The organism is Acidisoma sp. C75, from assembly GCF_054665095.1.
Genome location: NZ_BAAFHD010000001.1, coordinates 114,493 through 169,993, shown reverse-complemented (window position 1 = coordinate 169,993; position 55,501 = coordinate 114,493). Strand labels below are relative to the sequence as shown.

Genomic DNA, 55,501 nt, shown 5'->3' with positions numbered 1-55,501 from the left:
AAGGCGTGTCTGCAGCATGATACGATCGGGCGCGCTTGCCTCGGCACCGGCCAGGCGACGCAGCAGGAGGCGCGCCGCCGCCGCTCCCTGCTCCTCGGCCGGCCGGTCGATCACAGTCAGCGGCGGGTTGAGCAACATCCCGAGATCGAGGTCGTCGAAGCCAATCACCGAGATATCCTTCGGCACGCGCACTTTGCGGGCGGCCAAGGCCTTCAGCGTCCCGACCGTCATGACATTGTTCGCGCAAAAGACGGCGGTCGGCGGTTCCGGCAGGTCGAGCAACCGCATCATGGCCTGATAGCCACCGGACTCGCGAAAGTCGGCAACTTCGAGATGAGCGGCCTGCGGCTTGATCCCTGCTTCGGCAAGGGCTGCAAGGAAGCCATCATAGCGGATGCGCCCCGGCGTATTCACCAAAGGGCCGCTGATCATCGCGATTGCCTTATGCCCGAAGCCGAGAAGATGCCGGGCGGCGGCGGCCGCTCCCCCGCGATTGTCAACCAACACGCTATCAAAACTTTTTGCCGATAGCTCGCGGTCGACAAGCACGATCGGCATGCCGTCCCGCCGCACCTGCAGCGGTGTCTCTTCCTGCTCCGCCGCCGGCGCAAGGATGATGCCATCCACGCGCGGCATCACATCATGCAGCACAGCGTCCTCAACCTCTGTTGATTCGTCTGTATTGGCGAGAAGAAGGCGGTAGGAGGTATCGCGAAAAACCGATTCCACCCCCTTCGCCACCGCAGCAAAATAGGGGTTGGTGATATCAGGCACGATCATGGCGACCGCATAGTGAATACCCGAGCGCAGACTGCGTGCGGCCACGGCCGGGCGGTATTCCAGGGCTTCGATCGCTTCGAGAACGCGCTTGGCGCTCCGCACACGCTCACCCCGCAAATAGCGGGATACGGTCGCGATTGATACGCCGGCTTTCTTGGCGACGTCGGAGATTGTTATGGTCACTGATAACGTTTCCACTCTTACTGAAATCGATATCAGTTTCACGGCAAAGCCGTCAATCGCTTTTTCCCATCACGGCAGTTGTGCAGAGCACAACAAAGAAAAGAGCGGGCAGCCTTTCGCCGCCCGCCCCGCCAGCTATCGATAGGTGAGCGCCGGGATCGCTCGGCTATTCGCCGTAGGGAATCCAGATGTTCTTGACCTGCGTCGCACGGGCGAGGAACTGCCTCCCCTGCCCATCAGCCCCAGCCCAGTCTCGCGCCGCACCATCCTCGGCCCAGCTCTGCTTGAGGTTGCCGGCGGAGGCTTCCTCGACAAAGCGGCACGTGCCCTCGGTGCCGAAATACCAGATGGCGTCCACATCATCGTGCTCGGCGAGCGTCTTCGTCAACAGGTCGCGCTCGCCCGAGACGATGTTGACGACACCACCCGGCATATCCGATGTGTCGAGCACTTGATAGAGATCGGTCGCCGCCAGCGGCCAGCTTTGCGAGGGCAAGGCAACCACGCGATTGCCCATCGCGATCGCCGGAAGAACCAGTGAGATGAAGCCGAGCAGCGGATAGGCCGTCGGGCAGGCGATGCCGATAACGCCCAGCGGTTCATGCACGGCAAGCGTGACATGGGCCGACTTCGTCTGATGAACGGCGCCGTCGAACTTATCGGCCTGCGCCGCGTACCAGAAGATGCGGCGAAGCGCGATCTCGATCTCTTCCTCGGCAGCGCGGCTGCTGTGGCCGAAGCGCGTCAGCCGGGCGGCAAGCTCGCCCGCCCGCGCCGACATGTTCTCCGCCAGGTAATAGAGGATCTGGGCGCGGTTATGGCCGGTTTGCGCCGCCCAGCCGGCCGCCTTCCGCGCGGCTTCCACGGCATTGCGGATATCCTTGCGGTTGCCGGCGCCGGCAAGGCCTGCAAGCTTGCCGCCTTTCCCCGCAACGCCATAGCTGTAGCCGCTGTCGGGGCGCACCTGCTTGCCACCGATATAGAGCTTCGCCGTGCGGTCAATTGCGCTGGCTGCCATGGGCTCGCTCGGTGTCAGCACAAGCCCGGGCAGCGCCTCTTCGGGCTTGTTCGCCTTGGGCGAAGCAGATCGAAGATAGGCCGCCATGCCCTCGCGCCCGCCTTCCCGCCCGAAGCCGCTTTCGCGATAGCCGCCGAAGCCGGCGCCGGCATCGAAGATATTGGCGGCATTGATCCAGACCACCCCGGCCTTGACCCGCGCGGCGATATCGATCGCGAGGTTGATATTCTCCGACCACACGGAAGCCGCAAGGCCAAAGCGTGTGTTGTTGGCCAGCGCCACCGCATCATCCGGCGTGCGGAAGGCAGAGAGCGTGGCAACTGGGCCGAAGATCTCCTCGCTCGCCAGGATCGAGGCAGGCTCCACATTCAGCGCGAGGGTCGGCGGATAAAAGCAGCCCGCAGGTGCCGTGCCCTGCACCAGCTCCGCCCCCTCCGCCACACCCTGGCTGACCAGCCGGTCGATCCGCTCCCGCTGCGCCGGATGAACGATCGCGCCGATATCGGTTGATTTGTCCAAAGGATCGCCGGTGATGAGCTTCGCCAGGCGCGCGCGCAACAGCTCTGTGAAGCGCCCGGCCACGGGTTCCGCAACCAGAATGCGCGAACCCGCGCAGCAAACCTCGCCCTGATTGAACCAGATCGAATCGACCACGCCTTCGACCGCCGCATCGAGATCGGCATCGGCAAAGACGATGAACGGAGATTTCCCGCCGAGTTCGAGGGTCAGCGCCTTGCCGCTGCCGGCCGTCACCTTGCGGATGATACGGCCGACTTCGGTGGACCCGGTGAAGGCGATCTTGTCGATCCCGGCATGCGCAACCACCGCCGCCCCGGTCCTGCCATCACCGGTCACGATGTTCAAAACCCCCGGCGGCAGCCCGATCTCCTGGGCGATCTCGCCCAGCGCCAGCGCGGTCAGCGGCGTATATTCCGCGGGCTTCAGCACCACGGTATTGCCGGCGGCCAAGGCCGGCGCCACTTTCCAGGCAAGCATCAGGAGCGGGAAGTTCCAGGGGATGATCTGTCCACACACCCCGTGCGGCATGGCGCCGGGGAATTCATCGGCCAGAATTTCCGCCCAGCCTGCATGGTGATAGAAGTGGCGGATCACGAGCGGGATATCGACATCGCGCGTCTCGCGGATCGGCTTGCCGTTGTCGATTGTCTCGAGCACCGCGAGAAACCGCGCATGCTGCTGGATATGGCGGGCCAGGGCATAGAGATATTTGGCCCGCTCATGGCCGGAAAGCGCCGCCCAGCCCGGCTGCGCCGCACGCGCGGCGGCAACCGCCGCGTCGATATCGGCCTCGCTTCCCTGCGAGACCTGGGCAATGACCTGTCCGGTCGCCGGATTGCTCACCGCGAAAGTCTCCGCCGGCGCGGTGAAGGATCCGCCGATGAAATGGCCGAAGCCCGCCTCATGCCGCCGGAGCCAGTCGAGGACGATGCCCGGATCCTCGGGCGAAGGCCCGTATTCGAGGGTCTTGAGAATATCGACGACGATGTTCATGAGCTTGCCCTCTTACGCGAGCGATTGGCGGGAGGCGGATGCGTAGCGGCCGGTGACGTAATGCTCGAGCTGGCGTTCGATATCGCCGAGCATCGAGGAGGCGCCGAGCCGGAAGAGATGCGGAGAGAGCCAGGCATTGCCCATTTCCTCCTTCATCAGCATCTGCCAGTTCAGCGCGTCCTTCGCCGCCCGCATGCCGCCCGCCGGCTTGAACCCGACGCGCTGATCGGTCAACGCCTGATAATCCCGCAAAGCCCGCACCATCACCAGGCTGACAGGAAGCGTTGCGTTGACATCCTCCTTGCCGGTCGAGGTCTTGATGAAATCCGCCCCCGCCTGCATCGCGATCATCGAGGCGGCATAGACATGGCGAAGCGTCTTGAGGTCCCCCGTCGCGAGGATCGCCTTGAGATGCGCATGGCCGCAGGCCGCCCGCATGGCCGCCACCTCGTCGTAAAGCGCCTGCCAATCGCCGCGCAGAACATGCTCGCGGGTAATCACGATGTCGATCTCATCCGCGCCTTCGCCGACGGCGTAGCGGATCTCCTCCAGCCGCAGCGGCAGCGGCATCAGCCCCGCCGGGAAGCCGGTGGCAACAGAGGCGACCGGCACGCCGCTGCCGCGCAGCGCCCGCACGGCATGCGGAACCATGGTGGGATAGACGCAGACGGCGCCGACCGTGAGGCCAAGCCCCTCGATACCGAGCCCTTCCACGATGCGCTCCCCGAGCGGGCGGCGTGCCTTGGCGCACAGCCTGCGCACGCGCTCGGCCGTGTCATCCCCCGCCAAGGTCGTCAGGTCAATGCAGCGGACAGCGTTGAGAAGCCAGGCGGCCTGATAAGCTTTCTTGACCGAGCGCCGCGTGATGAGCGATGCGGCCCGTCTCTGCGCCGCGCTCGTATTGACGGCATGGCCCACGAACATCTCGGGCGTGAGCGGAATGCCCTTATTGCGCACGTCGTTCGGTCGTTCCCGCCCGCTTGAGCCGGATGCGGCCTGCGGCGAGATCAGCGTATCAACGGTCATGGGAATGCTCCATTGCATAGCGCGCTGTCGCTTCATCGGTGATGATCGTGTTGATCAGCCCCGCCCGCAAGGCGCCGAGGACGACGCCATGCTTGGGCAAGCCTGCCGCAATCCCGATCACACGCTCGCGTTGCCTGAGATCGGCGAAAGCAAGCCCGATCGTGCGCGCATCGAGTTCCTGGTCGACGATCTCGCCGCGGCTGTTGATGAAGCGGCCGAGCACATCGCCCACCGCGCCTGCGCGCGTCAGCCGCGTCATCTCATCCGGCAGTATGTTGCCTGATTTCAGCAAGACGGATTCCTCGCCGGCGACACCCATGGAAAACACCAGCAGCGGCGCCGCCCGCGCGCTTCGCATAACGTCGGAAACGATGCGGTCCTTCTCCAGCACTTCACGCGTCAGCTTCGCGCCAACAATCGCCGGCACCGGCAGCGGGATCATCTTGCCATTACCCTTGCGGGCGAAGGCCTCCGCAACATCATTGTGGTGCGCCGCCCCTGGGATCGGCGCGACCGTGCCGTTGATTTGCACAACAACAACCCCATCCGCCCAGCGCGGCGGCAACCAGTGCGCAACCGCGCCCATCGTCCGCCCCCAGGAAACGCCGAGGACCGTCGGGCGCGGCTTGATCGAGGCGAGGTAATAGCCCGCCGCCTGCGCCACGGCTTCGATCGGCTCCGGCGGATCGGGCGCCCCCGGTACCACCACCGCATCGCGCAGGCCGAAGGTGCGGGTCAGCGCGGTTTCGAGCTCCGGATGGCGCTGCGTGCGCGGCACGATCTCGATGCGCACGATGCCGAGATCCCGTGCCTCCTGCAAAAGCCGGCTTACCTGCCAGCGATTGAGCCCCGTCTCGTTGGCGATTTCGATGAGCGTGCAATCCTGCTGATAGGCCATGCGCGCTACCTTGACCATCAGATGGTCCCGGTTGGCCTGGGCGGGCAGACGGCTCGCCCGGCTCTCCGCTTCCTCGGTCATGGCCTCCTCCCTGTTGCAACCTGCGCCGCGCGATCCGCGAGCCGATGCAGGATCGGCGTCAGCGCCGCAACCGTATCCTGGTACTCGGCGAGCAGGCGCTGGTATTGCGCATGCATCCGGGCATCCGGCATCGCCCGGCGCGTCGGCGCGCGCAGTGCGGCCGCCGCTTGCGGCAGATCGAGGTAAAGGCCGAGGCCGACGCTGGCAGAAACGGCGCAGCCATAGAGCGAGAGGTTGTCATCCTCGGCAAGCTCCACCTCCTTGCCGAGCGCATCGATGGTCGCTTGCAACCAGAGCGGGTTGCGCTGAATGCCGCCCGCCAGCACCACCCGCTCGATCGCAACGCCCTGACATTCGAGATCAGAAACGACATTGGCGGCGCCGAGCGCAACCGCGGTCACGGCCGCGCGATAGATGCTCGCCCGGTCATGCGAGAGCGACAGGCCGAGAAAAGCCCCGCGCAGCCGCGCATCGCGATAGGGCGTGCGGTTGCCCATCCAGAAATCGAGCGCGAGAAGGCCCGTCTCCTCCGGCTCGATCGCGCCGGCCGCTTGCAGAAGTGGCCCAAGCTGCCCATCGCCGAGGCCGAAGATATCCTGAGACAGCCATTTGAGGATCGAGCCCGCCGAGACCTGCCCGCCTTCGATCATGCGCAGCCCCGGCGTCAGCGCATTCGGGTAAGGCCCCCAAACGCCCGAGATCGGGCGGCCGTCATCCGGCACCTGGGTGAGATGGACATTCGATGTGCCGCCGATCAGCAGCATGGATCCCGGCATGATGGCATCGGCGCCGAAGGTGCCCATATGCGCGTCGATCCCGGACTGAACGACGACAGGTGCGCCACGGATGCCGAGTTCGCGCGCCACTTCGGGCAGCAGCGGCGCGATCACCTCTCCGATCCGCGCAATGCGCGGCGGCAGCCGCCCGGCGAGTTCGGGAATCCCAAGCCTCTCGTAGAGATCGGGGCAGAAGCGAAAGGCGCGGCTGTCGAAATTCCATTTGCAGGTGGCGTTCATCAGCGAGCCGCACCATGCGCCCGTCAGCCGGAAGTTGATGTAGTCGAGCGCCTCGCAGACAATCTCCGTCCGGCTCCACAGCTCCGGCTCATGCGCCGCCAGCCACATCGCCTTCGGCACCAGCCATTCGACAGCATCTGAGCCGCCGCTGAACGCCATCACAGGATGATCGATCGCCGTGCGCCCGGCCTCCTCCGCTGCGCGCGCATCCATCCAGAGGATGGCGGGTGCCAGCGGCTGGCCCTCGCGGTCGGCCACCACAACGGTCGAGGAAAAGGTCGCGACCGAGACGGCGGCAATCTCCGGCTCGCCGGCGGCGGCCAGAACCTCCGGCACAGCGCGGCGGAGTGCCGCCCACCAGTCGCGCGGGTTCTGCTCGGCGCGATTGGGTGGAAGATGCCGCGTCGGGTAGCCAACCTCGCTCTTGGCGATAATCCGCCGTCGCGCATGGTCAAACACCGCCGCCCGCGCGCCGTTCGTGCCGATATCGAGGCTGAGCGTCTTCGTCATTCTTGCTTCCCTCCCCGGCCACCGGCTCAAAGGTGGAAGAGAACCTTGGAGAAATGCAAATCCCGCGCGGCGAAGCGCTTGAAGATGCCCGGCAGCTCGGCGAGGTCGAGATCGTGGGAAATCATGAACTCCCACTTCAAGGCGCCGGTCGCGAAGGCATCCAGCGTCGTCGTCCACTGCGCGCCAGGGAAAGGCGCGCCAAAACTATTCCAAGATCCGTGCAGCGAAATCTCCTGCCGCAGGAGATGCTGGAAGGTCTTGTTCGCGAGCGTCACATCGGGCACCGGAATGCCGATGAAGGAGACATGGCCGCCAGGCCCGGCCAGCACCACAGCGGTGTTGATCGTCGCATCGAAGCCGACCGCCTCGACCACGACATGGGCAGAGGCTTTCGCCGCCTCGGCATCCTGGGAAAGGATGCAGCGCGAGGCGCCGGCTTCGCGGGCAAGCGCCAGCTTCTCCTCTGAAACATCGACCGCAATCACCTGCGACGCGCCCATCAGCCGCATCCATTGAATGACATAGAGGCCGATGGGCCCGCAGCCGACAACCGCGCCCGTCTGCCCCACCGTCAGCCCGCCGGCCTTCCACAAGGCATGCAGCGCGATCGACGCCGGATCGGTCATCGCGACCGCGCGGGGATCGACATGCTGCGGCACTTTCAGCAGGTTGCCGACAGGCACGGCGACGAATTCGGCATAAGCCCCATCCCGCCGGCTGCCGAAGTAATCGTAGTTCCGGCAACGCGAGAAATTCCCGCTCTTGCACTGGTCGCAGACGCCGCAAGGGATCAGCGGTGCGACGGCCACAAGCTCGCCGATGCTCCAGCCCTCCACCTGCGCGCCGCGCTCGACGACGTGGCCTGAGAATTCGTGCCCGGTGATGAGCGGCATCTTCCACGCGCCTTTGACAAGCATGCGCGGCAGGTCGGAGCCGCAGACGCCGACGGAGGCGACGCGCAGCAGCACCTCGCCCGGCCCCGGCCGCGGCACGGGGCGCTCCTCGAGCCTGATGTCACCAGGAGCGTGAAGAACGATCGCGCGCATGCCCAGGCCCTCATCGGCGGCATCACGGATGTGCCCGCTGATCACCGATGTGATACCGCCCCAGCCGCTGCCGCGTCAAGCGTCGTCACAAATGTGACGAACAATCACCTCGGTTGCGGCTCGCGGCGCTCTATTCCTCCAAGGGATTGCCCGAGACGAAACCGCCATCCACTTCGAGGCACATGCCGGTGATGTAAGATGCAGCCGGCGAGGCGAGAAACAGGCAGGCGCCGACGAGATCCTCCGTCGTCCCCCAGCGGCCGAGCGCCGTGCGGCGGGAGACGGCCTGCTCTCCGAAGGGAACCGACCATATCGGCTTCGTCATATCCGTCTTGTGGTATCCGGGCGCGACCGAATTCACCCGGATGCCCTCCCGCCCCCATTGATGAGCGAGCGCGCGGGTAAGGCCGAGGACGCCCGTTTTCGAGGCGGTATAGGCAGGCACGCCGGGATCGGCCATGAAGGACAGCATCGAGGCGATGTTGATGATACACCCGTGGCTTTCGGCCAGCTGGCCGTGCAGGCCGATTGCAAGGCGGAACTGGCTGTTGAGGTTGATGTCCATGGTATCGAGGAAGATCTCCTCCTCCCATTCCAGCCCGCCGCGGGCGATCCCCGCGGCATTGACCAGCACATGGCATGCCGCCTGATCGGCGCAGAAGGCCTTCACCGCCGGCCGATCCCGCACGTCGAGCTGCACGAACCGCACATCCCCCGCCTCAGCGCCGAGCCCGGCGATCTTTTCGGCGGAAGAGCCAAGCGCCGTCACTTTGGCGCCGAGCTTCGCGAAGCCGCGCGCGATATCGAGGCCGATGCCGCTCGTGGCGCCGGCAACAATCACATGCTGATCCGCGAAAAGCCCCTCGCGGAAGGTCTGCGTTTTATCCGTCATGGAGATGACCTCTCGTCAGGAGAAGCGGCGAGCCTGTCCAACTCGCCGTAAAAGCTTTGCGCGGAGAGATAGAGCCGGTCGAAGATCGGCTGCATGCGGGCATAGGTCTCGGCCCAGCGCGGGTCGGGCCGCACCTCGCGGCTATAGCGCACGAGGCGCGAGGCGGCATCGCCGAGGCTGCTCGCGGCACCGGTCGCCACCGCCGCCAGCACCGCACAGCCGACAAGGCCGCATTCGGCCTCTTCCGGGATGAGGATCGGCCGGTCGTAGACCGATGCCTTGATCTGGAGCCAGAGATCCGCTTTGGCCCCGCCGCCGGATGCGATGAGCACCTCCGCCCGCCTGGCCGTCACACGGTCCATCACGGCGAGATGGCGGTTGACCGCGAAAGCAACCCCTTCGAACACCGCCCTGTGCATGTGCGAAAGGCCGTGGCCCGCGGTCAGGCCGAAGAACTGCGCGCGGGAATTGCGATGCGCGCCGAGACGCTCGCCCGCGAGATAGGGCAGGAAGAAAAGCCGCTCCGCGCCGGCAGGCGATGTCGCCGCCATCTGCAGGATCTCGCCATACTCCATCTCCCCGCCATGGAAGGCGCGGCGGGCCCAGCGGGCCGAATCTCCCCCCGCTTCGAGGAGGACGAAGGCGCCCCAATTGCCCCCCGGCATGCCGACATTGCAGATCTCCCGGTCGAGCACCGGCGCATCGGCGATCACGGTGATGATCGAGGATGTGCCGGCAACCTCAGACGCCATGCCGCGGCGGCAGACGCCCGAGCCGAGCAGTGCCACCGGATAATCCGCGCCGCCGACGAGCACGGGCGTGCCCTGGGCTAGCCCCGTCGCCGCCGCCGCCGCCGCTGTCACAGCCCCGAGGAGATCGGTCGGCAGGCGCACGGGCGGCATCATCGCGGGGTCGAGGCCGAGGCGCGCGAAAACCTCCCCCGACCACTCGCCCGTTTGCGGGTTCATCAGGAAGGAGCAGGCCGCATCCGTCCAATCCATCGCCCGCTCGCCCGTCAGCCGCAGATTGACGAAGTCCTTCGGCATCATCACCGTGCGCGTCTTCGCCCAGGCCTCGCTGTCATGATCGCGCAGCCATTGCAGCTTGAAGGCGGGCCAGGCCGGCGTCGGTGGATTGGCTGTCAAGGGCAGCCAGGCCGCGAGATCTTCCCGCGCCTCGAAGTCCCGCACGTAATCGAGCGTGCGCTTGTCGTTCCAAAGGGGCACGGCCGCGCGCGCGGGCAGGCCCTCCTCGTCGATCAGCACCGTGCCGTGCATCTGCCCGCAAGCCACCACAGCCTCGATCGCGAGCCCCCGCATGCGGGCCTCGGCGGTGACCGCACGGAGCGTCTCGCAGGCGGCGGCCCACCAATCCTCCGCCCGCTGCTCTGCCCAGCCATAGGCCGGCACGATCTGGTCATAGCTCTTCGCCGCGATGAAGACGATGTGCCCGCGGTGATCGACAAGCGCCGCGCGCGTCGAGCCGGTTCCGATATCAAGCGCCGCGATGACCTGCATGGCGGTCAGCGGCGGAAGACCTTGGAGACGTTCTGGATGACCACGGCAATCACGATGATGATGCCGAGATAGACCTCCTGGTGATAGCCCGGAACGCCGGCCAGGTTCATGATATTGCCGATGATCCCGAGGATCATGACACCGAGAAAGGTGTTGATGCTGCCGCCCGAGCCGCCCATCAGGCTCGCGCCGCCGATGACGACGGCGGCGATCGCGTTAAGCTCGTCGCCGACCGCCACATCCGGAGAGCCGACCCCCGACCGCGCGGTGATGAGAACGCCCGCCAAGGCGGCGAGCGCGCCCGAGATGATATAGACCATCAGAACATGCAGCGGCACCGAGATGCCCGAAAGCCGCACCGCCTCTTCATTCGATCCGATCGCCTTCACCAACCTGCCGAAGCGGGTGAAGTTCAGAACGACGAGCGCAATCAGGAAGGCCGCGAACATCACGATGGCAGGCGCCGGAATGCCCAGCACGAAGGAGGTGCCGAAATCCGTCAGCACCTGGCCCTTCTGCCCCACCACGATCGTCTGGCCGTTCGCGGCGATCAAGGCATAGCCGCGCGCGGCCGTCATCATCGCAAGCGTTATCACGAAGGCCGGCAGGCGGAAGAAGGCGATGAAGATGCCCGAGATCGCGCCGCAGCCGGCCCCGATCCCGATCACCATCGGCACCGCGAGATACCAGGGATAGTCATTGAGAAAGAGCGCCGAGACGACCGAGCCGAGCGCCGCGACAGAACCCACCGAGAGGTCGATCCCCGCGGTCAGGATCACGAGCAGCATGCCGACCGATATCAGGCCCGTGCCCGACATCTGCAGCAGCATGTTCATCACATTGCCTTCCGTCAGGAAGGCTTTCGATTGCGAAGCGGCAAAGGCCACCAGGAGGATGAAAATGACGACGGTGCCGTAGGTGCGGAACAGCTTGCCGAAATGCACCGCGCGCTTCGGGCCGCCTTCGCTGATGGTCGCGCTGGTCTCGCTCATGATGCGTCCCCCTGGGCCGCATATCCGGCGTTCGGCGCCGTTGCATGGGTCATCGACAGTCTCAGCAATGTTTCCTCCTGGTACTCCGCCGGCGTCAAGCTTCCGCGCAGCTCCCCCTCGCCCATCACCAGAATCCGGTCGCAGAGACCGAAAAGCTCCGCATGCTCCGAGGATATGACGATCACCGCCTTGCCCGCGGCCGCCAGGCGGTGGATGAGCGAATAGATCTCGCTCTTGGCGCCGACATCGACGCCGCGCGTCGGTTCATCGAGGATGATGAGATCAACATCGGCGTGGAACCACTTGGCGAGCACGACCTTCTGCTGGTTGCCGCCCGAGAGGCTCGAGACCGGATCGTTCATCGAGCCGAGTTTGATCCGGAGTTTCTTGATGAGTTGGCCGACGACGCGGCGCTCCTTCGCCTGGTTGAAAAATCCCGCAACCGTCACGGCGGCGGTATTGGCCATCGTGGCGTTGTCGCGAATTGCAAAATCAAGCACGGCGCCCTGGCCCTTGCGGTCCTCCGGCACGAGGCCAACGCCGCGCCTGACAGCCTGGCGCGGAGAGCGCGGCCTGTAGGCCTGCCCGCAGAGCTCCATCCTGCCCCCGCTCACCGGATCGGCGCCGAAGATCGCGCGCGCAACCTCCGTCCGCCCCGAGCCCACGAGGCCGCCGAGCCCCACGATCTCGCCGCGTCGGATCTCGAAGGACACGTTCTTAACGCCGTTCGGCAGCGAAAGATCGGCCACCCGCAAAATCGTGTCGCCCTGCGCCGTCTCCGGCTTCTCGCCGAAAAGCTGGGCGATCGGGCGCCCCACCATCATGCGGATCAGATCGTCCATGCTCGTGCTGGCGGGCGTCACGGTGGCCACGTTGCGCCCGTCCTTCATCACCGAAACCCGGTCGGCAATCTCATAGATCTCCCGCAAGCGATGTGAGATATAGACGATGCCGACACCACTTGCGCGCAAGTCGCGAATGATCCGCAAAAGCCGCGATGCATCGCCGGTGGAGAGCACCGCCGTCGGCTCGTCGAAGACGATGACCTTGACCTGGCGCGAAAGCGCCTTGGCGATCTCGACCACCTGGCGATGCGCGACCGAGAGATCGGCAACGAGCGCCTGCGGCGCGATATCGAAGCCCAGCCGGGCAATCAATGCGCGCGCCCGGCCGTTCAGCTCACGCCAGTTCAGATAGTGCGGAAGGTCGCCGAGGAAGATGTTCTCGGCAACCGTCAGATCCTGGGCCAGCGCCATTTCCTGGTGAATGATGGAAATGCCGTGGCGGATCGCGTCGAGCGGCCGGGCAAGGCGGACCACCTCCCCCGCAAGCGCGATCACCCCCTCATTCGGCTGGATCTCGCCGCCCAACACCCGCATGAGGGTGGATTTGCCGGCGCCGTTTTCGCCCACAAGCGCATGAACCTCGCCCGCTTCGAGCGCGAAGCCGACATTGCTCAAGGCATGAATGCCGGCGAAAGACTTGGAGATATTTTTCAGTTCAACGAGCGCCGCCACACCAGCCCTCCGCCGTTTGCAGGATCACCCAGCTGGCCGCCCCCTGCTGGGGCGGCCAGGCACAGTCGTCACAGAGGGCCTTCTGCCGGATGCGGCAGCAACAAGGCGATCAGAAGACCGATTTCGGATCGTAGTATTTGCCCACATTCGCCTTCGTAATCGCGACGGGCGGGGTGAAGGTGTAATAGTCGAGCTTCTTGGTCAGCTTACCCTCCAGCGCCTGAACGCCGAGATCGACCGCCATCCGGCCGAGGATCGTCGGGCTGTTGAGGCCGGTCGCGCCGTATTCACCCTTCTGGATCAGCTCCAACGCCTGCTTCTGCCCGTCCGCCGCCGCCACCAGCAGAATGCCCTTGAGCCGGCCTGCCGCCTGCAGCGCCTTGCGCGCGCCGAGCACCATCGAATCATTCTCGCCGAGCACAACATTGATATCGGGATGCGCGGTCAGCAGATCCTCCATGGCCTTGAGCCCGCCATCGGTCGTCCAGCCGCCCCAGCCCTGGCCGACGATATCGACATTGGCATGGCCGTAATTGGTCAGGAGCCCGTCCATCAGGCCGGTGATCACGCCGAGGCGGCGCGCCTGCCCCACGAGATTGCCCTGGTCGCCCGAAATCAGGGCGATCTTGACAGGCTTGCCGCCCGTCTGCTTCGCCAGCCACTGGCCGACGAGCTGGCCGTTCTCGCCGTTATCGGCCGATACGTTGGTCACGATATCGGCCCCGTGGGCAAAGAGGGAATCCATCCCGATCACCTTCACGCCGCGGCGGGCGGCGGCATTCACCGCGGGGATGAGGCCATTCGGATCGCGCGGATTGACGATCAGCACATTCACCCCGGCCGCCACCATGTCCTGAATATCGCCGATCTGCTTGACCATGTTGTTCTGGGCATCGGAGGTGCGAACATTGCAGCCGTCCTTCTTGGCCTCAGCAACGGCTGCCTGCATCTGCGCGGCGAAGTAGGGTGCGCCGAGCGTGTACATTGACACGCCAACCTCGCAGGCTGGTGCGGCGCGCGCACTCGTCCCGAAGGCAAGAGCCGCCAGCATCGCGCCGGCAACGAGGGCATAGTTCATCCGATCCTCCCGATTTTTGATTGCGCCCGGCATGTCGAGGCCTGACTTCGGGCAAAACAGTAATGGGCGCACAGAGAGCCGTCAATAGAATTCCAACAGTTTATGTTGTAAAATTACCTATTTCTCTTGTGGTGCGGGTCGTTATGGCCTATATCGCGGGTGTTTGTGGATTTTTATTCCAGGACTAGGGGGCAAACCGCCATGAACCTTGCCGAGCCCAGGCTCTGCTCCGTCTCCATTGCAACCGGCATGCTGGTCAATGGCGACAGCCATTACCGCAAGACCTTCCGGGATCTCTCCGGGCTCTATGCGGACGAGCGAGCCTTCGGCCAGCTTCTCGCCAACGCGGCGGATGATGTCGCGTACGAGGTGACATCCTATGCCGCAGGGGACAGGGCGACGGATTTCATCCTCGGCGTCACCCGCATGCGGCCGGGCAAGGTCGGGCGCGAATACTATCTCACGCGCGGGCATATCCATGCCGCGGCCGACAGGCCGGAGGTGTATCATGTCCTGGCCGGCCACGGCCTGATGCAGATGGAAAGCCCGGGCGGCGAGGTCCGCCTGGTCGAGATGCGGCCGCAGGATATCTGCTACGTGCCGCCCTTCTGGATTCATCGCTCGGTCAACCTCGGCGAGACCGATCTCGTCATGTTTTTTTCCTACCCCGCGGATTCCGGGCAGGATTACGGGATCATCGAGCGTGCCCATGGCATGCGCGTCCGCATCATGGAGGATGGCCAAGGCGGCTGGCGGCAGGAGCCCAATCCGCACTGGCGGCCGCGCAGCGCGGAGGAGACCGCCGCGATCCTCGCGGGCGAAAGTGCCACGGCCTGAGGCGAAGGGAGATCGGCATGACCAGCTATCAGCGGGCGACGCGGCCCACCTTCTATTTCATTGGCGTAACCACCGCCCAAAGCTCGATCATGAAGGTTTTTCCGGCCTGGGCCGCCGATCTCGGCCTCGGCGATGTCGTGATCAAGGGGATCGACTTCCCGCTTCATGCAGATCCTGCCGCTTATCGCGCGGCGGTGGAATTCATCCGCGACGATCCGCTCTCCCGCGGCGCCCTCGTCACCACCCATAAGATCGATCTCTTCCATGCCTGCGCGGATCTTTTCGATGTCATAGATCCGCTCGCCGCCCTGATGCGAGAAACATCCTGCATCTCCAAGCGCGACGGGCGATTGATCTGCCACGCCAAGGATCCCATCTCCTCTGGCCTCGCGATGGATGGCTTTCTCGGCGCCGACCATTTCGCGCGCACAGGGGCGGAGGTTTTCGTCATCGGCGCCGGCGGCTCGGCGATTGCATTGACATGGCATCTTATGCAGCGGCATCACGCCCCCGATATGCCGGCGCGCATCATCGTCTCCGATCGCGCGGCATCCCGCCTGGCGGAGATCGCGCGCATCCATACCGAGATCGAGACCAGCCTCCCCACGCTCTACGTCGAGGCGAAGACGATCGCCGATAACGACCGCATCCTCGCCGGCCTTGCGCCCTGCTCGCTCGTCATCAACGCCACGGGTCTCGGCAAGGATCATCCCGGATCGCCGCTCAGCGGCGCGGCCCGCTTCCCCGAGCGCGCGATCGTCTGGGATCTCAACTATCGCGGCGATCTGGTCTTTCTCGATCAGGCGCGCGCTGAGGCCGGCGCGCGGGGATTGACTGTTCTCGACGGCTGGACCTATTTCATCCATGGCTGGACACAGGTGATCGCTGAGGTTTTCGATGTGCGGATCGGCACCGATGCCGGATCGATCGCCCGGCTGACGCATCTTGCCAATGCCGCCCTGAACGCCTAGAGCGGTCGATGGTCGCTGATACTTGCCCCCGTTCCGCTCTGGCTTCTTGGTCGCGCGCGCATCCTCGCCGGGCTGGATTTTCCCTCCGGCCCGGATCTCTGGCCGCAGGCATGGCGGCGCGGTGGCAGCGGCGGCGGCATTGCGCGCCGTGCACAAGATTTAGCCGCCGACCGGCCCGAGGTGCCTGATGAGTTTCCGAGACGAAGATCTGCCGGCGGCGCACAATATCCTGGAAGTGGTCCGGGTGTCGCGGGCGGATCTGCGAAAGTCAGAGCGCAAGATCGCAGACGCGCTGCTCGAGAACCCGCACCGCTTCCTCAACGCCACCGTCTCCGAGACCGCCGCGATCGCCGAGGTCAGCCAGCCGACCGTTATCCGCTTCTGCGCGGCGATCGGCTGTGACGGCTTTCAGGGTTTCAAGATCCGTCTGGCGCAGAGCCTGGCACTTGGAACCCCGGCGACGCAATCCGCGATCACCGATGAAGATGAGCCGGCCGAGGTCGCCGCCAAGATCTTCGACTACACCATCAGCTCACTCGACTGGGCGCGCCGCAAGCTCGCGATCGAGCAGATCAACGCCGCCGTCGAGCTTATTCTCAAGGCCCGCTGCCTTGAGATCTTCGGCTTCGGCGCCTCCGCGATCGTCGCCGAGGATCTGCAGCAGAAATTCCCCCTCCTCGGCATTCCCTGCAATGCGACGACAGACAGCCACCAGCAACTCATGGCCGCCTCGATGATGAAGCCGGGGGATGTCGCCGTCGCAATCTCCAATACCGGCAGCACGCTGGCGATCGTCGAGCTTGCGCGCCTCGCGCGCGAGCAGGGCGCGCGGGTCATCGCCATCACCGGGCACGACCAGACCGCCCTGAGCGATTATTCCGATGTCGTGGTGCGGGTCGAGACCCTCGACAATACCGATCTCTTCACCCCGACGATCTCGCGCATCGCCGCCCTCGTCGTCGTCGATATCCTCTCGACGCTGGTCGCCCGCAGATTGGGCCGCGCGCATAACCAGAGGCTGGTGCGGATGAAGCGCTACCTCAGCCAGCGGCGCAAGAACGAGTTGTTTTGACGGGCGGCAGAGGCCGGCCCGGGGCGCCAAAGGCCGCCAGGCGTGCGGGGGCGCCTCATCCCGCGCGGACGGAGCGAAAACTTCAACTGTTTGTCACCTGCCGGCAGGTGTTTCTTCCGCCCTCTCGCCTAATCTGTCTCCGCCCGGCCATCCGGCCGTGGCCGCGCCCAGAGACGAGACGGAAGGGCTTGCATGTCCGCCATCACCTTCGACCTCGAGGTTGCCGGAGCGGCCGCGGCCTCCCTCGCCATCTCCCGCTTCCGGGGGGAGGAGCAGCTGAGCCGCCCCTATCGCTTCGATCTGGCGGTAACGGCGGCGGAGGACGGCCCGAGGCTCGACCAGTTGCTCGGCCAGCAAGCCCGCCTCACCCTCACGCGGCAGGATAGCCACCGCGTCATCCATGGCCTGATCGCCGAGGGGCGAGAGAGCGGGGAGGCTTCGGGCGGCACCTCGGCCTATCGCCTCGCCCTCGTTCCGCGCCTCGCGCTGCTTGGCCTCTCCCGCCACCAGCGCAGCTTCGGGACAGACGCGCCGATGTCGGTGCTCGATGTCGTGCAGGCAGTCCTCGCCGATCCGGATGGGCTTGCCATGGGCGCTGAGGATTGGTGCTTCCGGCGGCTGGAGCGGGATAACTACCCCGCGCGAGACTTCTGGGCGCAGTATGACGAGAGCGACTTCGATTTCCTCCACCGGCACCTGGAACATTGGGGCATCTTCTATTTCTTCGAGCAGACGCCGTTGCACGAGCGCATCGTGTTCTGCGACGAGGCGAGCCGCACCCCGCACCAGCGCACGGACCACCGCATCACCTTCACCACCCGACAGACGACGCTCGGCGATGATCGTGGCTATGCCCACGCCGTCACACGCCAGATGCGGCTGGTGCCGAAGACCGTTCAGATCAAGGATTACAACGACGAGACGCCGCATCACGTTCTGCAGGCGCGCCGCCCGGTGCCACATGGCCAGGCCGGCATCTATTCCGAATACGCGCCGCATGTCCGCGACGATGCCGAGGCCGATCTCATCGCCCATGCGCGGGCCGATGAACTGGCGAGTGGCTTCGACATTTTCGAGATCGAGACGGATTCGCCCTTCCTCGCCCCCGGCTATCACCTGACCATGTCGGACCACCTGCGCACGGGTTTCAACCAGAGCTATCTCCCGACCGAGATCCGTCATGAAGGGGCGCAGCCGCTCGCGGAGGGATTTGCCGCGCCCGAGGAGACGGTCGCCGGTGGCTATCGCAACACCGTCACCGCGATCCCGAGCAGTTCGCCCTATCGCAGCCCGCGGCGCCTGCGCCGGCCGGTGATGGCGGGCATCATGCCGGCAACGGTCGAGGCGCCGGAAGGCCATGGCGACCGCGCGCGGTTGGACGCGCAAGGGCGCTATCGCATCGCGATCGATTTCGACAGTGCGGAGAAGCCGGTCTTTCAGCGTTCGGCCGCGGTGCGCATGGCGCAGCCCTATGGCGGGCCCAATATGGGCCTGCATCTCCCCTTGCGGGATGGCAGCCCGGTCATGGTCGGCTGGGTCGATGGCGATCCGGACCGCCCGCTGATCATGGGCGCGGTGCCCAATGCCCGGGCGACAAGCCCGGTGACCCAGCAGAACCACACCCAGAACAAGCTCTCCACGCCGTCCGGCATCGCGATCGTGATGAATGACGGGCCGGGCCAGGCGGATCACCCGCATAGCGGCTCCGGTGCGGGCGAGGGCGGCCAGGGCGGCCATGGCCGCGCGCATCAGGCCGCAGCGAGCCATACGCCCACGAGCAGCGTCTATACCTCCTTCAAGGTGCCAGCCGATGGCAGCAGCCTGCCGCATTACTGGCGCGTCGGCGATATCGCGCCGGCAGACGGGCACGAGCCGCGTATCCTCGGCAGCAGCACGTTCCAGGCCGGCAGCGCCACCAATCGCGATCCGAGCCTGAGCAGCAGCAGCTACAGCGGCTTCTTCGGCTTTACCCCGCACCACCATACGATGACCGTCGGCGGCAATGCCAATTCGTTGATCCAGGGCAATCACAGCCTGCGGGTCAACGGCAGCTCCTATCACGCCTTCGCCGGGCCTCAGCATGTCGATGCCTATATCGCGCAGGGCGGCGGGGGCGTCGGCGCGGAATCGACGCCGCTCTACCAGAAGATGGAACTCGTCAACAATCTCTTTGCCATCGAATCCTTCTGTGTGCCGCGCTACGAGTTCTTCAATGGCATGAAGATGGAATATATGAACGGCTGGAACGTGGAATACGGTATCGGCCAGAAGCTCGAAGCCTTCCTCGATTTCTTCGGCACCTTCGAGCATCGCGCCGGCGCGCAAGTCACGCTCTCCGGCCTGCCCAAGCTCTACGAGACGGAGTGGACGCCAAGCGGCGTCGGCTCCCTTATGAACCCGTTGCAGATCTTCAAGAAGCCGATGGGGTCGAGCTACAACATCTCGATGTCCGGCTACAGCTACAAGCAGATCAGCGGCGTCGATAAGGACCATCGCATCTTTGGCGCGAATTCGGTGACGATCGGCTACCGGCCGGTAGCCGGCACCGCGGCGATGACGGCGCTGACCGAAGCCGCGACCGTCGCGACCCTCATCTCCGCCCTCTCGGCCGTCGCCGCCAACGGCGCGCAGCCCTTCGCCTATGCCGCCGCCCTCAACGAGGCGGGGGTGCAGGATGTCAACAAGGGCGATTGGGAAGATATCGTCACCGAGGCGATCGAGATCGCGGCGGCCGCAGGGCTCGGCATGTCCTATATCGTCTCGCTCGCGGCGATCCTCGCCTATCATCTGGTGGGGGCGAAGGCGCTCGCCCTCCATGATGCGGTGGCCATAACGGACCCCATCGCCTCGACGCTCGCCCTCGGCAAGACCGGCGCCACCCTGCAATTCGGCAATCCGCTCACCAACGGTTCGGTCCTTTCGATGAAACCGGCCGAATTCGGCCTCAGCATGGGGCCGAGTTCCGGCATCATCATCGATCTCGAAACAGTGACGATCATGACGCAGAATGTGGAGATCATCGCGGCTCAGTCGGTTGCCATCTCCTCGGCCGGTGAGGTGACCGTCGAGGCGCCCGCCATCGCCATGACCGGGGCGGTGCATGTCGATGGCTCGCTCGCGATCACGGGCCCGGTCACGGCTACGGGCAATATCGCCGGCAATGTCTTTGTCGCCGGAATTTAGCGCATGCGCTTCTTCGTCTCCGATCCGCTCAAGGCGATCAGCCTCATCAATCGGGTGCGGCCCGAGGATTATCTCGTCTCGATTGTCTGCGTCCTGCGGGCGAGGCTGGCTGTCAACGGTATCTGCGCGCCGCTCTCCGCCAAGAAGCAGCCCGGCCCGCGCAAAAGCGAGGCGCATGACGATGGCACCGGCAACAGCCCGCGCTTCGGTGGCGATCTCGCCCCCTTCAAGCCGCGCACCGATGTCACGGTCATGGGTTCAGCGCATGTGCCGGGCCGACAGAAGGCGACGTCGCTTGCCGTCACCTTCGGCGTGAACGACTGGCGCAAGACCCTCGATGTCATCGGCGACCGTGATCTCGTGCGCGACGAGCAGGTGAGTTTCTCCCCGCCCGAGCCTTTTTCCTGCATGCCGCTGCGCCTTGAAAACACCTTCGGCGGGTTGAAATCTCCCGCCAACCCCTGGGGCAAGGGCTACGGCATCCTGACCGATCACCCGGGCGCGCGGCTTGCCGCCTGCAATATCCACCCCGCGGGCCACCGTCATCTCGATTGGCGGGCGCAGATCGTGGCGCCTGCCTTCGGCCCGCTACCGCCCAACCGGCCGCCCCGCGCGCGGCTGCGTGGCACCTATGGCGAAGCCTGGCTCTACAAACGTAACCCCCTGCCGCCCGAGGACTTCGACTGGGGCTTCCACAACGTCGCGCCACAGGATCAGCAGTTCTCACCCTATCTCGCCGGCGACGAGACGCTCCATTTCGAGCATTTTCATCCCGAGCATCCTGCCTTCTCGAGCAGGCTGCCCGGCCTTCGGCTGCGCGTGCTGGTGCGCCGCGCGATGGAAGCGGAGGGGACATACCAGATCGAGGAGCTGCGCCATGCCCTCGACAGTGTCCATGTCGATACCGACGCGATGACGGTCGATCTCGGCTGGCGTGCCGTCACCCGAGCGCTCTCCAAAGATGCCGCGGAGATCACGCACGCCTATATCGCGACGGAAGCGTTGAGCGACGAGCCGCAGCCCCTGGCCGCGCATGTCGAAGCTTTCGAGGCGAAGCGCGCCCCGCGCCCGATCCGCACCCCGCCGCCGCCCAAGGAGGCGCCGCAAGCCGAGGAGGCCGCGCAAGACGAAGAGGAGCAAATCGTGACGCTCAAGGCGGCGATCGAGCGGATGCCCTTCAAGGCACCCTTCAAAGAAGCGATCGCTGCCGCGCAAACGAGCCAGGAGCTGCGGGATCTGATCGCGGAAGAGGGCAAGCGCGTCTCGTCGGTGCTGGAGAAGGCGAAAGACCTGAAGCGGTGAGCCTGAGGCTCGCGCCGCTTGTTCCGCCCTCCCCAATTGTTAATGTGTCGAGCCATAGAAAAAGGGCCCGCCCGCGTCTCAGTCTCGGCCCGCAGTATCGAGGAGGCCACCATGCCCGCAGTGCTCACCATCGGCAGCATGATCACCTGCAACCAGTCCATGGTGCCGGTGCCGATCCCGCTGCTCGGCGTGCCGACGACGGCCACCACCGATGGCATGCCGGTCGCCACCATCGCGATGATGGTGCCTTTCGAGAATATCGAAACCTTCGGCGTCTGCGTCTCGGAAGCCAACCCGGAAGTCGTCGCCGCCAAGCTCGTGGGCTCGCCGGGCGTGCCCTGCGTGCCGATCATCGATACGCCCTGGGATCCGCCCTCGCCCAATATCCTGATCGACGGCATTCCCGCGGCCCTCGCCTCCAGCAAATGCCTCTGCACCTGGCTCGGCGAAATCTCGGTCGAGATCGATGAGGGGATCAGCTTCACCGATGGCTGAGGCGCGGCCGGCTGAGGCGCCCCCGGCTGAGGCGCGGCCGGCTGAGGTGCGGCCGGCTAAGGCGCCGCCTGGGCGCGGCGCGCGCTTCGTGGCAGAAGGATGGGCATGACGAGCCCTGCCCTCGATGCCGCCGCCCTGGCGCCTGACGAACCCGCCCTCGCCGAGCCCGGCCAGACGAGCGCCCCCGGCGCCCGCGCCCAGCGCGCCTTCGGGCGCCTCCACCTCGGCTTCAAACGCCGGGATGGGGAAAGCGTGCTCGCCCTCTTGCGCCAGGAAGGCTGTTTCAAGGCCCGCCTGCCGCGCCCTGCCCCGGGCGCCACGCTCGAAGCGGTGCTGCTCAATACCTCGGGCGGCATCACCGGCGGCGATGATCTCGCCCTGGTCGCGGAAGCCGCCCCGGGCACTCATGCGGTCCTCACCACCCAGGCGGCGGAGCGCTACTACAAGGCGGCGGCCGGCTCCCCCCCCGCCACCATCCGCGCCACGCTGACGATCGGCGAGGATGCCCGGCTCGACTGGCTGCCGCAGGAGACGATCCTGTTCGACCGCGCATCCCTCGATCGGCGGCTCAGTATCGAGATGGCGGCCGGCGCCCGTTTCCTGGGCGTCGAAAGCCTCATCTTCGGGCGCCAGGCGATGGGCGAGACGGTCTCCCAGCTGCATCTCGCCGACCGTATCATCCTCCGCCGCGCGGGGCAGCTCATCCTGCATGACGCGACGCGGCTTTCCGGCGAGGTTGCCGTGCTGCGCGGCCGGGCTGCCACCTTCGCCGATGCCCGCGCCATGGCGACGATCGTTTACGCCGCCCCCAGGCAGGAGGCCGAGGCGCTGCTGCCCGCACTGCGCGCGGCGCTGCCGGCGGGGCTGATGCCGGCAGCGCCGGTGGAAGCCGCCGCCTCCGCCTGGAACGGCCTTGTTCTTGCAAGGCTCCTCGCGCGCGATGGGGCGGCTTTGCGGGGGGCGGTGGTCGCGGCACTCGATACCTTGCGTGGCGGCGCTGCCCTGCCGCGCGTTTGGCAGCTTTAGGGGAGGACGCTTCAGGTGAACCTGACGCCGAGGGAAAAAGACAAGCTCTTGATCGCGATGGCGGCCAATGTCGCCCGCCGCCGGCTGGAACGCGGCGTCAAGCTCAACCATCCGGAAGCCGTGGCGCTGATCACCGATTTCGTCGTCGAAGGCGCGCGGGATGGCCGCTCGGTCGCCGATCTCATGGAAGCCGGCGCCCATGTGCTGACGCGCGATCAGGTGATGGAGGGCATCGCCGAGATGATCCCGGATGTGCAGGTGGAAGCGACCTTCCCGGACGGCACCAAGCTCGTCACCGTCCACGACCCCATCCGCTGAGGAGACGCGCATGATTCCGGGAGAGATCCTGCCGGCCGCCGACGATATCGTACTGAATGCCGGCGCTGAACCCCTCACCCTGACGGTCGCCAATACCGGGGACCGCCCGGTGCAGGTCGGCAGCCATTACCATTTCGCCGAGACCAATCCGGCGCTCCGCTTCGATCGCGCCGCCGCGCGCGGCCATCGGCTCGATATCGCCGCCGGCACCGCCGTGCGGTTCGAGCCTGGGCAGAGCCGGGAGGTGACCCTCATCCCGATCGGCGGCGCCCGCGTCATCTACGGTTTCCGGGGCGAAGTCTCCGGCAAGTTGGAGGGCTGAGGCCCATGGCCCGCATGTCCCGCCACGCCTATGCGCATATGTTCGGCCCGACCGTGGGTGACCGCGTGCGCCTCGCCGATACCGAGCTTTTCGTCGAGGTCGAGCGTGATTTCACGACCTATGGCGAGGAGGTGAAGTTCGGCGGCGGCAAGGTCATCCGCGATGGCATGGGCCAAAGCCAGATGACCAATGCCGCGGGGGCGGCCGATACCGTCATCACCAACGCGCTCATCATCGATCATTGGGGGATCGTGAAGGCCGATGTCGCGCTGAAGGGCGGGCGCATCGCCGACATCGGCAAGGCAGGCAACCCGGATACCCAGCCCAATGTCGATATCATCATCGGCCCGGGGACGGAGATCATCGCCGGCGAAGGCCGCATCCTCACCGCCGGCGGGTTCGACGCGCATATCCACTTCATCTGCCCGCAGCAGGTGGAGGAAGCGCTCGCCTCCGGCCTCACCACCATGCTCGGCGGCGGCACGGGGCCCGCGACCGGCACGGCGGCCACCACCTGCACACCGGGGCCCTTCCACCTCGCGCGGATGCTGCAGGCGGCTGAAGGCCTGCCCATGAACCTCGCCTTCGCCGGCAAGGGCAACGCCTCCCGCCCGGAGGCGCTGGAGGAGATGATCCGCGCCGGCGCTTGCGCACTCAAGCTGCATGAGGATTGGGGCACGACGCCGGCCGCGATCGACAATTGCCTGAGCGTCGCGGACCGGTTCGACGTTCAGGTGATGATCCACACCGATACGCTGAACGAGAGCGGCTTCGTCGAGGATACCATCGCCGCGATCGCAGGCCGCACCATCCACGCCTATCATACCGAGGGTGCGGGCGGCGGCCATGCGCCCGACATCATCCGCGTCTGCGGCCTGCCGAATGTGCTGCCGTCATCGACCAACCCGACGCGGCCCTATACCCGCAACACGCTTGATGAGCATCTCGACATGCTCATGGTGTGTCATCATCTCGATCCCTCGATCCCCGAGGATATCGCCTTCGCCGAAAGCCGCATCCGGCGGGAGACGATCGCGGCCGAGGATATCCTGCACGATCTCGGCGCCTTCTCGATCATCAGTTCGGATAGCCAGGCGATGGGGCGTGTCGGTGAGGTCATCACCCGCACCTGGCAGACGGCGCATAAGATGAAGGTGCAACGCGGCGCCCTTCCGGGCGATGGCGCGGCGGACAATGCGCGGGTGAAGCGCTACATCGCGAAATACACGATCAACCCGGCGATCGCGCATGGAATCGCCGAGCATATCGGCTCGGTCGAGGTCGGCAAGCTCGCCGATCTCGTGCTCTGGTCCCCGGCCTTCTTCGGGGTGAAGCCCGATCTCGTCCTGAAATCGGGCACGATCGCCATGGCGATGATGGGCGATCCGAATGCCTCCATCCCGACGCCGCAGCCCGTGCATGCGCGCCCGATGTTCGGCGGTTTCGGCCGCTCGCTGACCCTCTCCTCGGTGCTGTTCGTCTCGGGTGCGGCGATCGACGCCGATCTTGGCCGCACGCTCGGGCTCACCCGGCCGCTGGTCGCCGTTGGCAACACGCGCGGCGGCATCGGCAAGGCCAGCATGGTGCATAATGACGCGACGCCGGTGGTGGAGGTCGATCCCGAAACCTACGAGGTGCGGGCAGACGGCGTGCTTCTGACCTGCGAACCCGCGACCGTCTTGCCGATGGCGCAGCGGTATTTTCTGTTCTGATGATGATCGAAGGTTTTTTGGTTCTTTTTTGTAAAAAAGAACAGAAAGCGCTTCTTTTTGAGAAAAGAAGCAAAAACTTTCTTTCTGTCGGAGCGTGCTGATGCGCGCAGTCAACCATCTGCCCGCCGGCACCTGGAACGTGGCAGACGCGGCCGACGCTGTGCTGCTCGATCATGACCATCGGCACCGGCGGCGCTTCCTGCTCAAGACCGTCTCGGGTGCCGAATGCCTGCTCGACCTGCCGCAGGCGGTGGCACTCAAGGCCGGCGACGGGCTGAAACTCGAAGACGGCCGCATCCTCGCCGTGCAGGCGATGGCGGAGCGTGTGCTCGATATCCACGCCCATGACGAGGATGCGCTCGCGCGGATCGCCTGGCATCTGGGGAACCGGCATCTGCCGGTGCAGTTCCTACCCGGCGAAATCCGCATCCGCTATGATCACGTGATCGCGGAAATGGTGGAAATCCTCGGCGGCCATGGCCAGGAAAACATGGCGCCCTTTGATCCGGAGTCAGGCGCCTATGCGCCGGGCACGGGGGGACATCATCATCACCACGATGACGACGATCTCGGCCACCACCACCATGACTAGCGCGTCCCGGACTGACGCGTCCCGGACTGACGCCTCGCTCAGCGATGATGGTTTCCTGAAACTGCTCGCCTGGCTTTCCCCTGCCTTCCCGACGGGTGGCTTCGCCTATAGCCACGGGCTCGAATGGGCGATCGAGGCCGGGGATGCGGCATCCACCGCCGGCATCGTCGGCTGGATTTGCGATATCCTCGAAGAAGGCAGCGGGCGGACGGATGCGATCCTCCTCCGCCACGCGCATCGGGCCTGCGGCGACGCGGCGGCGCTCGCCGAGATCGTCGCGCTCGCGGCAGCCCTGCCGACGGGGCGGGAGCGGCAGCAGGAGACCATCCTGCAGGGCCGCGCCTTCCTCACCGCCGCCCGCGCCTGGGGGCCAAGCCCGGCCGATGGTCTGGCCGAGCAGGAGATCGCCTATCCGGTCGCGATCGGCATCACGGCGGCGGCCCACGGCATCGCGGAAGACCGCGCCTGCTTCGGCTTCCTGCATGCCTTCGCAGCCAATCTCGTCTCGGCTGCCGTCCGGCTCATTCCGCTCGGCCAGCAGGCGGGCTTGCGGATCATCGCGGCCCTGGAGCCCGTGCTCGCCACGCTCGCGGCGGCGAGCCGGGATCTCACGCTCGACGATATCGGCTCGGCCACCATCCGCGCCGATCTCGCCGCCCTTCACCACGAAACGCAATATACGAGGTTGTTTCGCTCATGATGTCTTCGCCCCATGGTCCTTTGCGCGTCGGTGTCGGCGGGCCGGTCGGCACCGGCAAGACTGCGCTCATGGATGCGCTCTGCAAGCAGTTTCGCGAGACCTACAATATCGCCGCCATCACCAACGACATCTACACCAAGGAGGATGCGGAGTTCCTCACCCGCGCGGGCTCCCTCACCCCTGATCGCATCATGGGGATCGAGACCGGCGGCTGCCCGCATACCGCAATCCGCGAGGATGCCTCGATCAACCTCGCAGGTGTGGCCGATCTCAACCGCCGCTTTCCCGGGCTCGATCTCATCCTCATCGAAAGCGGGGGCGACAATCTGGCGGCGACCTTCAGCCCCGAGCTTGCCGATCTCACCATCTACGTGATCGACGTCTCGGCCGGCGACAAGATCCCCCGCAAGGGCGGCCCAGGCATCACGCGGAGCGACCTGCTCGTTATCAACAAGATCGACTTGGCACCCCATGTCGGCGCCAGCCTCGATGTCATGGATCGCGATGCCCGGAAGATGCGGGGCGAGCGGCCCTTCGTCTTTACCAATATCCGCGCGGGCCAGGGGGTTGCCGATATCGCCGCCTTCATCGAGCGCCAGGGCGGCCTTTCCCGCGCCGCCTGACGGGGGCGAGGCTTGCCCGCGATGGGGGCATTCCGCGCGGGCCGCCGCCCGGGCTAGTCTCGGCCCCGCAACAGGCACCGGAGCCGGTCATGGCCGAGACGCTGAAAGCTTCCCTCCCCGCCCTGCTGGCCCGCCTGCCAGGATCGGCCGGCGCCCGATGGCCGGAAGGCGCGCCCTTCACGGAGGCGCTGCGCCACGGCAGCATGTCGGTCGAAATCTTTGCGCCGCGCGGCACCGACCGGCAGAGCCCGCACGAGCAGGACGAGCTCTATATCGTGGCCGGCGGCCATGCCCGCTTCGAGCACGCAGGCAATGTCACCGAGGCCCGCAGCGGCGATGTGCTCTTCGTGCCGGCGGGCGACGACCACCGCTTTCATGACATGAGCGATGATTTCGTGACCTGGGTGATCTTCTGGGGCCCCAAGGGCGGCGAAGGGACCGTCGCCCCCGTCTGAGCCTTTCGTCCGTGTCCGAACTGCATGCCGATCACGGCTTGATCCAGAGCCTGGCCGCGCTCGCCGGCTCAGCCGACGGTCGTGCCATCCCGCGCTTCGGCGGAGGCCGCGGAGACGCGGTTTCGGCCGGAGGTCTTGCTCTGGTAAAGCGCCGCGTCTGCCGCCGCCAGCATCGCTTCCACCGGCCCGCTCGGCGCCGTCTCGATATGGCCAATGCCGATGCTGACCGTCATCAAGGCGAGGCCCGGGGCATGCGGAATGCCGAGCGCCTCCACCGAGGCGCGGATGCGCTCGGCGATCACCCGCGCCTCGCGGTAGCGCGTCTCGGGCAGGATCACCGCCAGCTCCTCCCCGCCATAGCGGGCGGCGATGTCATGTGCGCGGCGGATACAGGCCTCCAGGCAGCCGGCGATGGCGCGCAGCACCTCGTCCCCCGCCTGGTGGCCGTAGCGATCGTTGTAGAGCTTGAAGAAATCGACATCGATCATCAGCAGGCTGATCGGCCGCTCCAGCAGGCAGCAGCGCTCCCATTCGCGCTCCAGCGCCTCGTCGAAGCCGCGGCGGTTGAGCAGGCGGGTCAGCCCGTCGGTGCGGGCAAGGCACACCAGCTGGTCGTTGGCGCTGCGCAGGTCGCGCTCGATCTCCATCTTCTGGCCGAGCTGGCGTAGCAGCTGCACGGTGAGGATGACGAAGCCCGTCAGCATGATCGCCATGGCGACCACGAGCAGCGCACCGAGCAGCCGCCACCCGCGCATGAGATCCGCCGTCGAGAGGCTGACATAGACGACGAGCGGCAGATCCCCGACCCAGGCGACGCTGAGGCGCCGCGCCATGCCGTCCTTGTACATCGCGTCCTGCCAGACGACGACATGGCCGCGCGGCAGGCCGGAGAGGGCATGCATCACCCGCTGTTCGGCCGCCTGGTTCTGCGGCCCGGAGCTGACCCCGGCGAGGAGATCGCCGCGCGGATCGATGAGGCCGGCTTCCCCCGCCGCCCCCACCTGCAGCTTGGAGAAGACCGACTTGATCCAGTCAAGCGAGAGAAAGGCAACCACCGCGGTGAGCTTGCCGCAGGCGGCAGCATCCGTGCAGGGGCGGATGACGGCGACTTCCTGCGGCCCGTGCTTGCGGCGCACGGCGATGATATCCAGCCCGGTCGCGTGGTCGTGTTGCGAGAGGCGGGCGAGCAGCGCCTGCACCAGCGCCGCGGGCGGCGCCGCGCCGGGGCGCGCATAGAGCGTCGCGACCGTCCCGCCACTCTCCTGCACGACAAGGCTCCTGACATCGGGATCGGTCGCCCAGGTGTTCTTCAGCTCGTCGGTCACGGCCGGGGCGGCAAGCCCACCCGCGCCGCGCGCATCGGCGATCACGGTGGCGAGTCGCGTCTCGTAGCGGCTGACATCGGCGAGCACCGCGTCATCGGCCAGCATCAACAGATCGTCCGCCACCATCGCCGCGCGGCCTTCGATATCCTGCCGCGCCGTCGTCAAGGCCCAGGCGCAGACGACGATGAGCAGCAGCAGCAGCGCCCCCCAGGCGGTGCCCCAGGGGCCGAGGACGGCGGCCAGATGCAGGGGGAGAAATCGTCTAATCCGCGCCAGCATCATCCCGGAATATTCCGCCTCTCGCCTCAATCAGCGCGTCGCCGCCCAACGGCTAATACAAATTCGTTGCCGAGCCGCATAGACCGGGCGGGCGGATAAAGCAGCAGGTGGGGAGGAGGGGCGGCAGCACAAGACGCGGCAAGGCCGGGGTGGATGCGCCGGAAGCGGGAGGCAAAGCGGGCAGATCCCCCGCCGGCGCGCCACCGGCGCCGGCGGGATGCAGGGAGGCGGGCGCGTTACTGGTCGCGCTCGTCCGGATCCTTCTCCACCTCGATCTCAGCCTCGATCGGATCGTCATCGTCGAGATCGGCCGTCTCGTCCAGCACGTCGTCATCATCCTCGACGACATCCTCGACCTCGACGGCCTCGACATCGACATCCTCCTCCCGCGCCGCGGCCACCGGCTTCTTGAGGCGCCGATCATCCATCGGCGGCCCGCCCCGCTTCAGGCGCGGCTGCTCGGGCGGCTGCTCGGTGCCGCATTTGGGGCAGGCGGGCGTCGGGTTGCGGAGGTCGTAAAAGCGTGTCCCGCAGGAGACGCAGGTGCGCTTGGAGCCTAGCTCAGGCTTTACCATTGGGAGCCTCGTCAAGATGGGCGAAGATCGGAAGGGGGCGGCCTTGCCATCCCAGGGCCCGGCTGTCAAACCCCCTTCCCGCGCATGTGCCCTTCCTGCATCAAGAGTAGCCCGATGGAACCTTCTCCGAACGCCGCCGCCCGCGCGGCATCGCCCCTGCAAAGCCGCCCGGCCGGCGCCCCGCTCCAGGGCCGTATCCGCGTGCCGGGGGATAAGTCGATCAGCCATCGGGCGCTCATGTTCGGCGCCCTCGCGGCGGGTGAGACGCGCATCACCGGCCTGCTGGAGGGGGAGGACGTGCTGCGCACCGCCGAGGCCATGCGGGCCCTGGGCGCCACCGTTACCCGCCATGCGCCCGGCCATTGGGCGGTGCGCGGCCAGGGGCGCGGCACCCTCGCCGAGCCCGCGGATGTGCTCGACATGGGCAATTCCGGCACCGCCGCCCGCCTCATCTGCGGCATCCTGGCAAGCCACCCGATCTTCGCGGTGCTGACCGGAGACGGCAGCCTGCGCCGCCGCCCGATGAAGCGGGTGACGGAGCCGCTCTCGGCCACCGGCGCGCGTTTCGCCAGCCGCGAGGGCGGGCGCCTGCCGCTCGCCATCGAAGGGGCCGGCAATCCGGCGCCGCTCGCCTACCGCCTGCCGGTCGCCTCCGCCCAGGTGAAATCGGCGATCCTGCTCGCCGGCCTCAATGCCGCGGGCGAAACGGTGGTCGAGGAGCCGGAGGCAACGCGCGACCATACCGAGAACATGCTGCGCCATTTCGGCGCCTCCGTCGCGGTCACGGCGGAAGGGGCCGGGCGCGTCATCCGGCTGCAGGGCCGCCCCACCCTGACCGCCGCCGATATCGTGGTGCCGGGCGATCCCTCCTCCGCCGCCTTCCCGCTCATCGCCGCCCTCATCGTGCCGGGCTCGGAGGTCACCATCGAAGGCGTCGGCCTGAACCCGCTCCGCACTGGCCTTTTCACCAGCCTCATCGAGATGGGCGCCGATCTCACCATCGCCAATGAGCGGGTGGAGGGTGGCGAGCCGGTAGGCGACATCACCGCCCGCGCCGGCACGCTGCGGGCGATCGAGGTGCCGCGGGCGCGCGTGCCGTCGATGGTGGACGAGTTCCCGATTCTCGCCGTCGCCGCCGCCTGCGCCACCGGCACCAGCCGCTTCCGCGGGCTCTCGGAACTCCGCGTCAAGGAAAGCGACCGGCTGGAGGCGACGGCGGCGCTGCTCCGCGTCAACGGCGTCGGCGCAACGATCGAGGGGGACGATCTCATCATCGAGGGGTCGGGCGGTCGCCCGCCGCGGGGCGGCGGCCTGGTCGAGACGCAGATGGACCACCGCATCGCCATGTCCGCCCTGGTCCTCGGCCTCGCCGCCGCGCATGGCGTCACGGCGGATGACGCGGGCTTCATCGAAACGAGCTTCCCGGGCTTCGCCGATCTCATGCGCGGCCTCGGCGCCGCAATCGCCGCGGCCTGATGGCGACGGAGGAAAGCGCGCGGCCGCTCACCGTCGCGATCGACGGTCCGGCCGCCTCCGGCAAAGGCACCCTCGCCCGCAGCCTCGCCCTGGTCCTCGGCCTGCCGCATCTCGATACCGGGCTGCTCTACCGCGCGACCGGCCGGCGGCTGCTCGATCGCGGGGGCGATCCGGCGGATCCGGCGGCGGCCCTCGCCGCGGCCGAGGCGCTCGCGGTCGAGGATCTCTCCCGCCCTGATCTGCGGGGCCCGGCGGCGGATGCCGCCTCCTCGCGGGTGGCCGCCCATCCGGCCGTACGCGCCGCCCTGCTCGGCTTCCAGCGGCGCTTCGCAGCCCAAGGCGCCGTGCTCGACGGGCGGGATATCGGCACGGTTGTGCTGCCCGATGCGCGGGTGAAGCTCTTCGTCACGGCGAGCCTCGCGGTTCGCGCTGCCCGCCGCCATGCCGAGCTTCAGGCGCGTGGCGGCGCGGTGCCCGATCTCGCGACCATCCTGGCCGAGATGGAAGCGCGGGACGCGGCGGACGCCGCCCGCGCAGTCGCTCCCCTGCGGCCGGCCGAGGATGCCGTCCTCCTCGACACCAGCGCCCTCTCGGCCGAGGAGGCGCTGGCGCGGGCCGAGGCCATCATCCGCTGGAAGCTCGGCGTCTGACGCGAGACGCCGAGTCCCTCCGCGTCAGACGATCATGCCGCCCGAAACCTCGATGCGCTGCGCCGTGATCCAGCCTGTGTCGTCGCTGAGAAGAGCGGCGGTCGCGGCGCCGATATCGTCCGGCAATCCGACCCGGCCGAGCGCCGTCTGGCCCGCGATCATCTTGTTCACCTCGGCATTGTCGCGCACCACGCCGCCGCCGAAATCGGTCTCGATGGCGCCGGGCGCCAAGGTGTTCACCCGGATCTGCCGCGCCCCGAGCTCCTTCGCCATGTAGCGCGTCATCACCTCGACGCCGCCTTTCATGGTGGCGTAGGCCGCGTAGCCAGGCATGCTGAACCGCGCGAGGCCGGAGGAGACGTTGATGATGCGCCCGCCATCGGCGAGCAGCGGCAGCAGCGTCTGCGTCAGGAAGAATGGCGCCTTGAGGTGGACCCTCATCAGCGCGTCGAACTGCGCCTCGGTGGTCTCGGCGAAGCTCGCATGCACGCCCATGCCGGCGTTGTTGACCAAGGCATCGAGGCGCTCCGCGCCGAAGGTCTCGCCGAGGACGCGCCGCAGCGCTCCCGCGAATGCCGCGAAGCCTGCCGCCTCCCCGACATCGAGCGGCAAAGCCGCGGCAGTCCCGCCCGCGCCGGCGATGGCGGAGACGACCTTCACCGCCTCCTCCGCGTTGGATTTGTAGGTAAGGACGACGCCGAAGCCGCGCGCTGCGGCGTGTTCAGCCATGCTGCGGCCGAGCCCGCGGCTGCCGCCGGTGATGAGGACGATCTTCATGGAAAGGCTCCGTACCTGTTGCATGAACCAAGCTAGGCGCCATACTCTCTATCAGGAAGTAGGCACCTGAAAGATTTATACTAACCTGAAAGAGAGTGTCCGATGACAGTGTTCGGACCGCCGACCGGCGAGCAGCTTGCCGCGACACGCGCTCTTTTCGCGAAGGAGCATGAGGCGGCGGCCGATCCCCGCGTCGATGCGCTGGTGGCGGAGCTGATCGGCCGTGCGGCCGGCAAGTGGATGATGCTGGTGCTGGAACACCTGGCCGAGCACGGCCTGCTGCGCTTCTCGGAGCTCAGCCGCCTGATGCCCGGCGTCAGCCAGAAGATGCTGACCCAAACGCTCCGTCAGATGGAGCGCGACGGCCTGGCCGAGCGGCGGGTCTATCCGGTTGTCCCGCCGCGGGTGGAGTATCGGCTCACCGAGCTTGGGCTCACGCTGGGGGCGGCCTTCTGCGGCCTGTGGATCTGGGCGGCGCAGAATGCGGCCCAGGTCGATACCGCCCGGGCGGCGTTCGATGCGGCGCATGGCAAGCCGGATCGGGAGCGCGGGCTGGCGCTCTAATCCTTGCGGGCCAGACGTCATCCCGCTTTTGCTTGACTTGAAGGCGGTACGGCGTATCTCTCCCGCGGGGCGCGCGCGTTGTCGCGCCGCCTCGCCCATGCCGGCCCGCCAGAAGCGCGGGCAAGCCGTGTCCGCCCGGGATGGTCCCGCAAGCCATGACGCGCAAACCCGATGCGGCCCTGCCGCATGATCTGATCAAGGACAGAAACCAGCATATGTCAGCCAGTTCCGCCCTCCGCCCCGCCGGCCACCCCGCGGAGGAGGATTTCGCGTCCCTGCTCGACGAGACCCTCGGCCGCGACAGCGGCTTCGACGGCTCCGTCGTCTCCGGCCGTGTTCTCCGCGTAACCGACGATGCCGTCATCGTCGATGTCGGCCTCAAGAGCGAAGGCCGCGTGCCGCTGAAGGAATTCGGCCCCCCCGGCCAGAAGCCGGAAGTCGCCGTCGGCGACGTGGTCGAGCTTTATGTCGAGCGCTACGAAGACCGCGACGGCTCGATCGTGCTCTCGCGCGAGAAGGCGCGGCGCGAGGAGAGCTGGACCAATCTCGAAAAGGCCCATGCCGCCAACCAGCGCGTCAACGGCACGATCTATAGCCGCGTCAAGGGCGGCTTCACGGTCGATCTCGGCGGCGCGGTCGCCTTCCTCCCCGGCAGCCAGGTCGATATCCGCCCGGTTCGCGACGTCGGGCCCCTGATGGGCACGCCGCAGCCCTTCCAGATCCTCAAGATGGATCGCGCCCGCGGCAATATCGTCGTCTCCCGCCGCGCCGTGCTGGAAGAGACCCGCGCCGAGCAGCGCAGCGAGCTGATCCAGGGCCTGAAGGAGGGCATGATCCTCGATGGCGTGGTGAAGAACATCACCGATTACGGCGCCTTCGTCGATCTCGGCGGCGTCGATGGCCTGCTGCACGTGACGGATATCGCCTGGCGCCGCATCAACCACCCGAGCGAGGCGCTGCAGATCGGCCAGCCGGTGAAGGTGCAGGTCATCCGCTTCAACCAGGATACCCAGCGCATCAGCCTCGGCATGAAGCAGCTCGAAATCGATCCGTGGGAAGGTGTCGCCGCCAAGTATCCGCCGGGGGCGAAGTTCACCGGCCGCGTCACCAACATCACCGACTACGGCGCCTTCGTGGAGCTGGAGCCGGGGGTCGAGGGGCTGGTTCACGTCTCCGAGATGTCCTGGACCAAGAAGAACGTCCATCCGGGCAAGATCGTCGCCACCAGCCAGGAAGTCGATGTTCTGGTGCTCGATGTGGATGCCTCCAAGCGCCGCATCTCGCTCGGCCTCAAGCAGGTCCAGCGCAACCCGTGGGAGCAGTTCCTCGAGGAGCATCCGGTCGGCAGCGTGATCGAAGGCGAAATCCGCAACATCACGGAATTCGGCCTCTTCATCGGCATCGGCCCCGATATCGACGGCATGGCCCATATGTCCGACCTCTCCTGGGACGAGCCGGGCGAGCAGGCGATCACCCGCTTCCACAAGGGCGACATGATCAAGGCCAAGGTGCTCGATGTCGATGTCGAGAAGGAGCGCATCAGCCTCGGCGTGAAGCAGCTGCATGAGGATCCGGCGGCCGGCGTGTTCGATCGCGTCCATAAGGGCGATATCGTCACCTGCGTCGTCACCGCCGTGCAGGCGAACGGCATCGAGGTTTCGGTCGACGAGGTGCTGACGGGCTTCATCCGCCGGGCCGAACTCGCCCGCGACAAGGCCGACCAGCGGCCGGACCGCTTCGCCGTGGGCGAGAAGGTCGATGCCAAGGTCATCTCGGTCGATCGCGCGGCGCGCAAGCTCGCGCTCACCATCCGCGGCAAGGAAATGGACGAGGACAAGCAGGCGGTGCAGGAATACGGCTCCGCCGATAGCGGCGCCTCGCTCGGCGATATCCTGGGTGCGGCGATCCGCCGCCGCAACCAGCAGAGCGATGGCTAAAGCCTGGTTTCGGCCGGCCAGTCGGCCTGCCGGATAGGTTCTCGGGGCCGCGGGTGGCGCGCAAGTGCCGCCCGCGGCTTTTTCTTTGCCCTGCCCGCCCCTTGCCCGAGGAGAAGCGCCGATGAGCCTCGAAGCCGATCTCCTGCTCGCCCGCCGCCGCCTCCGCCGCGGCATCGTCATCTGGCGCGCCATCGCCGTGCTGGCGGTGGTCGCCGCGCTCATCGCGATCCTCCCCATCGGCCTGCCCGAGGGGCGGCATGTCGCGGTGCTCCGCGTCACCGGCATCATCGGCGACGAGGAAAAGCAGGCCGAGGCGGTCGGCAAGCTCGCGGATGATCGGCGGGTCGCCGCGCTCATGGTCGTCATCAACAGCCCGGGCGGCGCGGTCTCGGGCGGCGAGGCGCTGCACGACGCGATCGCCCGCGTCGCCGCCGTCAAGCCGGTGGTCGCGGTGATGCAGGGGGTCGCGGCCTCGGCCGGCTATATGATCGCGGTGCCGGCGGCGCGCATCTTCGCCCGCAATTCGACGCTCACCGGCTCGATCGGCGTGCTGCTCGAAGCGCCGGATTTCTCGGGCCTTCTGGATAAGGTCGGCATCCATGTGCAGACGCTGGTTTCAGGCCCGCTCAAGGGCCAGCCGAGCCTTACCGCGCCGATGACGCCGGCCGGCCAGGCGGCGCTGCAAGGGCTCATCATGAACCTCTATGGCCAGTTCGTCGCCATGGTCGCCGAAGGGCGGCATATGAGCATCGCGGCGGTGACGCAGCTTGCCGATGGCCGCGCCTATACCGGCCGGCAGGCGCTGCCCTTGCACCTGATCGACGCGATCGGCGGCAGGCGGGCGGCCCGCGCCTGGCTTGCCGCCGCCCGGGGCGTGCCGGAAGGGCTTCCCGCCATCCCGGTCAAGATCCCCGAGGACGGCGCCTCGTTCTTCGGCATCCACCTCGGTGGTGTTGCTAATCTCTTGTTTTCGCAAAGGGTTATGCTTGACGGCGCGGTGGCACTCTGGCAGCCTTCCGGGCAATGATCGGCAACGCATGCCACCGCCGCCACGACGCCTGGCGGCGGGGCTGCTGCTGCCGTCGCTGCCGGTCGAGCCTTCGCGGGATAGACCAGGCCTGAGCGCGAAACATCCTGGCTGCAAGCAAGGGGTAGGGTTAGCCGTATGACCAAGTCGGAGCTGATCGCCGCCCTGGCCGAGGCTAATCCGCATCTCACCGCGCGGGATGTGGAAACCATCGTCGGCACCATCTTCGACCAGATCAGCCAAGCGCTGGCACGCGGCGAACGGGTGGAGCTGCGCGGCTTTGGCGCCTTCACCATCAAGCAGCGCCAGGCGCGCACCGGGCGCAACCCGCGCACCGGGGAAGCGGTCTCGGTGGATGAGAAGGTGGTGCCCTTCTTCAAGGCCGGCAAGGAATTGCGCCTGCGCGTCAACAAGGGCCCGGAGAGCAAGGCCGGCTGATCCCGGCCCGCCCGCGCCCGCGCTTCGACATGGCTTCGCGGCATTCCTGTAGCCAATACATACACATATATGTATGTCTATCGGCGCAGAGGGCAGGCGCCGAGCGAGCATTTCCCCCCGCGCACCGGATCGCCTAGACTGACGCCATGCTGCGACTGATCCCCGCCTTCATCCTGGTGCTCATCCTCATCGTCTTCGGCCTCTCCAACCGGGAGATCGTGACGCTCGGCTTCTGGCCGACCGGCTATAGCCTCGCGCTACCGCTCTCGCTCGCCATCCTCATCGGCATGGCGATCGCCTTCTTCCTCGGCGGCGCGGTGGTGACGCTCGATCACTGGGGGCTGCGCCGCCGCGCCCGGCGGGCGGAAGCGCAGGTGGCGCGGCTGCAGGCGGAGCTGACGGCGGCCGAGGCGCGGCGCACCCCGCCCCTCTACCGTGCCGCTCCTGCGGTCGTCGCGCCTGCCGTCGTCACCCCCACCGCCGCCCCGTCCGCGCCGCGGGTGGATGTGCTGCCGCCGGCCAAAGGCTGAGCCGCGATGACACTGCCGCGCAACCCGATCATCGCCGCCCTCGACACCACAGACCTCGGCCAGGCCAGGCGCTGGGCGGCGGCCCTCGGGCCCCATATCGGCCTGCTCAAGCTCGGCCTCGCCTTCTACCTCGCGCATGGCCAGGCGGGGGTGCGGGCGGTGAGTGAAGCGCCGGTCTTTCTCGATCTCAAGCTGCACGACATCCCGAATACGGTGGCCGGCGGCGTGGAAGCGGTGCTGCCGCTCGGCGCCGCGATGCTCACCCTGCATGCCGCCGGCGGCTCCGCGATGATCACCGCTGCCCGTGAGGCGGCGGAGAAGGCGGGCAGCGCCCGGCCGAAGCTCCTCGCCGTCACCGTGCTCACCAGCCTCTCGGCCGAGGCGCTGGCGGAAACCGGCATCGCCGCGAGCCCGGCGGAGCAGGTGCTGCGCCTCGCCCGCCTCGCGCTCCGCGCGGGGGCGGATGGGCTGGTCTGCAGCCCGCAGGAAGTGGCGATGCTGCGCGCCGAGATCGGGGCCGAGCCGCTGCTGGTGGTGCCCGGCATCCGCCCGGCGGGTGCGGCGGCGGGGGACCAGGCACGCACGCTGGCCCCGCGCGCGGCGATCGCCGCGGGCGCCGATTGGCTCGTCATCGGCCGGCCGATCACCGCGGCGCCCGATCCCGCCACGGCGGCCGCCGCCATCGCGGCCGAGCTGCGGCAGGAGCGGGCGGCATGAAGGTCAAGATCTGCGGCATCAACAGCGCGGAAGCCTATGCCGCCGCGCTCGCGGGCGGGGCGGACTATACCGGGTTTGTCTTCTTCCCCGCCTCCCCCCGCTTCGTCACGGCGGAGCAAGCGGCCAAGATCCGCGCGAGCCGGCCGGGCGGCCCGCCCGCCGTCGGCCTCTTCGTCAAGCCGAGCCTCGACGAGATCGCCGCCGTGCTCGACACAGCGCTGCTCGACGTGCTGCAAATCTACGCTACCCCTGATGTGGCGCGCGCCATCCGCGCCCGCTTCGCCCTGCCCGTCTGGCTCGCGCAGGGGGTTTCGGCGGCGGCGGATCTCGGGCAGGCCGAAGCCGCGGCTAGCGGGCTCGACGGGATGCTCATCGAATCGAAACCGCCGGCCGGCGCCAACCGCCCCGGCGGCAATGCAACCGCGCTCGACTGGCAGATCCTCGCCGGCTGGCAGCCGCGCCTGCCCTGGCTGCTCGCCGGCGGGCTGACGCCGGAAAACGTCGGCGAGGCGATCCGCCTGTCGGGAACGGGCGGTGTCGATGTCTCCTCCGGCGTGGAAAGCGCGCCCGGGGTGAAAGACCCTGCGCGCATCAGGGATTTCATTTCAGCGGCACGAAACGCGGCCGCCGGCCTTCCGGGGGCGCAGGCCGCGGAGTATGAGAGCACCACGCAGGGGGTCTCGTGAACAAGCATTTCTCGATGGGTGAAGCCGGCGGCCAGAACAGCCTGCGCAATTTCCCGGATGATCGCGGGCATTTCGGCAAGTTCGGCGGCCGCTATGTGGCGGAAACGCTGATGCCCGTCATCCGCGAAGTGGAAGCCGCCTACCTCGCCGCCAAGGACGACCCCGCCTTCCAGGCCGAGTTGGACGGCTACCTCAAGAACTATGTCGGCCGGCCGAGCGCGCTGTGGTTCGCCGAGCGGCTGACGCGGCATTTCGGCGGCGCCAAGATCTACTTCAAGCGCGAAGACCTCAACCATACCGGCGCGCACAAGATCAACGCCTGCATGGGGCAGATCCTGCTCGCCCGGCGCATGGGCAAGACGCGCATCATCGCCGAGACCGGCGCCGGCCAGCATGGCGTGGCGACGGCGACGGTCTGCGCCCTCTTCGGCCTGCCCTGCACGATCTATATGGGTGCGACGGATGTCGAGCGGCAGAAGCCCAATGTCTTTCGCATGAAGCTGCTGGGGGCGGAGGTCAAGCCCGTCACCGCCGGCGCCGGCACGCTCAAGGACGCGATGAACGAGGCGCTGCGCGATTGGGTGGGGAATGTCCACGACACCTATTACCTCATCGGCACCGCCGCGGGCCCGCATCCCTTCCCCGCCATGGTGCGGGATTTCCAATGCGTCATCGGCAATGAGGCAAAGGCGCAGCTGATGGAGGCCGAGGGCCGGCTGCCGGATGTGGCGATCGCCTCGGTCGGCGGCGGCTCGAATGCGATCGGCCTCTTCCACCCTTTCCTCGACGATCCGGTGGACCTCATCGGCGTTGAAGCCGGCGGGCACGGCATTGATACCGACAAGACGGCGGCGAGCCTCGCCCGCGGCAAGCCCGGCGTGCTGCACGGCAACCTCACCTATCTGTTGCAGGACAAGGACGGGCAGATCCAGGAAGCGCATTCGATCAGCGCCGGGCTCGACTATCCCGGCCTCGGGCCCGAGCATTCCTTCCTGCATGAGAGCGGGCGGGTGAGCTATGTGCCGATCAACGACGACGAGGCGCTGGAGGCCTTTCAGCTCTGCTGCCGCGTCGAAGGCATCATCCCGGCGCTGGAATGCGCCCATGCCCTCGCCCATCTCGCCAAGATCGCGCCGCAGATGGGGCCGGAGCAGATCATCCTCCTCAACCTCAGCGGCCGTGGCGATAAGGATATCTTCACGGTGGCCGCCCATCTCGGGGATCGCCTGTGAGCCGCATCGCCGCGCGCTTCGCGCAACTGAAGAAAGAGGGGCGCGGCGCGCTCATCCCCTTCCTCGAAGCCTTCGACCCCGATCTCGACACCAGCCAGGCGATCCTCGCCGGCATGCCGGCGGCGGGCGCCGACCTCATCGAGATCGGCATGCCCTTCACCGACCCGATGGCGGATGGGCCGACCATCCAGCGCGCCGGGCAGCGGGCGCTCGCGGCGGGTGCCACGCTCGCCGGCACCCTCGCCATGGTGCGCCGCTTCCGCCAAGGGGATGACCGCACGCCGATCATCCTCATGGGCTATCTCAACCCGATCATCGCCTATGGCGTCGAGGTTTTCGCCCAGGATGCCGCGGCCGCCGGGGTCGATGGGCTCATCGTCGTCGATCTGCCGCCCGAGGAGGCCGAGCTGCTCAGCCCCCATGCGGCGGCCAATGGGCTCGACATCATCCGCCTCGTCGCGCCGACCACCGACGAGACGCGGCTGCCTTACGTTCTCGAAGGCAGTTCCGGCTTCATCTACTACGTCAGCATCGCCGGCATCACCGGCACGAAGAGCGCCTCCGCCGCCCAGCTGGGCGAGGCAATCCCGCGCATCCGCCGCTTCAGCGATCTGCCGATCGCGATCGGCTTCGGCATCCGCACGCCGGCCCAGGCCGCCGAGGCGAGCCGGCTTGCGGATGGCGCGGTCGTCGCCTCCTCGCTGATTGACCTGCTCGCCAAAACCTTGGATGAGCGGGGCCGCGCCCAGGCCGATACCGCTTCGCGCGTGCTTGCCGAAGTGCGGGCGCTGGCGGAGGCCGTTCGCACGGTGCCCGTTGCCGCCTGAGATCGGCGGTTGCGCGCGCGATCCGGCCGCATCTGAAGGGAGTTTGCGCCCATGAGTTGGCTCACCGAAATCATCCGCCCGAAGATCCGCACGCTGCTTGGCCGGCAGGATGTGCCGGAGAATCTCTGGCACCAATGCTCCGCCTGCCAGCAGATGATCTTCCAGAAGGATCTCGAGACCAATCTCAAGGTCTGCCCGCATTGCGGCCACCATATGCGCGCCTCCGCCCGCGACCGGCTGAACTGGACCTTCGACGGCGGCAAATACACCCTGATCGAGACGCCGCGCGTGCCGCAGGACCCGCTGCGTTTCCGCGACCAGAAGCGCTATACCGACAAGCTCAAGGAAGCGCGGGACAAGACCAAGCTGGATGACGCCATCCTCGTCGGCCATGGCGAGATCGGCGGCCGGAAATCCGTGGTGGCGGCGATGGATTTCGCCTTCCTCGGCGGCTCCATGGGGGCGGCGGTGGGCGAAGGGATCGTCGCCGCCGCGCGGCTCGCGGTGCTGCAGAAGGCGCCGCTCATCATCTATTCCGCCTCGGGCGGGGCGCGCATGATGGAGGGCGCTATCAGCCTCATGCAGATGCCGCGCACGACGATCGCGGCGCAGATGGTGAAGGAAGCGGGCCTGCCCTATATTGTGGTGCTGACCGACCCGACGACCGGCGGCGTCACCGCGAGCTTCGCCATGCTGGGCGATGTCCAGATCGCCGAACCGGGCGCGCTGATCGGCTTCGCCGGCGCCCGGGTGATCGAGCAGACGGTGCGGGAAAAGCTCCCCGATGGCTTCCAGCGCTCCGAATACCTCTACGAGCATGGCATCATCGACATGATCGTGCGCCGCGCCGAAATGCGCGAGACGCTGGCCCGCGTCATCGGCCTCCTGCTGCCGGCCGAGGGGCTGCCGGCGCCGCTGCCGGAGCGTGCGGCCTGAGGGCACCGCGCTCAGGCTGGATGCGGAGACCATGATGGCGGATGCGAAGGCCGATTCGGCGAGCAGCGTGGCGCCCGCCGCGCGGGAGCGGAGCCAGGATGCGCGGGTGGATGGCATCCTCGAACGCCTGTTGCGCCTCTATCCGCGCGCGATCGACCTCGATCTCGGGCGGCTGCGCGATCTGCTCGGCAAGCTCGGCCATCCCGAGCGGCGGCTCGCCCCGGTGCTGCATGTCGCCGGCACCAACGGCAAGGGCAGCACCTGCGCCTTCGCCCGCGCCATCGGCGAGGCGGCGGGGCTGCGCTGCCAAGTCTATACCTCCCCGCATCTGATCGACTTCAACGAGCGCATCCGCCTCGCGGACGGGCTGGTGAGCCATGAGCGGCTGGCCGAGGCGCTGGAGGTGGTGGAGCGGGCGAACGACGGCGCGCCGATCACCGTCTTCGAGGTCATCACCGCCGCGGCCTTCCTGCTCTTCGCCGAAGACCCGGCCGATCTCTGCATCCTCGAAGTCGGCCTCGGCGGGCGCGGGGACGCCACCAATGTGATCGAGCGGCCGCTGGTTTCCGCCATCACCTCGATCTCGATCGACCATCGGGAATTCCTCGGCGATACCATCGCCGCGATCGCGGCGGAGAAGGCCGGCATCCTCCGCCCCGGCGTGGTGGCGGTCTCGGGCGCGCAGCAGGCGGAGGCGCGGGCGGTGCTGAAGGCCGAGGCAGCGGCGCGCGGCACGCCCCTGCTGCTGCGCGGCTGGAACTGGACGGTCACGCCCGAGGCGGGCGGCGGCTTCGCCTTCGCCGATGCCGCCGGCACCCTGCACCTGCCGCCCCCAGCGCTCGCCGGGCCTTTCCAGCTCGATAATGCCGGCATCGCGATCGCCGCGCTCCGCGCCGCCGGCCTCGGCCTGCCGGATGCCGCCTTCGCCGCCGGTCTCTGCACCGCCTACTGGCCGGGCCGCCTGCAAAAGCTCGGCGGCTCGCTCGCGGCGCTGCTGCCGGCCAGATGGGAGCTCTGGCTCGACGGGGCGCATAACCCCGGCGGCGGCCTCGCCCTCGCGACGCAGCTCGCCTCCTGGCGGGATCGGCCGCTGCATCTCGTCATCGGCATGAAGCAGGGCAAGGATGCGGCGGAATTCCTCCAGCCGCTGCTGCCCTATGCCGCGAGCCTTTGGGCGGTGGCGGAGCCTGGGCAGCATCTCGCGCTGCCGGTGGAGGCGGTCATCGCGGCCTCGGGCGGCATCGCCCGGCCGGGCGGGCAGGTCGCGGATGCGCTCCGCCAAATCGCGCAGGAAGCGGGGGAAGGGCCGCCGGCCCGCGTGCTCGTCTGCGGTTCGCTCTACCTCGCCGGCGCGCTGCTCCGCCAGGGATAGCGGCCGGCTGCTCCCCCACGGCATCACCGGGCTTGCGCAGGCGACCCGCTCCGCGAAGCCGGCACCCCTTCCCTGGCGGGGAGGCCCGCGGAACAAGTCCGCGGATGACGAAGAAGGGTGGTGGCCGCAGAACCGTGGCGGCTGAGCAGCTACCGCGGAACGAGAGACGCCGTGCCGAAATACCCCGCCGCGGAGGCGGCGAGGCAGAGGCCGACCGAGAGCAGGATATTGGCGCAGGCCGCCCCTGCCCGCCCCTCGCGCAGCAGTTCCAGCGTCTGCAGGCTGAAGGAGGAGAAGGTGGTGAAGCCGCCGCAGAAGCCGACCATGAGGAAGATGCGAAGCTCAGGCGAGGCGATGGTGCGGCTCGGCGTCAGCGCGGTTGCGGCGACGATGCCGATAATGCAGGAGCCGATGACGTTGATGATCATCGTGCCCCAGGGAAAGCCCATGCCGAGGGCCCGCGCCGCGACCGTGCCGAGCCAGGCGCGGCCCACGCTGCCGATGGCGCCGCCCAGCGCAACCAGCAGATAACTCATCGCCGTCATCGCGCCGCTTGCCTCATCGCGCCCCGTTCCTTATCTGCTCCGGCCGATCAGCCCCGGCCGATCAGCCGGTGAGCATGGCGGCATTCCGCGCCGATGCAAAGACCGCGGCTCACCCCGGCAGATGCTCGGCGATATAGGGCGGCAACTGGAAAGCGGCGTGATGCACCTCGGGCGTCCAATAGCGCGTCTGGCCGAGGATGCCGGCCGCCTCCGCGCGCGCGGCGAGTTCCGCCACCGCCACCGCGCCGAGCGGGCCGCCCTTGGCCGCCCAGCCGAGCGTCATGAAGCCGCCGACATAGGTCGGCACCGCCGCGAGATAGGCACCGACCTCGGGGAAGAAGCGGCGCCGGCGCAGGCTCGTCTCGCGCAGCTCGTCTGCCTGGCAGAAGGGCACGCCGCATTGGTTGACGATGACACCGCGCGCCGTGAGGATGCGCGCGCAGTTTTCGTAGAACGCGTCGGTGAACAGCACTTCGCCGACGCCGACCGGATCGGTCGAATCGACGATGATGACATCGAAGCTTGCCGCCTCCGCGCGGCGGACATAGTCGATACCGTCACCCACGATGACCTCTGCGCGCGGATCCTTCCAGGCATCCCCCGCGATCATCGGCAGATGCTCCTTCGCGAGCCGGATGACCTCGCCATCGATCTCGCACATCACCGCTTCCGTCACGCCGCGATGCTGCAGCACGCGGCGAAGCACGCCGCCATCGCCGGCGCCGATGATGAGCACCCGCCGCGCCGCGCCATGGGCGAGCAGCGGTACATGCGCGATCATCTCCTGATAGGTGAATTCATCCGCTTCGGTGATCTGGATGACACCGTCCAGCACCATGACGCGGCCATGGCTCTCGCTCTCGAAGATCGCGATATCCTGAAAGGCGCTTTGCACGCGGGCAAGTTCCCGCCGGATGCGGAAGCGCTGGCCCCAGGCGGGGTAGAGGGTTTCGTGCAGCCAAGCCTCGGTTGCCATGGCATTCTCTCCGTCGTTCCGTCATGAAGCCGGGCGCGCAGCCGCGAGGGCCGCACGCCCGGTATCACGCGATAAGGATGGGGGGAAGCGAGCGCCCGCTCTCAGGCGCCGCGGCTGCCGCGCCGCTGCTCGTCCAGATCGACGCGGCTCGGCGTGAAGGCGGCCTCGATCACCGGCACGCCGAGGCGCGGATCGCAATCCCCGCACATGAACATGTCGATGGCGGCGAAGTTCTTCTCAGGCCAGGTGTGGATCGAGATATGGCTCTCGGCCAGCACGAGCACGCCGGAGACGCCACCATTGGGGGAGAAATGGTGGAAATGCGAATGCAGGATGGTGGCGCCGGAAACGATCGCCGCCTCGCGCAGCGCGCGGTCGATCAGGTCGGGCTGGTCGAGGTTGCTCGCACCCCACAGATCGACCAGCAGATGCGTACCGGCAAACCGCTGCCCGTCGCGTTCGATCCAATAATCCTTCTGCGCCTCCGCGGTATCGGCGGTGGCAGACGTCTGGTTCTCGCTCGGGAAATCCGAGACCATCCCCAGTCGGGCAAGTGCGTTCATGCGCATGCTCCCTCAACCAGTAGACGGCCTGTTGGACATGCCCTCATGGCATGCCCCCTGGGGCCAAGGGGGCGCGTTATGCGGCCCGCTGCCCGGCGGCGCAAGTGAAATTATGCCGCGCGGCAGGCCCCTCCGCCATGCGGTGAGAGCAAGGTTTTGCCGAAAGCCCCGCGCGGAGATCAATCCTCTTTCAAGAAATCGCAGATGGCGCGGATGCTTTCCCTGTCCATCAGCGCCGGGGCGTGCCCGGTTTCGGGCAGGGTGAGGCTCAGCGCGCCCGGTCGGGCATCCATCTCGGCCAGCGTCTCGGGCAGCAGCAGATCGCTGAGCGCGCCGCGAATCGTGAAGACCGGCGCGGTGATCGCGTTCCAATAGGCCCGGAGATCGACATCGTTCGGCTCGGTCGCGCGGATGATATCGCCGATCGCGGGATCGTAATGCAGGGTGAGCCCCCCGGCGACGGCGCGGGCGGAATGCGCGGCCATCTCGGCCCAGCCGGCATCGTCCGGCACGGCGAAGGGGGCGTGGATGACGCGCAGATGCGCTTCAAGCCCGGCGAGATCGGCAAAGACCGGCGGCGGCTGCATATAGTCGCGGATGCGGGCCAGGGCGGCGGCCGGAATGAAGGGGCCGATATCGTTCAGCACCAGCCGGCTCACCGGGGTTTTCGGCTGCGCCGCGAGGATCATGCCGCAGATGCCGCCGAGCGAGGTGCCGACCCAGCGCACCGGCCCCGGGCGCGTCGCGCAGAGCGTCGCGAGCGCGGTGACATAGGTGAGCGGCTGGTAGAGCGCGGGGGCCAGCCAGTCCGACCCGCCGCGCCCCGGCAGATCGGGGCAGAGGACGTAGAAATCGGCGGCAAGCGCCGCGGCCAGACGGTCGAAATCGCGGCCCTGCCGGGTCAGCCCATGCACGCAGATCACGGTCGGCCGCTCGGGCTCGCCCCAGCCGGTATAGGCCATGTCGTGAAACCCATCCGCGAGCAGGTAGCGGAGGCTGCCGTGCTTGGGCGAAGGGTCCCCCGCGCGGGCGGGCATGCGGGCGGGCGCGCCCTCGGGCGAATGATTGGCGGCCATGGCTTTCTCCTCGTTCCCAGGCCCTCCCCCGTGCTCGCCGGCGGGCCGCGCAGAGGGGGCTTGCATCTTCCCGCCCAGTCATGGCCCTTGAAGGCGAGGCGCGCAATCGGCGGAGGATCGACCCATCGGCGAGACGAGCGAGACGGCGGACGGCGCCACGCCGAAGCCCCGGCCGAGGGCACCGCGGTTGCGGGCGCCGAGGCTCCGCCCCTCTCGGCCCGGCGCAGCGGGCCCGGGCGGCAGCGGCCGCCTCGGGCGCCTCTGGTCCCGCGGGCGGCGCGCGCTCCTCATCCTTGTCCTCATCCTCTGCCTCATCGCGGCCGCGCTCGCCGCGCTCATCTGGCGTATCCTGCCGCCGCAGAACGACGTCATCACCATCCCCGGCGTCTCCGCCCCCGTCGGCATCGCTTTCGACAGCAACGACATCCCCTATATCCGCGCCGCGTCCGATACCGATGCCGCCATGGCGCTCGGCTATGTCCATGCGCGGGACCGCTTCTTTCAGATGGACCTGATGCGCCGCGCCGCCGGCGGCACCCTCGCCGCCCTGCTCGGGCCGCGGGCGCTGCCCAATGACGAGGAGATGCGCATCCTCGGCCTCCGCCGCTCGGCCGAGGCCGATGCCGCCGCGCTCTCGCCCCAGGCCCGCGCCATGCTCAGCGCCTATGCGGCCGGGGTGAATGCCTGGCTCGCCCGGCGCGGGCGCTTCGCCGCCCCGGAATATCTCCTGCTCGGCAAGCCCAAGCCCTGGACGATCGTGGACAGCCTGCTCTGGGGCAAGATGATGGGGCTCTGGCTCTCGGGGAACTGGCGGACGGAACTCGCCCGCCTCGCCCTCTCGGCGCATCTGACCCGGGCCGAGATCGACAGCCTCTGGCCGGGCGCGGGCCCGCTGGAAGACAGGACCGGAGACGGGACGGAAGGCGGGGCAGGAGACAGGAAGGGCGGCAGCGCCGCCGCCACGCCGCCCCCCTATCCGCCGGGCGCGGCGGCGGCGGCGGCCCATGCCCTCGCCCTGCTGCGGCATTTCCCGCAAGGCTTCACCCTGCCGGCCCGCGCCTCCAACGCCTGGGTGCTCGCGGGCGACCGCACCGAGACCGGGCGACCGCTCCTCGCCGGGGATCCGCATCTCGGCTACGGCTTTCCCGGCCTCTGGTACCTCGCCCGTATCGACACGCCGGATCACAGCCTCGCCGGCGCCACCGTGCCGGGCGTGCCCTTCCTCGTCATCGGCCATAACCAGCATATCGCCTGGAGCTTCACCTCGACCGGCGCGGATACCGAGGATGTCTTCATCGAAACCGTGACCGATGGCGGCAAGGACTACGAAACCCCGGGCGGGCCCCGGCCCTTCGGCCATCGCCGCGTGGTCATCGCGGTGCGGGGGCGGCCCGATGTCGTCCTCGATGTGCGGACGACGCGGCACGGGCCGGTGATCGGCGCCGGCCCCAGCCCGAATACGGTGCTGACGGTAGAGATGGCCACCACCGCGCCCCAGGATACCGATGCCGATGGGCTGCTCGCCCTCGACGAGGCGCAGACCGTCGCCCAAGCCGGCGCCGCCGCCCCGCAGATCACGAGCCCGGTGCAGAACCTGCTGGTGGCCGATACCGCCGGCGCCATCGGCTTCTTCACCACCGGCCGCGTGCCCATCCGCCGCGCGGGTGACGGCGCCTGGCCCGAGGCCGGGGCCGATGGCGCGCATGACTGGGTGGGCTGGGCGAGCGGCGCCGCCCTGCCGCATGCGATTGACCCGGCCAGCGGCATGATCGTCAACGCCAACCAGCCGATGCCGCAGGCGGCCGGCGCGCCCCTCATCAGCCGCGATACCTACGCGGATTGGCGGGCGCGGCGGATCACTGCCCTGCTCGACCAATCCGACCGCCAGACGCTCGATCGTTTCGGCGCCATCCAGATGGATGTGACAAGCCTTTTCGCCCGCAGCCTGCTACCCGCGCTCCGGGCGGTGACGATCTCCACCCCCGGCGCCGCCCGCCAGGCCGCCGGCATGATGCAGCGCTGGAATGGGCTGATGGCGGCCGACCGGCCCGAGCCGCTGATCTTCACCGCCTGGATGCGGAGCTTCGGCGACCGTGTGCTGAAGGCGGCGGGCGTGCCGAGCGATTCCCCTGCCGTCAACCGCGCGGCGCTGCTCCGCAGCCTGCTCGTGCCGGGCCCGGACCAGGCCAGGGCGGAGGCCTTCTGGTGCGGCGGCGATTGCCGCCCCTACCTCGCCCCCGCGCTCACCGATGCGGTGGGCAAGCTCAGCCGCTTCTGGGGCAGGAACCCGGCGCGCTGGCGCTGGGGCCGGGCGCATCAGGCGCTCTTCGCCCATCCGGTGCTGGCGCGGCTGCCGGTGATCGGCGGCCTGGGCGAAGCCCAGGTGCCGGTGCCGGGCAGCGCCGAGACGGTCGATGTGCAGGCCCCGGCCTATCTGCCCGGCCGCTCCGAATTCACCGCGCTGCACGGGCCGGAACTCCGCACCATCGAGGATCTCGCCAATCTTGACCGCAGCCGCTTCATGATCGCGCCAGGGCAATCAGGCGATCTGCTCGACCAGCATGCCTTCGACCTGCTGCAGACCTGGCGTGCCGGCGGCATGGTGGAACTCGGCCCTGAGCCGAATGTTGTTTCCCGCCAGATCCGGATCATGCCAAAATCACCGCCGTGAGACCGATGAGCGCCTTCGCGATGGATGATGACAGCCTGACGGGGGGAGTGCCGGGCCGGCGCATCGGCGCCTTCGCGATCGATCTCGCCGTCATCCTCATCCTCACGCTCTGCTTCTCGATCGCCTTCGCCATCCTGCATGTGATGAGCCTCGGCCTGCTGCACGGTCCGGCGCATCTCGTGCTCATCATTGGGCTCTGCTACCTCGCGGGCTTCATCGCGGGCCCAGGGGCCGCGACGCCGGGGCAGAGGGCGATGGGGCTTTCGGTGCGCCGGCAGGAGGATCTCGGCCGCCCGAGCCTTGTGCAGGCGATCGCCTTCGTGGGCCTCCTCTACCTCACGCTGCTGGCCGGGGTGATCTGGCTCGGCGTGGTGTTCTTCACCTTCCGGCGCCGCGCGCTGCATGACATGCTCGCCGGCCTCGTGGTGGTGCGGGCCGATGCGGCTGACTGGAGGCCATGGTGAACGGCAGGCGCGGCATTCAGCCGCGAACTGAACGGGGAGCGCAGGCGGCCAGATGAACTACCGGACCATCCGCCGGCCGAATTTCTTCTACACCACGGCCCCCCTGCCCTGCCCCTATCTGCCGGGCCGGACCGAGCGCAAGGTGGTGACGGAGTTGAGCGGGCCGGATGCGGAAGCGCTGCACGACCAGCTTTCCCGCGCCGGCTTCCGCCGCAGCCACAATATCGCCTATGCCCCGGTCTGCCAGAACTGCAACGCCTGCGTGCCGATCCGTATTCCGGTCGATCACTTCGCCATGGACAAGGGGCTGCGCCGCATCGCGCGGGCCAATGCGGTGCTCCAGGCGCGGACGGTGCCTGCCCATGCCAGCATCGAGCAGTATCAGCTCTTCCAGCGCTACCAGCAGATGCGCCACGCCGAAGGCGATATGGCGACGATGAGCTTCTACGATTACCGCGCGATGGTGGAAGACACGCCGATCGACACCTTCATCACCGAATTCCGCGACCCGGCGCAGCGCCTGCTCGGCTGCTGCCTGGTGGACCGGCTGGCCGATGGCCTTTCGGCCGTCTATAGCTTCTACGAATCGGACAGCCTGTTCAAATCCCTCGGCAGCCACGCCATCCTGCACCTCATCGATCAGGCGCGGGCCGAAGCCCTGCCCTATGTCTATCTCGGCTATTGGGTGAGGGAGAGCCGCAAGATGGCGTATAAGACGCGCTTCCGCCCCTACGAGATCCTCGCCGGCGGCGCCTGGCAGCGGGTGACGGGCGAGGACGAGCCGGCAGCCGCGGGGGAGCTTGCCCCGGGTTTCAGCAAAGGCGGCACGGCTCCGCCGCTCGCCTCCGAAGGGCCTGCCGCCGCCCCGCTCCCGCCCGGCCTCAGGGGCGCGGGCGAAGGCTGAGGCGCGGCGGGCGGCGCTCAAGCCCCGGCCACCACCCATCAATCCTGCTGGCAAGCGCCGGGCGGTGCAGGGTCGCGGACTGGCGCCTCGATCCGTTCCCGCTCCCCGCGCCAGCGAGCGGCATCGCCTGGCCAGATGCCCGCCACCTGACCAGGATCCGCTCTTCTGCCGTCAGCTCCAGCGCCGGACGACGCGGCGATAGCGCGGCTCCGGCGCGAAGGGGCTCGATGGCGAATGCAGCAGATAGCCCAGGAGATAGCCGACCGCCGCAACACCGAGGAGGGAGAGCAGCGGCTGGGATTGCACCGTCTCGGCCACCTGGCGGCTGGCCGCGGTGCTCGCCTCGTACACCCGGCCGCCGACGTCGCTCGCCGCGCCCCGCACCGTCTCGGCCGCGTGGCGGATGGTGCTGGCAGCCTGATCGGCAGCCGCGGCGGCGGTTTCGCTCGCTTCGGCCGCCACGCCGTCGATCGTCTCCCGCACATCGCCCCAAGCCTGCTGCGCCTGCCCCGCGATCTGCTCGCCCTTGCCTTCCACCGAGGTCTTGGCGTCGCCCATCATGTCCCCGGCCGCTTCCTTGAGCTTGCCCTTGGCCTCGTCGATACCGCCCTTGATGTGGTCTTCATTCATGTGGAAGCCCCCTTTGCTGCTGGAGGCGGCGGCGCCAGGCGCGCCGCCGCGTGTTGCATTCCAGATGGGGTCGTTCCGCGCGATGCAAACTCCCGCGCGCGTGGAATCCGCATGCAAATCCCGCTTGGACGCGACTGAGGCCCGCGCCCGAGGCCGGAGCCCGCAGCCGAGGCGCGGCTGCGGCGCGCCTCAGTAGCCGTAGCCCGGCACGATGCCATTGCCCTTGGAGGTCATGCACTGGGCATAGGCGTTGTTGTAGATCTGCTGGAGGCTGCGGCCGGTCTGCGCCGTCTGCCCGGCGCCCACCGCCGTGCCGCCGACGAGGCCGGCGCCCGCACCGATCGCGGCACCAGCGCCGGCATTGCCCGCCGCCGCGCCGAAGAGCGCGCCTGCCGCCGCGCCGAGCACGGTGCCGATCGCCGCGGTCGCCACGCCATTGCTCTGGCTATGCTGGGTCGCGGCCGGATAGGCGACGGTCTGCTGGGCATAGTTGCGGCAGGAATAATCCTCCTGCTGGAACAGGGTGAGGTTCTTGCCCGCCGGCGGCACCGCGGTGATGGTGGGGCTGGTGGGGGTGGGCGCCGCGCAGCCGGCGAGCAGCCCGGCGGCCGCGACGGGCGCCAGGAATCGGATCATCTTCAACCGTGCCATCGGTCTTCTCCCTCATGCGGTTGGGCAGCCTTCCAGCGGATGGAAAGCGATACGAGCGGTCTTAAAAGATAAAATGCGCGGCGTGACCAGAGTCTTATCCAGCCGGACGGCAGCAGGCAAAGGGCGCGGAACCCGGTCGGTTTTCAGGCCGGCAGATTACGGAATGCAACGGCGAGGGCAGAGGCCAGGGTGCCAGCCGCGCGCCCACGCCCGTTTCAGGCCGGCCGGCGGGCGCGGAGCGCGGTTGCGAGCGTCCCGTCATCGAGCACTTCGAGCGCACCGCCGATCGGCACGCCTTGCGCCACGCGGCTGACCGCGACGCCGGTGGCGGCGAGCTGCTCGGCCAGCCAATGCGCCGTCGCCGCGCCATCGACGGTGGCGCCGAGGGCGAGGATGACCTCGCTGACCGTGCCGCCTTCCAGCCGCCGCAGCAGCGGAGCGAGGTTGAGATCCTCGGGCCCGACGCCGCCGAGCGGCGAGAGCACGCCGCCCAGCACGTGATAGAGGCCGCGATGGGCGCCGGCACGTTCAATCGCCCAGAGATCCCCCACCCCTTCGACGACGCAGACGAGCCCCTGCTCGCGCCCCGGATCGCGGCAGATGGCGCAGGGGTCGAGCGCATCGAGATTGCCGCAGAGCGCGCAGGGCTTGACCGCGCGTGCCGCATCGGCGAGCGCCTGGGCGAGCGGCAGCATCCGCGTCTCCGGCTGTTGCAGGAGCTTGAGCGCCGCGCGCCGCGCGCTGCGCGGCCCGAGGCCCGGCAGGCGCGCGAGCAGGCCGATCAGCCGCTCGATCTCAGGCCCGCCCATGGGGCCGCCCGCGCCTTAGAATGGCAGCTTCATGCCGGGCGGCAGTTGCAGCCCGCCGGTTGCCTTCTGCATCTGCTCGGCCGCCATCGCCTCCACCTTGCGCCGCGCATCGGCATGCGCCGCGAGGATGAGGTCTTGCAGCATCTCCATCTCCGCAGGGTCGGCGAGCTTGGGGTCGATCGTCAGCCGCTTGAGATCGCCCTTGCCGGAGAGCGTGACGCTGACCATGCCGGCGCCGGCCTGGCCCTCGACCTCGGCCTGTTCGAGGGCGGACTGCATCTCCTGCATCTTCTGCTGCATCTGCGAGGCCTGCTTCATCAGGCCGGCGAGGTTCTTCATCCGTCACTCTCCATATCCATATCGAAATCGTCTTCGTCGATCGGCTCCGCATCGGGCGGGGCGAAATCAGGCATATCCTCGGGCATGTCTTCGGCCATATCGGCCGCGAGGTCGAAATCGGCGATCGGCCCGCCGCTGGCGGTCCCAGCCGAACCGAAGCCGGGCTCGCTGCCGGGCGGAGGCAGGCGGAACTCATCGGCCAGGGGATCGCGCACACCTGTCAATTGCGCGCCGGGAAAGGCCGCGAAGATCGCCTGCACCAGCGGATGGCGCGCGGCATCGGCCTCCCGCGCCTGATCCGCCGCCTGGCGCTGCTGCTCGATGGTGGGATCGCCGTCGAGCGGCGAGAGCGCGATCGTCCAGCGCTGGCCGGTCGCCGCGCTGAGCACGGCGGCAAGGCGGGCGGCGAGATCGCGCGGGGCGGCGCGGTCGGGCCGGAGGTCGATCACCGGCGGGGCGTAGCGGACGAGATGCACCGAATGCAGCAGATGGCCGTAGAGCACCGGCTCGTTGCGTTCCCGCACCAGGGTGATCGCGTCGCGGAAGCTCGGCGGGATGGGGGCGAAAGCGAGCGGCGCTTCCGCCGCCGGCTCGGGCTCGGGCTCGGCCTCGGCCTCGGGCACCGGCTGGGGTTGGGCTTGCGCCATCGGCGCGCCATCGCCCACCGCGCGCAGCATCGGCGCCGGCATGCCGCCGGACATGGTTTCGCCACGCGCGGCAGGGCCCTGGGCGAGCGCCGGGGCGGGCATGGAGGCGGATGGGGAGGTGGGGGTGAGGCCGGGTGCGGCGAGGTTTCCCGGCGCGGGGGCGAGGCCGGGAGCGGCGGCGGGCCCGGCCTCGGCCATCTCGCCCGCGAGGCGGCGCACCAGCTCCCCCGGTGTCGGCTGATGGGCGAGGTAGCAGAGGCGGATGAGGACCATCTCCGCCGCGGCCCGCCGGTCCGGCGCCTGTTCGACCTCGGCGACGCCCTTGAGCAGCATCTGCCAGGCGCGGCCGAGCACGGGGAGCGAGAGCCGCGCGGCGAGCGCGCCGCCGCGCAGGCGCTGGATCTCCGGCAGTTCGGCGCCCTCGGCCAGAGCCGGCGAGGCCTTCATCCGGCTCAGCAGATGGCAGATGGCGAGCAGATCCTGCAGCACGAGGCCGGCATCCGCGCCCCGCTCATGCGCCTGATCGAGTGCCGCCAGCACGGCAGGCGCGCGGCCGGCCATGAGATGCTCGAAGAGATCGTAGAGCAGCCCTTGATCGGCGAGGCCGAGCATATCGGCGACCATCGCGGCGGTGATGGTGCCGCCCTCCGCCTCCCCGGTGACGATCGCCTGGTCGAGCAGGGAGAGACCGTCGCGCACCGAGCCATCGGCGGCGCGGGCGATGAGATCGAGCGCGCCCGCCTCCACCCGCGCCCCTTCGCGCGCCGCGATGCGGCCGAAATGCGCCGCGAGTTCCGCCGCCGGCACGCGGCGGAGATCGAACTTCTGGCAGCGGGAGAGCACGGTGACGGGCACCTTGCGCAGTTCCGTCGTCGCGAAGACAAACTTCACATGCGGCGGCGGCTCCTCCAGCGTCTTGAGCAGGGCGTTGAAGGCATTGCGCGAGAGCATATGCACTTCGTCGATGATGAAGACCTTGACGCGCGCTTCGAGCGGGCGAAAGCGCGTCGCCTCGATGATCTCGCGCACGTCGTCCACGCCCGTGCGGCTGGCGGCGTCCATCTCGATCACATCGGGGTGACGGTCGGCCATGATGGCCCGGCAATTGGCGCAGAGGCCGCAAGGCTCGGCGGTGGGGCCGCCCTGGCCATCGGGCCCGGTGCAGTTGAGGCAGCGGGCGATGATGCGGGCGGTCGTCGTCTTGCCGGTGCCGCGCACGCCGGTGAGCATGAAGGCATGGGCGATGCGGCCGGTGGCGAAGGCGCGGCGGAGGATGCGCACCATCGCATCCTGGCCGATGAGATCCTCGAAGCGGCTCGGCCGATAGGCCCGCGCGAGCACGCGGTAGCCGCCCGGCGTGGAGCCGCCCGGCGTGGAGACGCCCGGCGCGGCCGGCTCGGGCGCGGCCGGCTGAGGCGCGGCCGGCTCAGGCGCGTCCGCGAACAGGCCCGGGCCCTCGGCGGCCGGCAGCGGCATCTCGTCGTCAGGGGGTTCGATCGCGTCCACGCGCCCTTCTACACGACAGGGCATGGCGCTAGGCAAGGGCCTCGCGGCGGGAAGCGGCATTTCGGCTGCGAGCGTAAGGCCGGCTTGCGGCACTGAGCCGGCCGGCGCGAAAGCGTGGAGAGCGGCGGCTGGAAAGCGGGGGGCCGGACACCGACCCGAGCGGAAACTCGTTGCGGCTGCTTCCTTCCGGACCTGACCGGGTTGGCGAGGCGCTCGTCCGCCGCCGACCCCCCTGAGGGTCTCCATACGCGCGCCGCCCGAGGGCCGCAAGCGGGAAGGATGCTTGTCCGGTCGCCCATGCCGTGCGAACAAGGCTCGTGACCGATAGCCCTTCTTTCCGACCGATCCGCCCCCGCCGCCCGAACGTCTATACGGGCAACCCGCTCGACCGCATGGCCGAGCGCCGGGCGGACGAGGCCTTCCTCGCCGCCGCGCGGGAGCATCCCGAGGCACTCGTCGCCCCGATCTGGCGGACGCAGAGCCTCTTTTTCGATACGCGGGCGCGCTTCTTCTCGGTGGCCGAAGCCGTGGCCTTCGGCCCTGCCCCGGCGCACTGGATCTTCCTGGGCTTCTGGGAGGGCAAGCCGGTCTGGACGCTCGATCTCAGCGCCCATGCCGAGCCGCAGCACCTCGCCCCCGCGGCGATGGCGGCAGGCGCCGCCTTCGCCGATATCCGCGGCCTCGGCGGCCTGCTGCCG

54 protein-coding genes and 1 other RNA gene (2 of these 55 running past the window's edge) are annotated in these 55,501 nt (G+C 68.2%); 31 read left to right on the top strand and 24 right to left on the bottom strand.

Features of this window, described 5'->3' with window-relative positions; translation table 11 throughout:
* The 11 genes from ACYQ7X_RS00755 to ACYQ7X_RS00705 all read right to left on the bottom strand — a co-directional run.
* Positions 1-963, bottom strand: the 5' portion of a protein-coding gene (locus ACYQ7X_RS00755) for a LacI family DNA-binding transcriptional regulator (protein ID WP_459694906.1). 63 nt of this gene lie to the left of the window's left edge; the window shows 963 of its 1,026 coding nt (coding positions 1-963); it begins with the start codon at positions 961-963; its stop codon lies off the left edge, out of view.
* Positions 964-1,129: 166 nt separating this feature from the next.
* Entirely contained in the window at positions 1,130-3,493 is a 2,364-nt protein-coding gene (locus ACYQ7X_RS00750) for an aldehyde dehydrogenase family protein (RefSeq protein ID WP_459694905.1), read from the bottom strand.
* 12 nt (positions 3,494-3,505) lie between these two features.
* Positions 3,506-4,519: a deoxyribose-phosphate aldolase gene (gene deoC, locus ACYQ7X_RS00745; protein WP_459694904.1), complete on the bottom strand. Its 1,014-nt coding sequence runs from the start codon at positions 4,517-4,519 to the stop codon at positions 3,506-3,508.
* Positions 4,509-5,498 (bottom strand): sugar-binding transcriptional regulator, encoded by a 990-nt coding sequence (locus ACYQ7X_RS00740; protein ID WP_459694903.1) that lies wholly within the window; start codon positions 5,496-5,498, stop codon positions 4,509-4,511. Before ACYQ7X_RS00740 ends, deoC begins: the two co-directional genes overlap by 11 nt.
* Positions 5,495-7,024: an FGGY-family carbohydrate kinase gene (locus ACYQ7X_RS00735; RefSeq protein ID WP_459694902.1), complete on the bottom strand. Its 1,530-nt coding sequence runs from the start codon at positions 7,022-7,024 to the stop codon at positions 5,495-5,497. The genes ACYQ7X_RS00740 and ACYQ7X_RS00735 overlap by 4 nt, the downstream gene beginning before the upstream one ends.
* A 26-nt stretch (positions 7,025-7,050) precedes the next feature.
* Complete coding sequence (locus ACYQ7X_RS00730; RefSeq protein ID WP_459694901.1) at positions 7,051-8,016, bottom strand: galactitol-1-phosphate 5-dehydrogenase; 966 nt, start codon at positions 8,014-8,016, stop codon at positions 7,051-7,053.
* A 184-nt stretch (positions 8,017-8,200) separates the two neighbouring features.
* Positions 8,201-8,962, bottom strand: a complete 762-nt coding sequence (locus ACYQ7X_RS00725; protein WP_459694900.1) for an SDR family NAD(P)-dependent oxidoreductase — start codon at positions 8,960-8,962, stop codon at positions 8,201-8,203.
* Positions 8,959-10,479 (bottom strand): xylulokinase, encoded by a 1,521-nt coding sequence (locus ACYQ7X_RS00720; RefSeq protein ID WP_459694899.1) that lies wholly within the window; start codon positions 10,477-10,479, stop codon positions 8,959-8,961. The genes ACYQ7X_RS00725 and ACYQ7X_RS00720 overlap by 4 nt, the downstream gene beginning before the upstream one ends.
* A 5-nt stretch (positions 10,480-10,484) precedes the next feature.
* On the bottom strand, positions 10,485-11,471 hold the full coding sequence (locus ACYQ7X_RS00715; RefSeq protein WP_459694898.1) for an ABC transporter permease: 987 nt from the start codon (positions 11,469-11,471) through the stop codon (positions 10,485-10,487).
* The gene (locus ACYQ7X_RS00710) at positions 11,468-12,988 is read right to left on the bottom strand and encodes a sugar ABC transporter ATP-binding protein (protein WP_459694897.1); all 1,521 of its coding nucleotides are present in this window, start codon (positions 12,986-12,988) and stop codon (positions 11,468-11,470) included. Before ACYQ7X_RS00710 ends, ACYQ7X_RS00715 begins: the two co-directional genes overlap by 4 nt.
* 109 nt (positions 12,989-13,097) lie before the next feature.
* On the bottom strand, positions 13,098-14,066 hold the full coding sequence (locus ACYQ7X_RS00705) for a substrate-binding domain-containing protein (RefSeq protein ID WP_459694896.1): 969 nt from the start codon (positions 14,064-14,066) through the stop codon (positions 13,098-13,100).
* Between the two features lie 201 nt (positions 14,067-14,267).
* Here ACYQ7X_RS00705 and ACYQ7X_RS00700 point away from each other — a divergent pair, with 201 nt between their 5' ends.
* From ACYQ7X_RS00700 to ACYQ7X_RS00635, 14 genes are all read left to right on the top strand, one after another.
* Positions 14,268-14,903: a glucose-6-phosphate isomerase family protein gene (locus ACYQ7X_RS00700; protein ID WP_459694895.1), complete on the top strand. Its 636-nt coding sequence runs from the start codon at positions 14,268-14,270 to the stop codon at positions 14,901-14,903.
* A gap of 17 nt (positions 14,904-14,920) precedes the next feature.
* The gene (locus tag ACYQ7X_RS00695) at positions 14,921-15,874 is read left to right on the top strand and encodes a shikimate dehydrogenase family protein (protein ID WP_459694894.1); all 954 of its coding nucleotides are present in this window, start codon (positions 14,921-14,923) and stop codon (positions 15,872-15,874) included.
* 187 nt (positions 15,875-16,061) lie between these two features.
* Positions 16,062-16,946: a MurR/RpiR family transcriptional regulator gene (locus ACYQ7X_RS00690; protein WP_459694893.1), complete on the top strand. Its 885-nt coding sequence runs from the start codon at positions 16,062-16,064 to the stop codon at positions 16,944-16,946.
* 192 nt (positions 16,947-17,138) lie between these two features.
* Entirely contained in the window at positions 17,139-20,129 is a 2,991-nt protein-coding gene (locus ACYQ7X_RS00685; protein WP_459694892.1) for a type VI secretion system Vgr family protein, read from the top strand.
* A gap of 3 nt (positions 20,130-20,132) precedes the next feature.
* Entirely contained in the window at positions 20,133-21,431 is a 1,299-nt protein-coding gene (locus tag ACYQ7X_RS00680) for a DUF2169 family type VI secretion system accessory protein (protein WP_459694891.1), read from the top strand.
* A gap of 111 nt (positions 21,432-21,542) precedes the next feature.
* The gene (locus tag ACYQ7X_RS00675; protein ID WP_459694890.1) at positions 21,543-21,926 is read left to right on the top strand and encodes a DUF4280 domain-containing protein; all 384 of its coding nucleotides are present in this window, start codon (positions 21,543-21,545) and stop codon (positions 21,924-21,926) included.
* A 105-nt stretch (positions 21,927-22,031) separates the two neighbouring features.
* The gene (locus tag ACYQ7X_RS00670; RefSeq protein ID WP_459694889.1) at positions 22,032-22,952 is read left to right on the top strand and encodes an urease accessory protein UreD; all 921 of its coding nucleotides are present in this window, start codon (positions 22,032-22,034) and stop codon (positions 22,950-22,952) included.
* Between the two features lie 15 nt (positions 22,953-22,967).
* Positions 22,968-23,270: an urease subunit gamma gene (locus ACYQ7X_RS00665; RefSeq protein ID WP_459694888.1), complete on the top strand. Its 303-nt coding sequence runs from the start codon at positions 22,968-22,970 to the stop codon at positions 23,268-23,270.
* A 10-nt stretch (positions 23,271-23,280) separates the two neighbouring features.
* On the top strand, positions 23,281-23,592 hold the full coding sequence (locus ACYQ7X_RS00660) for an urease subunit beta (protein ID WP_459694887.1): 312 nt from the start codon (positions 23,281-23,283) through the stop codon (positions 23,590-23,592).
* A gap of 5 nt (positions 23,593-23,597) precedes the next feature.
* Complete coding sequence (ureC, locus tag ACYQ7X_RS00655; protein ID WP_459694886.1) at positions 23,598-25,304, top strand: urease subunit alpha; 1,707 nt, start codon at positions 23,598-23,600, stop codon at positions 25,302-25,304.
* A 100-nt stretch (positions 25,305-25,404) separates the two neighbouring features.
* On the top strand, positions 25,405-25,896 hold the full coding sequence (locus tag ACYQ7X_RS00650) for an urease accessory protein UreE (protein WP_459694885.1): 492 nt from the start codon (positions 25,405-25,407) through the stop codon (positions 25,894-25,896).
* Entirely contained in the window at positions 25,826-26,596 is a 771-nt protein-coding gene (locus ACYQ7X_RS00645; RefSeq protein ID WP_459694884.1) for an urease accessory protein UreF, read from the top strand. The genes ACYQ7X_RS00650 and ACYQ7X_RS00645 overlap by 71 nt, the downstream gene beginning before the upstream one ends.
* Positions 26,593-27,219 carry an urease accessory protein UreG gene (gene ureG, locus ACYQ7X_RS00640; protein ID WP_459694883.1) on the top strand — a complete coding sequence of 209 codons (627 nt, stop codon included), beginning with the start codon at positions 26,593-26,595 and terminating at the stop codon, positions 27,217-27,219. The genes ACYQ7X_RS00645 and ureG overlap by 4 nt, the downstream gene beginning before the upstream one ends.
* Before the next feature lie 89 nt (positions 27,220-27,308).
* Positions 27,309-27,674, top strand: coding sequence for a cupin domain-containing protein (locus ACYQ7X_RS00635; RefSeq protein WP_459694882.1), 366 nt, complete (start codon positions 27,309-27,311; stop codon positions 27,672-27,674).
* A gap of 68 nt (positions 27,675-27,742) precedes the next feature.
* On the opposite strand, the gene ACYQ7X_RS00630 is transcribed toward ACYQ7X_RS00635, so the two are convergent.
* Complete coding sequence (locus ACYQ7X_RS00630; protein ID WP_459694881.1) at positions 27,743-29,281, bottom strand: GGDEF domain-containing protein; 1,539 nt, start codon at positions 29,279-29,281, stop codon at positions 27,743-27,745.
* Between the two features lie 233 nt (positions 29,282-29,514).
* Positions 29,515-29,853 (bottom strand): TIGR02300 family protein, encoded by a 339-nt coding sequence (locus tag ACYQ7X_RS00625; protein ID WP_459694880.1) that lies wholly within the window; start codon positions 29,851-29,853, stop codon positions 29,515-29,517.
* A 114-nt stretch (positions 29,854-29,967) separates the two neighbouring features.
* On the opposite strand from ACYQ7X_RS00625, the gene aroA reads away from it, so the two are divergent.
* A complete protein-coding gene (gene aroA, locus ACYQ7X_RS00620) occupies positions 29,968-31,329 on the top strand; it encodes a 3-phosphoshikimate 1-carboxyvinyltransferase (protein ID WP_459694879.1) in 1,362 nt (453 codons plus the stop codon).
* Positions 31,329-31,979 (top strand): (d)CMP kinase, encoded by a 651-nt coding sequence (gene cmk / locus ACYQ7X_RS00615; protein ID WP_459694878.1) that lies wholly within the window; start codon positions 31,329-31,331, stop codon positions 31,977-31,979. Before aroA ends, cmk begins: the two co-directional genes overlap by 1 nt.
* A gap of 24 nt (positions 31,980-32,003) precedes the next feature.
* Here cmk and ACYQ7X_RS00610 read toward each other — a convergent pair whose 3' ends face one another.
* On the bottom strand, positions 32,004-32,756 hold the full coding sequence (locus tag ACYQ7X_RS00610) for an SDR family NAD(P)-dependent oxidoreductase (protein WP_459694877.1): 753 nt from the start codon (positions 32,754-32,756) through the stop codon (positions 32,004-32,006).
* 102 nt (positions 32,757-32,858) lie between these two features.
* Here ACYQ7X_RS00610 and ACYQ7X_RS00605 point away from each other — a divergent pair, with 102 nt between their 5' ends.
* The 11 genes from ACYQ7X_RS00605 to ACYQ7X_RS00555 all read left to right on the top strand — a co-directional run bounded on the left by ACYQ7X_RS00605 (position 32,859) and on the right by ACYQ7X_RS00555 (position 43,022).
* A complete protein-coding gene (locus ACYQ7X_RS00605) occupies positions 32,859-33,320 on the top strand; it encodes a winged helix-turn-helix transcriptional regulator (protein ID WP_459694876.1) in 462 nt (153 codons plus the stop codon).
* A gap of 215 nt (positions 33,321-33,535) precedes the next feature.
* Entirely contained in the window at positions 33,536-35,257 is a 1,722-nt protein-coding gene (rpsA, locus tag ACYQ7X_RS00600; RefSeq protein ID WP_459695199.1) for a 30S ribosomal protein S1, read from the top strand.
* 121 nt (positions 35,258-35,378) lie between these two features.
* Entirely contained in the window at positions 35,379-36,284 is a 906-nt protein-coding gene (sppA, locus tag ACYQ7X_RS00595) for a signal peptide peptidase SppA (RefSeq protein ID WP_459694875.1), read from the top strand.
* 138 nt (positions 36,285-36,422) lie between these two features.
* Positions 36,423-36,722, top strand: a complete 300-nt coding sequence (ihfB, locus tag ACYQ7X_RS00590; RefSeq protein WP_459694874.1) for an integration host factor subunit beta — start codon at positions 36,423-36,425, stop codon at positions 36,720-36,722.
* Positions 36,723-36,868: 146 nt separating this feature from the next.
* Positions 36,869-37,252, top strand: coding sequence for a lipopolysaccharide assembly protein LapA domain-containing protein (locus ACYQ7X_RS00585; protein ID WP_459694873.1), 384 nt, complete (start codon positions 36,869-36,871; stop codon positions 37,250-37,252).
* A 6-nt stretch (positions 37,253-37,258) separates the two neighbouring features.
* A complete protein-coding gene (gene pyrF, locus ACYQ7X_RS00580; RefSeq protein WP_459694872.1) occupies positions 37,259-37,969 on the top strand; it encodes an orotidine-5'-phosphate decarboxylase in 711 nt (236 codons plus the stop codon).
* Positions 37,966-38,655 (top strand): phosphoribosylanthranilate isomerase, encoded by a 690-nt coding sequence (locus ACYQ7X_RS00575; RefSeq protein WP_459694871.1) that lies wholly within the window; start codon positions 37,966-37,968, stop codon positions 38,653-38,655. Before pyrF ends, ACYQ7X_RS00575 begins: the two co-directional genes overlap by 4 nt.
* Positions 38,656-38,669: 14 nt before the next feature.
* The gene (gene trpB, locus ACYQ7X_RS00570) at positions 38,670-39,887 is read left to right on the top strand and encodes a tryptophan synthase subunit beta (protein WP_459694870.1); all 1,218 of its coding nucleotides are present in this window, start codon (positions 38,670-38,672) and stop codon (positions 39,885-39,887) included.
* Complete coding sequence (gene trpA, locus ACYQ7X_RS00565; protein WP_459694869.1) at positions 39,884-40,714, top strand: tryptophan synthase subunit alpha; 831 nt, start codon at positions 39,884-39,886, stop codon at positions 40,712-40,714. Before trpB ends, trpA begins: the two co-directional genes overlap by 4 nt.
* Before the next feature lie 51 nt (positions 40,715-40,765).
* The gene (accD, locus tag ACYQ7X_RS00560) at positions 40,766-41,650 is read left to right on the top strand and encodes an acetyl-CoA carboxylase, carboxyltransferase subunit beta (protein ID WP_459694868.1); all 885 of its coding nucleotides are present in this window, start codon (positions 40,766-40,768) and stop codon (positions 41,648-41,650) included.
* A gap of 34 nt (positions 41,651-41,684) precedes the next feature.
* Positions 41,685-43,022: a bifunctional folylpolyglutamate synthase/dihydrofolate synthase gene (locus ACYQ7X_RS00555; RefSeq protein ID WP_459694867.1), complete on the top strand. Its 1,338-nt coding sequence runs from the start codon at positions 41,685-41,687 to the stop codon at positions 43,020-43,022.
* 149 nt (positions 43,023-43,171) lie between these two features.
* On the opposite strand, the gene crcB is transcribed toward ACYQ7X_RS00555, so the two are convergent.
* The 4 genes from crcB to ACYQ7X_RS00535 form a co-directional block, all read right to left on the bottom strand.
* Positions 43,172-43,567 (bottom strand): fluoride efflux transporter CrcB, encoded by a 396-nt coding sequence (gene crcB / locus ACYQ7X_RS00550; protein WP_459694866.1) that lies wholly within the window; start codon positions 43,565-43,567, stop codon positions 43,172-43,174.
* 109 nt (positions 43,568-43,676) lie between these two features.
* Positions 43,677-44,543: a polyamine aminopropyltransferase gene (speE, locus tag ACYQ7X_RS00545; protein WP_459694865.1), complete on the bottom strand. Its 867-nt coding sequence runs from the start codon at positions 44,541-44,543 to the stop codon at positions 43,677-43,679.
* 101 nt (positions 44,544-44,644) lie between these two features.
* Positions 44,645-45,106, bottom strand: a complete 462-nt coding sequence (speD, locus tag ACYQ7X_RS00540; RefSeq protein WP_459694864.1) for an adenosylmethionine decarboxylase — start codon at positions 45,104-45,106, stop codon at positions 44,645-44,647.
* A 179-nt stretch (positions 45,107-45,285) separates the two neighbouring features.
* Positions 45,286-46,182, bottom strand: a complete 897-nt coding sequence (locus ACYQ7X_RS00535; protein ID WP_459694863.1) for an alpha/beta fold hydrolase — start codon at positions 46,180-46,182, stop codon at positions 45,286-45,288.
* A 187-nt stretch (positions 46,183-46,369) separates the two neighbouring features.
* On the opposite strand from ACYQ7X_RS00535, the gene ACYQ7X_RS00530 reads away from it, so the two are divergent.
* From ACYQ7X_RS00530 to ACYQ7X_RS00520, 3 genes are read left to right on the top strand one after another with little or no spacing between them, the layout of a single operon-like run.
* Positions 46,370-48,853 (top strand): penicillin acylase family protein, encoded by a 2,484-nt coding sequence (locus ACYQ7X_RS00530; RefSeq protein ID WP_459694862.1) that lies wholly within the window; start codon positions 46,370-46,372, stop codon positions 48,851-48,853.
* A gap of 5 nt (positions 48,854-48,858) precedes the next feature.
* Positions 48,859-49,317, top strand: a complete 459-nt coding sequence (locus tag ACYQ7X_RS00525) for an RDD family protein (protein WP_459694861.1) — start codon at positions 48,859-48,861, stop codon at positions 49,315-49,317.
* Positions 49,318-49,369: 52 nt separating this feature from the next.
* A complete protein-coding gene (locus ACYQ7X_RS00520; protein WP_459694860.1) occupies positions 49,370-50,221 on the top strand; it encodes an arginyltransferase in 852 nt (283 codons plus the stop codon).
* Positions 50,222-50,392: 171 nt separating this feature from the next.
* On the opposite strand, the gene ACYQ7X_RS00515 is transcribed toward ACYQ7X_RS00520, so the two are convergent.
* From ACYQ7X_RS00515 to ffs, 6 genes are all read right to left on the bottom strand, one after another.
* On the bottom strand, positions 50,393-50,851 hold the full coding sequence (locus ACYQ7X_RS00515; protein WP_459694859.1) for a CsbD family protein: 459 nt from the start codon (positions 50,849-50,851) through the stop codon (positions 50,393-50,395).
* 189 nt (positions 50,852-51,040) lie between these two features.
* Positions 51,041-51,502: a glycine zipper family protein gene (locus ACYQ7X_RS00510; protein ID WP_459694858.1), complete on the bottom strand. Its 462-nt coding sequence runs from the start codon at positions 51,500-51,502 to the stop codon at positions 51,041-51,043.
* A gap of 215 nt (positions 51,503-51,717) precedes the next feature.
* A complete protein-coding gene (gene recR / locus ACYQ7X_RS00505) occupies positions 51,718-52,311 on the bottom strand; it encodes a recombination mediator RecR (RefSeq protein ID WP_459694857.1) in 594 nt (197 codons plus the stop codon).
* 15 nt (positions 52,312-52,326) lie between these two features.
* Complete coding sequence (locus tag ACYQ7X_RS00500; RefSeq protein WP_459694856.1) at positions 52,327-52,650, bottom strand: YbaB/EbfC family nucleoid-associated protein; 324 nt, start codon at positions 52,648-52,650, stop codon at positions 52,327-52,329.
* Complete coding sequence (locus ACYQ7X_RS00495; protein WP_459694855.1) at positions 52,647-54,827, bottom strand: DNA polymerase III subunit gamma/tau; 2,181 nt, start codon at positions 54,825-54,827, stop codon at positions 52,647-52,649. The genes ACYQ7X_RS00500 and ACYQ7X_RS00495 overlap by 4 nt, the downstream gene beginning before the upstream one ends.
* Positions 54,828-54,937: 110 nt before the next feature.
* Positions 54,938-55,036: signal recognition particle sRNA small type (gene ffs / locus ACYQ7X_RS00490), an RNA gene on the bottom strand.
* A gap of 84 nt (positions 55,037-55,120) precedes the next feature.
* Here ffs and nudC point away from each other — a divergent pair.
* A protein-coding gene (nudC, locus tag ACYQ7X_RS00485) for an NAD(+) diphosphatase (protein ID WP_459694854.1) crosses the window boundary here: on the top strand, positions 55,121-55,501 show its beginning. 558 nt of this gene lie beyond the right edge of the window; the window shows 381 of its 939 coding nt (coding positions 1-381); its start codon is at positions 55,121-55,123; its stop codon lies off the right edge, out of view.

What these genes read in the sequence shown, in the direction of transcription:
- ACYQ7X_RS00535 (WP_459694863.1), bottom strand. Translation starts at nt 46,182, where the DNA reads ATGGCCGCCAATCATTCGCCCGAGGGCGCGCCCGCCCGCATGCCCGCC.
- ACYQ7X_RS00625 (WP_459694880.1), bottom strand. Translation starts at nt 29,853, where the DNA reads ATGGTAAAGCCTGAGCTAGGCTCCAAGCGCACCTGCGTCTCCTGCGGG.
- ACYQ7X_RS00500 (WP_459694856.1), bottom strand. Translation starts at nt 52,650, where the DNA reads ATGAAGAACCTCGCCGGCCTGATGAAGCAGGCCTCGCAGATGCAGCAG.
- ACYQ7X_RS00515 (WP_459694859.1), bottom strand. Translation starts at nt 50,851, where the DNA reads ATGAATGAAGACCACATCAAGGGCGGTATCGACGAGGCCAAGGGCAAG.
- ihfB (WP_459694874.1), top strand. Translation starts at nt 36,423, where the DNA reads ATGACCAAGTCGGAGCTGATCGCCGCCCTGGCCGAGGCTAATCCGCAT.
- trpB (WP_459694870.1), top strand. Translation starts at nt 38,670, where the DNA reads ATGGGTGAAGCCGGCGGCCAGAACAGCCTGCGCAATTTCCCGGATGAT.
- crcB (WP_459694866.1), bottom strand. Translation starts at nt 43,567, where the DNA reads ATGACGGCGATGAGTTATCTGCTGGTTGCGCTGGGCGGCGCCATCGGC.
- rpsA (WP_459695199.1), top strand. Translation starts at nt 33,536, where the DNA reads ATGTCAGCCAGTTCCGCCCTCCGCCCCGCCGGCCACCCCGCGGAGGAG.
- ACYQ7X_RS00650 (WP_459694885.1), top strand. Translation starts at nt 25,405, where the DNA reads ATGCGCGCAGTCAACCATCTGCCCGCCGGCACCTGGAACGTGGCAGAC.
- ACYQ7X_RS00635 (WP_459694882.1), top strand. Translation starts at nt 27,309, where the DNA reads ATGGCCGAGACGCTGAAAGCTTCCCTCCCCGCCCTGCTGGCCCGCCTG.
- ACYQ7X_RS00575 (WP_459694871.1), top strand. Translation starts at nt 37,966, where the DNA reads ATGAAGGTCAAGATCTGCGGCATCAACAGCGCGGAAGCCTATGCCGCC.
- ACYQ7X_RS00715 (WP_459694898.1), bottom strand. Translation starts at nt 11,471, where the DNA reads ATGAGCGAGACCAGCGCGACCATCAGCGAAGGCGGCCCGAAGCGCGCG.
- ACYQ7X_RS00740 (WP_459694903.1), bottom strand. Translation starts at nt 5,498, where the DNA reads ATGACCGAGGAAGCGGAGAGCCGGGCGAGCCGTCTGCCCGCCCAGGCC.
- ACYQ7X_RS00705 (WP_459694896.1), bottom strand. Translation starts at nt 14,066, where the DNA reads ATGAACTATGCCCTCGTTGCCGGCGCGATGCTGGCGGCTCTTGCCTTC.
- recR (WP_459694857.1), bottom strand. Translation starts at nt 52,311, where the DNA reads ATGGGCGGGCCTGAGATCGAGCGGCTGATCGGCCTGCTCGCGCGCCTG.
- sppA (WP_459694875.1), top strand. Translation starts at nt 35,379, where the DNA reads ATGAGCCTCGAAGCCGATCTCCTGCTCGCCCGCCGCCGCCTCCGCCGC.
- ACYQ7X_RS00680 (WP_459694891.1), top strand. Translation starts at nt 20,133, where the DNA reads ATGCGCTTCTTCGTCTCCGATCCGCTCAAGGCGATCAGCCTCATCAAT.
- ACYQ7X_RS00525 (WP_459694861.1), top strand. Translation starts at nt 48,859, where the DNA reads ATGAGCGCCTTCGCGATGGATGATGACAGCCTGACGGGGGGAGTGCCG.
- ACYQ7X_RS00750 (WP_459694905.1), bottom strand. Translation starts at nt 3,493, where the DNA reads ATGAACATCGTCGTCGATATTCTCAAGACCCTCGAATACGGGCCTTCG.
- ACYQ7X_RS00520 (WP_459694860.1), top strand. Translation starts at nt 49,370, where the DNA reads ATGAACTACCGGACCATCCGCCGGCCGAATTTCTTCTACACCACGGCC.
- ACYQ7X_RS00695 (WP_459694894.1), top strand. Translation starts at nt 14,921, where the DNA reads ATGACCAGCTATCAGCGGGCGACGCGGCCCACCTTCTATTTCATTGGC.
- cmk (WP_459694878.1), top strand. Translation starts at nt 31,329, where the DNA reads ATGGCGACGGAGGAAAGCGCGCGGCCGCTCACCGTCGCGATCGACGGT.
- ACYQ7X_RS00660 (WP_459694887.1), top strand. Translation starts at nt 23,281, where the DNA reads ATGATTCCGGGAGAGATCCTGCCGGCCGCCGACGATATCGTACTGAAT.
- ACYQ7X_RS00720 (WP_459694899.1), bottom strand. Translation starts at nt 10,479, where the DNA reads ATGCAGGTCATCGCGGCGCTTGATATCGGAACCGGCTCGACGCGCGCG.
- ACYQ7X_RS00645 (WP_459694884.1), top strand. Translation starts at nt 25,826, where the DNA reads ATGCGCCGGGCACGGGGGGACATCATCATCACCACGATGACGACGATC.
- ACYQ7X_RS00670 (WP_459694889.1), top strand. Translation starts at nt 22,032, where the DNA reads ATGACGAGCCCTGCCCTCGATGCCGCCGCCCTGGCGCCTGACGAACCC.
- deoC (WP_459694904.1), bottom strand. Translation starts at nt 4,519, where the DNA reads ATGACCGTTGATACGCTGATCTCGCCGCAGGCCGCATCCGGCTCAAGC.
- aroA (WP_459694879.1), top strand. Translation starts at nt 29,968, where the DNA reads ATGGAACCTTCTCCGAACGCCGCCGCCCGCGCGGCATCGCCCCTGCAA.
- ACYQ7X_RS00510 (WP_459694858.1), bottom strand. Translation starts at nt 51,502, where the DNA reads ATGGCACGGTTGAAGATGATCCGATTCCTGGCGCCCGTCGCGGCCGCC.
- ACYQ7X_RS00495 (WP_459694855.1), bottom strand. Translation starts at nt 54,827, where the DNA reads ATGCCCTGTCGTGTAGAAGGGCGCGTGGACGCGATCGAACCCCCTGAC.
- ureC (WP_459694886.1), top strand. Translation starts at nt 23,598, where the DNA reads ATGGCCCGCATGTCCCGCCACGCCTATGCGCATATGTTCGGCCCGACC.
- ACYQ7X_RS00690 (WP_459694893.1), top strand. Translation starts at nt 16,062, where the DNA reads ATGAGTTTCCGAGACGAAGATCTGCCGGCGGCGCACAATATCCTGGAA.
- ACYQ7X_RS00555 (WP_459694867.1), top strand. Translation starts at nt 41,685, where the DNA reads ATGGCGGATGCGAAGGCCGATTCGGCGAGCAGCGTGGCGCCCGCCGCG.
- speD (WP_459694864.1), bottom strand. Translation starts at nt 45,106, where the DNA reads ATGAACGCACTTGCCCGACTGGGGATGGTCTCGGATTTCCCGAGCGAG.
- ACYQ7X_RS00610 (WP_459694877.1), bottom strand. Translation starts at nt 32,756, where the DNA reads ATGAAGATCGTCCTCATCACCGGCGGCAGCCGCGGGCTCGGCCGCAGC.
- pyrF (WP_459694872.1), top strand. Translation starts at nt 37,259, where the DNA reads ATGACACTGCCGCGCAACCCGATCATCGCCGCCCTCGACACCACAGAC.
- ureG (WP_459694883.1), top strand. Translation starts at nt 26,593, where the DNA reads ATGATGTCTTCGCCCCATGGTCCTTTGCGCGTCGGTGTCGGCGGGCCG.
- ACYQ7X_RS00685 (WP_459694892.1), top strand. Translation starts at nt 17,139, where the DNA reads ATGTCCGCCATCACCTTCGACCTCGAGGTTGCCGGAGCGGCCGCGGCC.
- accD (WP_459694868.1), top strand. Translation starts at nt 40,766, where the DNA reads ATGAGTTGGCTCACCGAAATCATCCGCCCGAAGATCCGCACGCTGCTT.
- ACYQ7X_RS00725 (WP_459694900.1), bottom strand. Translation starts at nt 8,962, where the DNA reads ATGACGGATAAAACGCAGACCTTCCGCGAGGGGCTTTTCGCGGATCAG.
- ACYQ7X_RS00605 (WP_459694876.1), top strand. Translation starts at nt 32,859, where the DNA reads ATGACAGTGTTCGGACCGCCGACCGGCGAGCAGCTTGCCGCGACACGC.
- ACYQ7X_RS00585 (WP_459694873.1), top strand. Translation starts at nt 36,869, where the DNA reads ATGCTGCGACTGATCCCCGCCTTCATCCTGGTGCTCATCCTCATCGTC.
- speE (WP_459694865.1), bottom strand. Translation starts at nt 44,543, where the DNA reads ATGGCAACCGAGGCTTGGCTGCACGAAACCCTCTACCCCGCCTGGGGC.
- ACYQ7X_RS00735 (WP_459694902.1), bottom strand. Translation starts at nt 7,024, where the DNA reads ATGACGAAGACGCTCAGCCTCGATATCGGCACGAACGGCGCGCGGGCG.
- ACYQ7X_RS00630 (WP_459694881.1), bottom strand. Translation starts at nt 29,281, where the DNA reads ATGATGCTGGCGCGGATTAGACGATTTCTCCCCCTGCATCTGGCCGCC.
- ACYQ7X_RS00700 (WP_459694895.1), top strand. Translation starts at nt 14,268, where the DNA reads ATGAACCTTGCCGAGCCCAGGCTCTGCTCCGTCTCCATTGCAACCGGC.
- ACYQ7X_RS00675 (WP_459694890.1), top strand. Translation starts at nt 21,543, where the DNA reads ATGCCCGCAGTGCTCACCATCGGCAGCATGATCACCTGCAACCAGTCC.